We start from the raw sequence: 44,872 nt of genomic DNA on the forward strand, positions 1-44,872 counted from the left end.
ATAAGAATCAAGGTGAGTGAGGGGTAATAACGAGATTTCGTCTCCCCGCCCACGATGGCGAACCAATTAGCGCCGAAGGCCACGATCATCGTGGTGCTGATCATCAGCGCGGCAAAGGCATCCGCTACGAGGGGAATACCCACATTGCCCACGTAGAGGCCCACGGTATGCGCCACTACCCCATTGGTCATGGTGTAGATCAACAGTCCCAGACCGGCCACAACCCCAATTCCGGGGACGATGAGCATAATCGTGTCGCGGACGGCGCGCCTGGGTGCCAGCAAGGCAATGGCGGCAGCAATGAGCGGAACTGCTGGGAAAAGCGGAAGAAGTTGGGCTACAACATCAGCCATTATTTTTCACCCTCCTTCTTCCTATCTATCCCACGCTCAGTCACGGGGGTGTCATGGTCTACACGGCCAATGCGATCGAGTTCATTGGCGGACTCTTCCAAAATCGCTCGGTTCTGGGCATCGCGGCCCAAGGTAGAAAATGCGTGATCAATAGTGTTGTCATCGACGGGTTCCACCACATCGGTGTCATCGTTCTTGCCCATTGCAGCCATGGTCAACAGAATGGTTGAGGTTGCCATAGAAATGACAACCGCTGTCAGAACAAATGCCTGCGGTAATGGATCCGCCATCTGGGCGTGTGGTACTTCCGATGGAAAGGCTTCACCTCGGTAGGAGTACACCCCAGTGGCCAACAAAGTCAGGTTGGCACCGTGACCGAATGCCATCATGCCCAAAACAATACGGACCAAACCACGTTGTTGAATGAGGTAGACGGCGCCACCGATGAGGATGGCGATAGTTAACGCGAGAATCATTACTTCTCCCCTCCTCGGTCGGCGTTATGACGGCGACGTTGCTTTGTTTTAGTTTTCGCCTCTTTGGGGCTGAGCAAAGCGAGCGGATCGGTCGACGGGTTGATTGGGTCAGGGTACGGATCGTCCGCATCCTCTACGGCAATGCGCGGTGTAGCCGGCAAGGCCGAATCATGGTCATGGATCCATGGCAGGTAGTCCCGCTCTGTACCTGGCCTGAGGTAGCCGCCCAAAGCATTGATAGCCATCGTAAGCATGCCTAATACCGCCAGATAAATGCCGAGATCGAAGATTAGCGACGTCGTCCAATGCTGGCCGAAGGCCTCACCGTGCAAGGCAGTGAGGAAACCACCGTTGCCAAAGCCGTGGTGCCAGTAACCGATAAAACCTGCCAATAGCGCGGTAATAATACCAATGCCGGTGAGGTGTACTGGGGTCATACGTCCGAAGACAATCTCATCGGATCCGCGGGACAAGTAGGTCAGACCAATGGCTGCACCCATGATGAGGGCTGCGGGGAATCCACCGCCGGAGGAATCATGTCCACGGAAAAACACGATGACGGACATGATGATGAGCAAAGGAATGACGATATTGATTCCCTTGCGCAGTGGCACAGAGTTCAGCTGCGACTGACCGAATGGCGCCGGACGCGTACCCGAGGTGAACGGGAAGCGTGGCAGCGTGGTAGTAATGGCTGCAATAACTACGGCGGCCATGCCCAGCACGGAGAGCTCGCCCAAGGTATCGAGTGCGCGGAATTCCACGATGATGGTGGCCACGACGTTATCGCCACCCGTAATATCCGGCGCATTGTCGAGATACCACAAAGACAGATCCGAACGCTCGTGGCGGCCCATCAAGCTCCATACACCGAGGAAAGCCGCAATGCCAGCCAATACGGCGATAACGATGGAGCCCACCTTACGGGTTTTATCAGTAACCGGCTGGAAGGTCTCCGGCAGGTAACGCAAAACCATCATCATGACGACCACAGAAAGGGCTTCCACCATGAACTGTGTCAGTGCGACGTCCGGTGCGCCCAAGAAAAACATTTGCAAAGTGACGCCTGTGCCTGCAATGCCGATCATAACGGCGCCGGTGAGGCGGTTCTTGGTGCGAACCAACCCGAATACGGCCAAGGCGATAATTCCCAAGGGCAGCAAGTCCCATGGTTTGTCGAGCCCATCGACGCGCGGTTGCAGCGGTACCCCGTCTATGCCCTCACTGAACAAAGTTGTACCAGCGAGGACGATAACCACGATGACAATCGGCAAGATGTGGCGGGAAGGATTATGAGAATCTGCCATCTTGCCCACTACATAGCCAAGCTTCGCGCAGCCACCTTGCAAGCTCTGCAAAAGCTCGTTACCGGTGCGCGGCATGAACTTGCGGCCCTCGAAGGCCGGCCACATCTTCTTGCGGACAAAAAGGGCCGCGATACCGGCCACCAGCACCAGAATCGAGATAATAAACGGCACGTTAATTCCATGCCATACCGAGAGGTGAGCATGTGTTTCCATGCCCACAGCGCCGACAGCATGCTCTAATGGCTCTTCGAAAAAGCTTAAGACGATGACGAGCGGCAGGGACATAAAGCCCGGAAGTGCCGCGGGAAGCCATAGGGCAACTGGGGCTTCGTGGACATGGTCCATGGACCGCGGTCCATCGAGGAATGCACCGAAGACGATCTTTGCCGAGTAGGTGAAAGTAAAGAAGGCACCAATACCTGCCACGGCCAGTAGAATTACTTGGCCTGCGCCACCGATGGGGGCGTCCTCGAAGGCAGTGAGCATTCCTTCCTTGGACACGAAGCCCAGCAGCGGAGGTATCGCAGCCATGGATGCTGCGGCGATGACTACAGAGCCAAATGTCCACGGCATCTTCTTCCACAGCGGGCCAAGACGGCGAATATCTCGCGAACCCGCTTCATGGTCAATGACGCCGATGAGCATAAACAGCGAGGACTTAAAAAGCGCGTGTGCCAAGGTGTGTACCAGTGCCGCCCCAATGGCGAACGGAGTGCCGACACCGACGGTGGCCACAATCCAACCAAGGTGGGATACCGTGGAATAAGCAGTCAGCTTCTTCAGGTCCGTCTTCTGCAGAGCAAACACCGCGGACATCACCGCCGTACCCATACCGACTACGATGAGCACCCAGTTCCACACCGCGACATCGTTGAAGATTGCGGAGAAGCGGATAAGCAGGTAGATACCCGCCTTGACCACGGCTGCGGCGTGCAAGAACGCCGAAACTGGCGTAGCAGCGGCCATAGCTTCTGGCAGCCAAAAGTGGAATGGAAATTGCGCGGACTTGGTAAAAGCGGAAGCCGCGATGAGGATAGCAACGCTCGCAGTCACACCCGGACGATCATCCCATACCGAGGAGGCGAGGATCTCAGAAATGGTGGTCGACCCGGTGGTTACTGCAGCAATTCCCAATCCCGTCAAAAGTGTAAGGCCACCGATGAACGTCAGGATTAAAGTGCGCTGCGAACCAGCCTCTCCCCCGGAACCAGAACGCGCAATGAGCATGAAGGAAGCCAAGGAGACAAGCTCCCAGGCGAGGAATAGCACAACAACGTCATTAGCCAGCACCAGCAACAAAATGGACAGCGTGAACGCCGTCATCAATGTATAAAAGCTCGTATTTCCCTGGTTCTTAGGGAGATACGCTGCCGAATATGTCAACACGACGGCGCCGATGACAAGAGCCAACATGGCGAAGAAAATGCTCAGTGCATCTCCGCGTAGAGCGAAACTTACGTCAACCCCCGGTGCAATAAAATCGCGCACCCAAGTGGTGTGGAAACTGAGTTCCTCCCCCGCTGCAATGGCAGAAAAATCCTTAGCAATGAGCACCGCTGCAACGAGGAAGAGGCCTGCTAGTGGATAGCCCGCCTGTCGGTCCATGACCTTTACGGTCACCGGTGCCAAGATCACTGCCAATGCCGCAAGGAGGACAGCAAAAAGTAGTGTCACGAAATACTTGCCTCACGAACCTTGGTCTTGGATTGGTGCGAATTTCGCACCGAATCACTAAATACAGCCCCACCAGATTAGCATTGCTCACCAGCCCATTGCAGATCACAGTAATCCACGGCTTGCCATGCCCGCGGGACATACCTGCAGGGCGCATAGGCGCGAGAAAACTCCCCGGTACCCGCCACCATGCCGATTTATAGACGCCGGGTACTGGGGAGTTATCTAAAATGGTTGAGGAAGAAGCCCCTATCTCTCGCCGAGCAAAGCATCGACAAAGCCTTCGACTTCGAAGGGTGCAAGATCGTCGGCACCCTCACCCAAGCCGACAAGCTTGACTGGTACACCCAACTCCTCTTGCACCTGGAAGACGATGCCACCCTTAGCCGTGCCATCCAATTTAGTAAGCACCACACCGGAGATGTCCACGACCTCGCGGAAAATACGTGCCTGTGTTAGGCCATTTTGTCCTACCGTGGCATCGAGGACCAAGAGGACCTCATCTACCTCGGTCTTCTTCTCGACGACACGCTTGACTTTGCCCAACTGATCCATGAGGTCGGTCGAAGTGTGCAGGCGGCCGGCGGTATCGACTAAGACAACATCGACCTGCTGTTTTACACCGGTGGCTACGGCATCAAACGCCACTGAGGCTGGATCTGCGCCTTCTTTGCCACGCACTGTTTCGGCGCCCACGCGGCGGCCCCACGTTTCTAGCTGATCAGCTGCCGCGGCGCGGAAAGTATCTGCCGCACCCAGCAAGACGCTATGACCCATCGATACCAAGACGCGGGCGAGCTTACCGGTGGTGGTGGTCTTACCGGTACCGTTGACGCCCACAACCATCACGATCGCTGGCTTTCCGTCATTAGGCATCGCGCGAATGGAGCGATCCATTTCTGGGTGGCAGGCCTCGATGAGGCATTCTCGCAACATTGCGCGCGCCTGTTCCTCGCTCGAAACGCCGCGCTCAGCGATCTTGTCTCGCAGAGAATCGGTGACTTTCATCGTGGACTTGGTGCCCAAATCCGCCATGATGAGGGTATCTTCAATTTCCTCCCAGGCGTCTTCATCCAAATCGCCCGCGGAAAGAATTCCCATCAACCCCTGGCCGATGGCGTTTTGGGAACGGGAGAGACGGCTGCGCAACCGCCCGAGGCGGCCTCCCGCCGGAGCGATATCCTCGGTGGGGTGGGTCGCTACCGCAGGTTCACCATCCGGTACGGGACTCTGTTCCTTGGCCGCTTCCGCAGCATCTGTTTGTGCATTGGCTGCAGCCGCCGCTTCTGCAGCTTCCTCGTGGCTATCGATGCGTTCTTCGATGTGGTCAGCGTCTTTATCTTCTACTAACCCGTCAAAGACCGGCGACTTGTCTTCTACCTTGGCAGCCTCTACGGATGCAGTCGGTTCCGGAGCTTTTTCTTCGTGGTCTGACTGGCCGGCAGGGTCCTTTACTTGGCCTGTTGGTTCCCTAACCGCTTCGTCATTTACGGCGGATTCCGCGCGGCTCCCAGCAGACTCTACATCACCACCGACACCGGCTCCATCAGCGGCAGCCGTTGCGGCCGCGCCCCTGCCCTCAGGTTTATCCCCCGCAGCTTCTGCGCGCTGCGATTTTTCCTGCTGGGCCGCCAACGGCTTTTCGCCATCGATCTGCGCATTCGCGATTTCGGTAGCGCTTTGCCCCGACTTTTGGAATTGCTGCTGCTTAGCCTGCTGTGGCTGGGCCCGGCGCGGCTCCTCCCGTGTGACCTTCTCAGGTTGCTGCGAGCCCGCGGGGGTAAAGTTGAATCCGGACTTTGCCTGGTAATTGCCGGACTTTTGCTCCTGGGTTAGCTGCTTGGGCTCTTCTTCCTTGGGTTTGTCAAAAGAAACCTTCTTGGATTCACCGCGCTTTTTGCCGATTGCGATAAAGACGACAATCAGCACAATAACAACGATTGCTATGCCGATCCATAACCATAAAGAATTCATACCTCTATAGTGCCAGCTTTTCGGGCTTGCGGCACAGAGGGAAGGCGAAATCTTCTAGTCCTTCCACTGCGGCGCATCAACTGATTTTCGGCGCATCAACCCCAAGCCGAGTCGCATCCTGGCTTGCCTGCTGCGCCCCCGGCGCGAGTCCAGCTGGATTCATGCGCTGGGAAATGACCCGGGTAATGCCATCGCCGCGCATGGTCACGCCATAGAGCACATTGGCTACATCCATGGTGGGCTTTTGGTGCGTGATGACAATGAGCTGGGAATCCTTCCGCAACTCCTCGAATAAGGCGATGAGTCGGCGCAGATTCACATCATCAAGTGCTGCCTCTACCTCATCCATGACATAAAACGGGCTGGGGCGCGCGCGGAAGATAGCCACCAGCATGGCCAGCGCGGTCAGGGATTTCTCACCGCCGGAAAGCAGCGACAAGCGCTTGACTTTCTTGCCTGGCGGCCGAGCTTCGACCTCGATGCCGGTGGTGAGCATGTCCTCTGGGTCAGTAAGAATTAGTCGGCCCTCCCCACCCGGGAAGAGGGTGGTGAATACCTGGGGAAATTCCGCCTCTACATCCCGCCAGGCATCGGTAAAGAGCTGCAGGATCTGTTTATCCACATCCGCGATAACTCCGGCGAGATCCCGGCGGGCTTGGATGACGTCATCGAGCTGCGTAGACAGGTAGCTGTATCGCTCTTCTAACGCCTTATATTCTTCCAAGGCCAATGGATTGACCTTGCCCAGCGAGCTCAAATCTTTTTCCGCCTGCTGTAGCCGCGACTTTTCCGCACTGCGATCGAAATCTTCTCCCGGGGTGAAATCCCGCAACAGATCAGCAATAGCGATGCCCAGCTGATCACCAATCTTTGCCTCCGCTTCATCCAGACGCACCTGCGCCCGCGAGCGAGCCAGTTCTGCTTCATGCGCCCGCGTGGTCAGTCGGTCGCTATTGTGACGTGCGGCTGATACTACCTGCTTGGCCTGCTGCAATTGGGATTTTAAGGAGTCACGATCGTGCAAAAACTCATCGCGTTCGAAAGTGGCGCGTCTTAACAGTTGGTTCGCCCGCGCGGCTAAATCCCGTGCATGCCGTGCCACCGCAGCGGCCAATTGGCCCTGTGCCTTGCGGCGGGCCATGGCTTGTTCATGACGGGCTTTTGCCTGACGTTCGTGTTGAGCCTGACGCCGCAAGTTATCGGCTTTACCGGCAACTTGGCCCACGCGCTCTTGCGCCGCGCGGGCGGCAACGTGGGCCTCCATTTCCATGGATTTTATTTCTTCCAACGCGGCTGAGGCGGCATCCCTGTCTGCGGAGGAGGGCTCGTCTGGTTGATCGTCGGCGTCGACGCGGGCGAGCCTATCGTGGGCATCGGCAAGCTCCTGGTGAGCCTTCTGCAAACGCACCTCGATCTCGGTTGCGCGCTGCACAGTTTTTTCCAACTCCGTCTTATTAGCCTCGTACTGCTTCCGCAGCCGATGGTGATCGCGCTTCCATGCATCGACTTCGGTATCGTGCTCCCGCAGCGCTGCCTTAGCAGACGCGGCTGTTACACGGGCATCTTCGGCAGCGATCTTTGCCCCCGCAAGGGGGCCAGACAGCTCGTGCAGGGCTTGATTGGCCTGCTCTAACTCCTCTTCGGCCTCCGCTATGCGGGCGGTGATCTCCACGGTAGACGAGGACCCAATGCCGACCTCGACCCAGCCTTCGCCGATGACGACGCCGGAAGTGGTCACAGCGCGCAGTCGCGGATCATCGGAGACAAGATGCCGCCCGAAAGCTATATCGGGGACTAGGACGACATCAGCAAGCAGCCGGTGTAATGCGGCCGAAACCGCAGGTTGGACTGTGACGTGATCGAGCAGCCAGGAGGCCTGCGGCGGCAAATCAGCATCGACGCGCCACGACCTCACAGGCGCTGTAGTTGCCGCATCCAGCAACGCCGAGCGCGGACCCTTCTCTAACTCCGCAATCAATCCCTCGGTCAACTGTCCCGCCTGCGCTTCTGCAAAGGTACCCAAGACGGCCGTAACCGCTGACTCATAGGTCGTAGAAATGTACGCGGCTAATGGCTGGAATTCTTCTCCTACCTCGATCGACTCAGGGATAGTCTGGGAGAGCGTATCGATGCGGGACCGCAGCGTGTAGACATTGCGCTCGCGCTCGCGTTGAGTATCACGGAGCTGATCCAAGCGCTTATCGGCCGCACTGGACTCGCTGGCAGCCCGCACATGCGCTTCCTCCAAGAGCTGGCGCTCCGCGGCATAATTATCCAACCTCTGCGCAACCTCAGCGGCCTCTGCCCGCGCATTCTGGGTGCGTCGTTGCAGCGCGGCCACGGCCTCTTCTTGCCGCGCTAATTCCTCTTCCGCGCTAGCCACCTGCCCCGCCGCCTTTTCCTCGGCAGCAAAAAGGCGCACAACGCCCTCGCGGCGGTCTGCAATGGCACGCACCTGCGCCATATGTTCGTGCTCTGCGGCTTCGAACGCTTGCCGGCGTTGCGCTACCTCCTCACGAATGCTTTCCAGCTTCTCCGCAGCTTCTTCTGCCGCTACCTGAAGCTCTTCTTGCTCCTCATCCGCACGTGCCGCCTTGGCCTCGAGGTCATCCGGATCGTGGCCGGCATAGGTGACCTGGGCCCCGGCATTGTCCGCTCGCTCCTCTGCGATCCGTTGGGTCGCCGCGATGCGCTCGGACAAAGTTGAAAGATCAAACCACAGCTTTTGGGCGGCTTCTGCCTGCGGGTTAATCTCCTCTAGCTGGATCTCTAGCCCCGTTTGGTGCTCAATCGCCGTTTCAAGGTGCGCCGTAGTCTCTTCCACCTGGGTGGTTAACGCCGTCGCGGTCCTTTCGGCATCAGTGAGTTTCTGGCGCAAACCGACGATCCGGTCACCTGCCAAGCGCAGGCGAGCATCGCGGACATCTGCCTGCACTGTTGCCGCGCGCTGGGCAGCTTCTGCCTGCCGCGCCAAGGGCTTGAGCTGTTTTCCCAGCTCATCGGTCAAATCCTGGAGGCGGTCCACATTGGCTTGCATGCCGGTGAGTTTGCGCTGGGCTTTTTCTTTTCGGCGGCGGTGTTTCAAAACACCCGCAGCCTCTTCGATATAGGAGCGGCGATCCTCTGGACGCGATTCCAGGATTTCAGATAGTTTTCCCTGCCCCACAATAATGTGCATCTCTCGGCCAATACCGGAATCAGAAAGCAGCTCCTGGATATCCATCAACCGGGCCTTCGCCCCGTTGATTTCGTATTCACTTGCCCCGTCGCGGAACATGCGGCGGGTAACAGAGACCTCGGAGTACTCGATGGGCAATGCGCCATCCGAGTTATCGATGGTCAGCGTGACCTCAGCTCGGCCCAATTGCTTGCGGTCGCCTGCCCCGGCGAAAATGACGTCCTGCATCTTGCCGCCGCGCAGGGTTTTGGCGCTGGCCTCTCCCATGACCCACGCGAGGGCATCGACCACGTTGGATTTACCGGAACCATTGGGGCCCACGACGGCGCAGATGCCCGGCTCAAATTTGAGAGACGTCGCCGACGCGAATGACTTAAATCCTTTGAGCGTCAGCGATTTCAGGTGCATTTGGGATAGTGTAGCAAGCCGTTAGGACACAAGCTGCAGCCAACACTGGGTTGGCTCTTAACGCTCAACGAAGCCACTTTCGCCCTTCGCGGCCGCCCACTGCTCAACCACCAGATCGACACTGCCGGGACGGCGAGTGGTGCTCGGTTGCTCTTTCAACAGTTTCAAGAGCTTCTCGCACTCCGTGTAAGTCCCCTCGGCAACAACTTGCACGCGGCCGTCTACCAGGTTGGTCGCATGCCCAGAAAGGCCTAATTCCAGTGCGCGCGACCGCGTCCACCAGCGAAATCCCACCCCTTGTACGTTGCCGTGCACGAAGGCCGTCATTCTCTCCATGCGACTGCACCCTCCTCTTTAATAACTATCAATCCTGCCGCGCTCGCGTCAGATTTTGTGGTCCGCATCGCTGCGGCGGGTAACGGGATCGGAGCCGTCCCAACACTCCACGCCCGGCACATCAGGAAGCATATCGCGGTGAAATACTGGATCGATGCCTTTACTGCGCTGCTCATTGAAGTTCTTGAGCAACTGAATCGCTACGCCCGAGAGCGGAACAATAGCAATAATATTGAGGAGCACCATCGTCGCTGCACCGGTATCCGCCAAGGCGAAAACCAAGGGCAAGGATCCGACGGCGCCGAACCAGACGAAGAACAGCACTACGAGGCGGAAGATGTGTAGCACCGTTTTATTGGTGGTGAGGTATTCCAGGTTGGCTTCTGCCAAGTAGTAATTGCCCAAGATGGAAGAAAAGGCGAGGAAGAACAAAATGAAGCTGATGAAGTGAATTCCCCAGTGGCCAACCTCGGCTGACAATGCCGCCTGCGTGAGCGAAACGCCCTCGGCCTCTTCGCCGTAGGCTATCTCCGGGCCAAGCAGGATCAGGAAGGCGGTAATCGTACACACCACGATGGTGTCGAAGTACACGCCCAAGGTCTGCACCAGGCCCTGCTTGACCGGGTGAGAGACGGTGGCGGTAGCCGCCGCGTTAGGAGCAGAACCCTCGCCTGCTTCGTTAGAAAACAGCCCGCGCTGGATGCCTTTCATCATCGCGGTACCGATTCCCGCGCCGGCGATTTCCTTAAAGCCGAGCGCGTGACCAATGATATCGCCCAGCATGCCCGGAATCTTGTCAAAGTTGGTAATGACCACAAAGCCACCGATGAGCAGGTACGCCAGGGCCATAAACGGAACGACCACCTGAGTGATATTGGCAATGCGCTTGACGCCACCAAAAATGATGATGCCCGCAGCAATCGCGATGAGGATGCCGATTATGGACCCAAAGGTGGCATCGTCTTCGCGTCCGAAGGAAAAGGCCACTGCCTCTGCGATGGCGTTGGTCTGAAAGGAGTTATAGACCAAGCCGAAGGTAAAGACGATGGCAATGGAGAAAAGAACGCCGAGCGGGCCCCAGCCCAGGCCGCGCTTCATGTAGTAGGCCGGCCCGCCGCGGTACGTATCACCATTGCGGACCTTCCATAGCTGCGCCAGAGTGGATTCCACGAAGGCGGTCGCGCCGCCGAGAAGGGCTATAATCCACATCCAGAAAACGGCGCCAGGTCCACCGACGGAAATTGCCACCGCAACACCGGCCACGTTGCCGGTACCCACGCGCGAGGCCGCAGAGATGGTAAATGCCTTAAAAGCCGAGATACCCCCGCTCCCTGCGCTGCCTTCCGCATCGCCGCGATTGGGCCGCTCGACCACAGCGCGCAGCATATCGGGTACCTTGCGAATCTGCACCACCGCAGTGCGAACACCGAATAACAGCCCTGCGCCAATGAGCAACCAGGGTAGAATGTATGTCCACACGCCATCGTTAAATGTCGTGACGACATTTTCGAGAAATTCCATGCAGATTAATCTACTGCCTGGAGGTACACAACGTGAACCTCACAGGTAAAGACCTATTGGCAGCGGGGGCAGTAATGGCTCGAGCGACCCCCAATAATGCAGCGCTCAATGGCTGTGCCGCAGCGGGAACAGGCCTGGCCAGCACGGCCATAGGCTGCAAGCGAGCGCGCAAAATAGCCGGATTCACCATTGACGTTGACATACAAAGAATCAAAACTCGTTCCCCCCGCTTTGAGGGCGGCGGACATCACCGACTGTGCCGCACTAAATAGCGCCACGGCGTCTTTTTGGCGCAGCGCCGATGCCTTCTTGCGCGGTGAAATGCGCGCGGCCCACAGCGCTTCATCGGCGTAAATATTGCCGATACCAGATACCAGCGTTTGATCCAGCAGCGCCGTCTTTACCGCGGTTTTTTTCTGCCGCAGGCGGCGCCCGGCGCTGGCAATATCGAAACCAGGTTCTAGGGGATCTAGGCCGATATGCGAGATCTTGGACCACGGCGCATACAACCAGTATCCGAAGGTGCGCTGATCCACGAAATGCAGCTCGGTACCATCGCTAAGCCCTACCGTGACACGGCGATGCGGGGATTCGGTGGGGCCGATGCGCAGTTGGCCCGACATGCCTAGGTGAATAAAAAGCACGTCGCGGTGGCTATCCATCGGGTCTTCCCCCACGAATTCTAGCCACATGAATTTACCGCGGCGGGCCACCGCGGCGATTTCCTTGCCCACTACAAGACCTGCCAGCGGTTCATCTTGGCCACGGTTCGCGCGCGGGTGGGCAATATCTACCGACGTAATCTCTTTACCCACGACGTAGGTTTCCACCCCACGGCGCACCGATTCCACTTCGGGTAATTCTGGCATTACTTAGCCTTCTTTATGGGCGGTCCCTTGCACCAGCAACGGGGTCTCGCGCAGGGTTTGGCACGCCTCTTGTGCAGCCTGCTGTTCCGCTAATTTCTTATTGTGGCCCTGTCCATGCCCCACGGTCAGCCCGGCTACGGTGGCAACCGCGCTGAAGGTTTGATCGTGTTCTGGGCCGGTAGCGGTAGCCGAATAGACCGGCATGGGCGCCTTCAACTCGGCGCACAGCTCTTGCAAGGTGGTCTTCCAATCCAAGTGGCGCCCGCTGACGGAGGCATTATCAATCTTTTCCGCGAATAGGCGCAGGATGACATCGCGGGCAGTTTCAAAGCCGTGCTCGCGGTAAATGGCGCCGAAAATCGCCTCGGTGGTATCTGCAAGGATAGAATCCTTATCTCGTCCACCGGTAGATTGTTCGCCCTTGCCCAGTAAGATGTGTGGGCCCAGGTTAATCTCGCGCGCGATATCGGAAAGCCCATAGCGCGAAACAATGGACGCCCGCATCTTAGAGATATCGGATTCGGGCCGCGACGGATACGTCACGTACAGCTTTGCGGCCACCGAAAGCCCCAGAACGGCATCCCCCAAGAACTCAAGGCGCTCGTTATTAGGCAGGTGCCCGTTTTCATTGGCAAAAGAACGGTGAGTAAGCGCCAACCGCAGGTTGCCCGGCTCGAGGACAACGCCAAGCGATTTCAAAAGCGGGCTGTGGTCGACCGCCGCAAATGCGGCCTCCCACGCCTCTTGCCCGGTTAGCTTCTTCTTGCGGCTCATAGGAACTTCTCCAAACCTGCCCACCGCGGGTCTACCTTTTCCTCTTCTTCCCCGGAGATCCCGGTTGTCACGCCCTCTGAGGTCTGGATATCGCAACCGTCTTCACAGACGGGGGCAAAGGGAAGGCTTAAGCCGGCTTCATCGATGACTGCCTGGAGCAGATCCAGCTCATCGTCTTCGATTTCGGGGATCTCATCGCCCGAACCGGCATCGTCAGAATCGGCTTCATCGCCGCTGACAAAGGACTCATCGGCGGCGAAGACCTGCGTAACATGCAAATCCAGCTGTGGGTGGAGCTCTTTTAGGCAGCGCGCACACTCACCCGTGAGAACGCCCGAGATTTCCGCATCAACTAATACCCCTGATCCCAGGGGTGTCAGGGTCGCGGCAACAGTGAGATCTTCACCCTTGGGGATGGCAATCATTTCCACGCCGATCCTTTCCGGTGCAGGACCCGTCTGAGTGCGTTGTTCCGGCAGTGCGTCAGCGCCTTGGGCGTTTAATAATTTGCCCACATCGAACTTCAATGGAGATGTCATAACAGTTGGTAGTCTACCTTGCCTCGTAAACTCCGCGTAGTCGCTGGTTTGTCGCATTTTCTGGCAAGAAACTGAAGATATGGGCATAAAGCGCTATGGCTTGCCGGTTTTCCCTTTCCTGCAGGCCGCAGCGGCTTTAGCCCAAAGGCATGACTTACCACTTGGCCGCGGCCTTCTTGGTTATTTCTGGGGCGGCCCTCCATCGCCTGCTTCCTCATCATCACCCACGCCGCACTACCCCAACTCGCGCAGCTTCGTCTAGCCGCCCGCCACAGACACACAAAGTCCTGCTGCACGGTGCCGCGATCTTTCGCAACCAAACCCGTGCAGCAGGACCTTTAAGCGTCGTGCCTTGTAACTTCAGCGCTTAGCGCTCGGTATAACGGCGCTCGTAGCCGCCGTCTTCGCCGTACCGCAAGGAACCAGCAGGCGGCAGGTAGTCGCCGCCGCGCGAGCGTACGCCGGCCCCACCGCGCAAGGCGGAACGATCGGAGTTTACAGTGCGCAGTAGGCCACTAAGGGAACTTTCAAATTCACTAAGCTTGTTATCAACAAAGTCATCGCATTCCGTGCGCAGCCGGTTGGATTCGGTGTAGGCGGTTTCCACAATCCGGTTAGCTTCTTCGTTGGCGCGGCGCACCACTTCAGATTCGGAGACCAAGCGTTCTTGTTCCTGGCGGCCCTCTACCACCGAGCGCTCGTATTCCTCATTCGCCTGAGCAATGGTACGGTCTGCATCTGCCCGAGCTTGCTCAACGGTGGACTGAGCGCGCGCCTCGGCATCGGCCACCAACCGCTGGGCATGTTCTTCTGCCTGCGCGAGCGTAGCATCAGCCTCCTTGCGCGCCTGGTTAACCATGTCGCTGGCCTCTGCAGACGCCGCATTGATCGTGTTATCCGCACGCTCTTCGGCGCCGCGGATAATCTCGTCTTGCTTGTCTAGAACGTCTTGCGCATCGTCGATTTCTACGGGTAGCGCATTGCGCAGATCATCAAGAAGCGCCAGCATCTCATGGCGGGGGACCAAGCAATTGGAGGTCATGGGAAGGCCAGAAGCCTCCTCCAAATGCTGAACTAATTCATCAAGTGATTCAAAGACACGGTACATGCTGGGAATTCTACAACGCAGCACTTAGCATTGTGTGGAGGGCGCGCCTTGGATGCTTAGGCCGGCGCAACGAAGACTAAAGCTCTGACACAGGGCCGTTAGTACCAATCCCCTGTAACCGTCATCGTTGCACCGACCCCTAGAATCCAAGATGCCATATTAGTTACAGAAACTCCCCACTTCCCCGCAGGTGCGGAAAAATGAGGAGCCGTGGGTTAAGGGAGTTTAGATAACGCCCTGTGCCAGCATGGCATCAGCCACCTTCTTGAAGCCGGCGATATTCGAGCCAGCCACGTAGTCGCCTTCACGGCCATATTCCTTGGCCGTGTTGTCGATATTCTTGAAAATGTTACTCATGATGCCACGCAGGCGCTCATCGGTGTACTCGAAGGACCAAGAATCACGCGATGCGTTTTGCTGCATCTCCAGTGCGGAGGTTGCTACGCCACCAGCATTGGCAGCCTTGCCGGGGGCAAAGTCAATCTTGGAGTCCTGGAATACGTGTACTGCATCCGGGGTAGACGGCATGTTGGCACCCTCGGCAACGTAGCGCACTCCGCCCTCAACGAGCTTCTTGGCGGACTCACCATCGAGCTCGTTCTGGGTTGCACACGGCAATGCAACATCGGCCTGAACATCCCAGATATTGCCGCCCTCGTGGAACTCCACGCCGTTGCCAGCTTCTTTAGCGTAGGTGGAGATGCGCTCGCGGCGAACTTCCTTGACATCTCGAAGCAGATCAACGTCCACGCCATTCGGGGTGGTGATGTAGCCAGAGGAATCAGACATTGCGACGACGGTAGCGCCCAGTTCCTGTGCCTTTGCGGCGGCGTAGATGGCCACATTACCGGAGCCGGACACGATGACCTTGGCACCGTCGAAGGACTCTCCGTGGGTCTTCATCATTTCTTCGGTGATGTAGACGGCACCGAAACCGGTGGCCTCGGTACGTACCAAGGAGCCGCCCCAGGTCAGGCCCTTACCGGTGAGCACGCCGGACTCGTGCTGGGTGGTCAGGCGGCGGTATTGACCGAAGAGGAAGCCGATTTCGCGGCCGCCGACGCCGATGTCACCGGCGGGAACGTCGCGGTACTCGCCAATGTGGCGGTGCAGCTCGGTCATAAAGGACTGGCAGAAGCGCATCACTTCCTGATCAGACTTGCCCTTCGGGTCAAAGTCGGAACCGCCCTTACCGCCGCCGATGGGCAGGCCGGTCAGGGAGTTCTTAAAGATCTGCTCGAAGCCCAGGAATTTAATAATGCCCAGGTTTACCGAGGGGTGGAAACGCAAGCCACCCTTGTAGGGTCCGAGCGCGGAGTTGAACTGCACACGAAAGCCGCGGTTGACCTGTACCTCACCGTTGTCATCAACCCAAGGGACGCGGAAGATAAGCTGGCGCTCCGGCTCGCAAAGGCGCTCAACCAGACCGTATTCTGCGTAGTGAGGGTCCTTATCCAGGACGATCTTGAGCGAATCCAGCACTTCGGAGACCGCCTGATGGAATTCCGGTTCGCCGGCGTTACGCTTGAGCAACTTATCGTAGTACTCAGAAATCTGGCTATCAACAGACATAGTGTGTACATCCCATTCTCGTGGAGTTTGACTAGCAAGAACAAGTTTCCTATCAATCTACCGAAAATGCAAGTGCAATCATTCCTCACTCCCCCACCTATATGCTTTCACCTGCAACAATGAAGAAAAATATTTTCTGTAGAACGCTCGTATTTCTAGCCGGACACCGGCGTACGGGGTCGCGGGCTTTATAATCGCGGGCATGCATATTGTTGTCGCTCCAGACTCCTTTAAAGGTACCGCTTCTGCCACAAAAGCAGCAGCCGGAATCGCCAACGGAATCCGCCAGCACTACCCCACCGCCAGCGTTACGACCTTGCCCATGGCAGATGGCGGCGAAGGCACCGCCCAGGTGCTGGCCCAAGCCGCCGCAGCGGGTGGGCAAGAAACCCAGACTATTACCCTTCCTACAACGGATGCGGTGGGGCGCTTGACCGAGGCGCAATATTTCCTCGCTGGGCACACAGCTTTTATTGACGTGGCCGCCGCCACCGGCCTACCCGCAGTCCGCGACGCTCTCGATCCACTCCACGCAGACTCTTATGGCACGGGCGTGCTGCTTGCCGATGCTCAATCCCGCGGCGCCACCTCCATCGTGCTCGGACTCGGCGGTACGGCCAGCATCGACGGCGGGATGGGCATCCTTGCAGCCCTCGGCGCTGCCGGGCACGATGAGCGCGGCTATGCCCTCCCCAAGGGCGGTGCCCCGCTAGTGCAGCTCGATTCCATCGATACCGCGCAACTAAATATTAAAGCGGCCATGCTCGACTTCACGCTCTTGGCCGATACCCGGGCTAAGGCCATTCAGGCTGCAACCATGTACGGGCCACAAAAAGGCGCAGAAGGCGAACAAATAGCCCTCCTCGCCGGGGCACTTCTCCAATTGTGCAAGGTCACCGGCACAAATCCGGAGGCTGAATTCACTGGTGCCGCAGGTGGTATTCCCATCGGGCTTACCTGGCTTTCGCGCACCCTATGGGGCACCGATGAGCACGCCCGCGTCGTTTCTGGTGGGGCCCACGTCGCGAAGGCCCTCGGCCTCGCGGAAGCCATTTCACAGGCCGACCTCGTCATCACCGGCGAAGGCGCCTTCGATGAGCAATCGTTCACCGGCAAAGTCGTCGGCACCGTGGCGGACTTGGCGGCGGAGTCCTATACCCCCGTCGGCATCATTGCCGGGACAATCGAACAGGACACCGAGCACTTTACCGCGGAGCTAGACCAAGACGGTAGGATGTCCGAGCAACTGGCTAGGGCCGCCCGGGACATTATCAAGCAGCTGGGCTAAGGGCGGATCTCAACCGTCCACGGAAAGATGGCGGGGCGCTCATGCGCCAATTCATCCTCCAGCAGCACATGGTCCTTGGGCAATACGGCGTGCGGCGTGAGCAGACGCGACAAAACCATAGCCAGCTGATTCACGGACCCCGTCGCCCCCTGGATCCCAATGTTATAACGGTGGGCGTGGGCGCCTTCCAAATCGCGCTCTTCATGCTCATCGCGGTAATTTTGCTGCAGCTGTTCCTCCAAACCCTCAGGGAACTGGGGATCGGCTGGGCGAGTAACCTCGGCGGAGGTAAGCGATCCGTCCGCTACCAACTTATCGGTGGCAGTAGCAAAAATTTCCTCCACGCGGTCCGCTTGCTCATCTGGAACCAATACATCAAATTGAATAGTCGGCATAAAGCTGACCCTACCCTAACTTAAGGGATGAAAACTATGTCTTATTCCACACACATCGCTTCCCTCGTCAACTCTGCTAACACTGACCTCACGTGGCAACGGGATTTTTATGAAGATCTGCACCGCCACCCCGAGCTTTCCCACAAGGAGGAACGCACCGCGGCACGCATTCGCGCCAAGTTGGCCGAGTTTGATTGCGAAGTCGAAGAAAATATTGGCGGGCACGGCATGGTGGCCATTTTTCGCAACGGCGATGGCCCCACCGCACTCATGCGCGCTGATTTCGATGCCCTACCGGTCAAGGAAGTCACCGGCGTGGAGTATTCCTCGACCAATGATTACATGCACGCCTGCGGGCACGATATGCACACCACGGCCCTCCTCGGCGCCTGTGCGCTTCTCGATGCCTCCCGCGACTCCTGGTCCGGCACCTTCCTTGCCCTATTCCAGCCGGCGGAGGAATCATCCATGGGAGCGAAATACATGATCGCCGATAACCTCACCGCGCGCGTACCCCGCCCCGATATTTGCCTGGGCCAGCACATCATGCCCGGCCGGGCCGGCACCGTCCGCCATACTGCCGGTCCCATCATGGCCGGCTGCGATTCCCTGCGTATCCACATCTTTGGCAAATCCGCCCATGCCTCTATGCCGCATAATTCCATCGACCCAACCTATACTGCGGCGATGATCGTAACCCGCCTCCAAGCTATCGTAGGTCGCGAGGTTGCCCCACACGAGTTCTTCGTCATCTCCGTGGGCGAGCTGCATTCCGGCGATAAAAACAACATCATTCCGGATTCCGCCGAGCTCGTGCTCAATACCCGCTTTTATGAACCAGCCCTGGCGGAGAAAGTCTATGCTTCCCTGGAGCGCATGGTGAAAGCCGAATGCGTAGCCTCTGGCTGCAAAAAAGACCCCACATTTGAGTACTACGCGCACGGCGAGGTCACCGTAAATGACGCCGCAGCGTATGCACCCATTGCCGAGGTCTTTACGGCGACTTTTGGGAAAGCTTCGGTAGACGCCTCCCCCTCGACCGCCTCCGAGGACTTTTGTTACCTGCCCCAGGCCTGGGGCGTGCCGTACGTCTTTTGGCACGTAGGGTGCACCCCCGAGTCGGAACTGGCAGATCCCCCTGTCAATCACCAGGCTAACTTCTTGCCGGATTATGATCCCACGGTCAAGGCCTCTACCCGGGCCGCCCATGCGGCAGTGCTGGCATACCTCGGCACTCAACCCTAATACGGATGTAGCATGAAAAATCCGCCGCGGCCCTGCTCTCGTGATGAAGGAGGAAGACGCGGCGGATTTTCAGTGGGCTAATCCTTGATGGTCTCTCCTAGGATGTGGCACTGAATCATGTTGGTATTGCCGGAGATTCCCGGAGGGGTACCTGCAACGACAACGACCAAGTCATTCTCGTCATACTCGTCCAAGTCCAGCAAGTACTGATCGATGGCTTCCATCATCTCATCGGTGGACTTGACATCGGGGCTCAAGAAGGTCTCTGCGCCCCAGGTCAGCGCGAGCTGGGCGCGCACGTCTTGGTCCGGGGTGAAGACCAAAAGTGGCAGGTCAGAGTGCAAGCGAGCAACGCGCTTTGCGGTATCACCGGAGGAGGTGAAGGCAACAATGGCCTTGGCGTTCAGGCGCTCTGCGATATCGCGGGCGGAATAGGACATCACGCCACGCTTGGTACGTGGGACGTGCGCCAGTGGCGGGACCTGGCCATCGGTCTCAGAGCGCTTGACGATGCGCGACATGGTCCGCACCACGTTATGCGGATCCACACCCACGGAAGTCTCGCCAGAGAGCATTACCGCATCGGCGCCGTCAAGCACGGCGTTAGCCACATCGGAGGCCTCCGCGCGGGTAGGCCGGGAGTTCTCAATCATGGAATCCAGCATCTGGGTAGCCACGATCACCGGCTTCGCATTCTCGCGACAAATCTGGATAGCGCGCTTCTGGAACAGTGGCACCTCTTCCAACGGGACCTCAACGCCCAAATCACCGCGGGCAATCATCACAGCATCAAAGGCCAAGATAATGGACTCGAGGGCATCGACCGCCTCGGGCTTTTCCAACTTGGCGATGACCGGTACGCGGCGGCCTTCCTCGTCCATGATCTCGTGGACCCTGTCGACATCAGCAGGCGACCGCACGAAAGACAGCGCGATGTAGTCCACACCGAGCTTTAGGGCAAAGCGTAAGTCCTCGATGTCTTTCTCAGACAGGGCTGGCACCGAAATGCTCATGCCCGGCAGGGACACGCCCTTATTGTTGGATACTGGGCCACCCTCGATGACCTCGCATACCACGTCATTGCCATCTACTTCCTTGCAGACAACGGCGACCTTGCCGTCATCGACAAGCAACCGGTCACCGGGCTTGGCGTCATGTGCCAAGCCCTTGTAGGTGGTGGATACGCGGTCGTGGGTGCCTTCTACATCATCTACGGTGATGCGGACAATTTCGCCGTTCTCCCACTGCTCTTTACCGTTTTTAAAGCGGCCGAGGCGGATCTTCGGGCCTTGGAGATCGGCCAAGATACCTACGTTCCGGCCAGTCTTTTCGGTGGCTTCGCGAACCCACTTGTAATTTGCTTCGTGGTCCGCATGCTCACCATGCGACATGTTAAGGCGCGCGACGTTCATGCCGTCTTCCACAAGGCGTAAAATTCCGTCCCCGCTAGCAACCGCGGGGCCGAGAGTACAGACAATCTTGGTTCTTCTATCCAGCATTATTGGCCTATTCCATCGGGTAAATTGAACAACCCCCAACCTACTCCCTCGTACGCCGGCAGGCCACAATTTTTTGATACCTGAGTTACAGCGATCGGACACGATCACACATAACCCGTCATTTCCCGCTGCGAGCAGTGTCTGAGCCGGCTTTAACCCGCGAGTTTCCCGCGCGTTGATTGTCTTCGTCGCCGCCATCTTCCGCAGAACTCTCTGCCTGCTCGCGGTAGTAACGCGGGTCCACTTCGGCGGGGGTTTCTGGGCCCTTGCGCTGTCTGTCCAGCAAGAAAAAGAGGAGGAGGCCGGCAATAAATACAACGGCAGAGACAATGAGGTTCACACGTAAGCCGAAAATATGGGTGGCTTCGTCTGAGCGCATGCCTTCAATGAAGAAGCGACCCAGGGTGTAGCCCACAACATAAAGGGCGAATACCCGTCCGCGCCCCAGCTTCCACGCTTTGTGCGCCCACAAGAGGAACAGGCATACCAGCACGTTCCAGATAAGCTCGTACAAGAACGTCGGGTGCACCGAGGCGATGACCTCGCCGGTAGACTGCCCGGATACTGGGGCGTACTCCCCTGCTTCATCGACGCGGTAGTAAATATCCAACGCCCAGGGAACATCGGTCGGCCGACCGTAGAGTTCCTGGTTGAACCAGTTACCCAACCGGCCAATGCCCTGGGCAAGAATGAGCCCAGGCGCAACCGCGTCCGCAAAAGGCGCAAAGGGGATCTTTTTGATCCGAAACATTACCCACAGCGCCGCGGCACTTAAGGCAACCGCACCCCAGATGCCAAGCCCGCCATTGGTGACCTTGAGGGCATCAACTGGGCTACAGGTATCACAGAAGTATTTCTGATTGTCCGTGATGACGTGATAAAGCCTTCCGCCCACGATACCGGCGGGGATGACGACGATGGTCGCATCCCACACGGTATCAGGATTTCCGCCCCGGGCCGTGTATCGCCGCAGCGTTATCCACATGCCTACGAGAATGCCGACTATTATGCACAACGCATACGCGTGGATAGGAATGGAGCCGAGATGCCACACCACGCCCTGCGGCGGCGAGGGGATATTTGCAAGATTATGAGTATGCACGTAGTTAGTGTGCCTTATCGGCATGTCCGCCAGCTAGTTTGGGGTGAATTTTCTAATAACTTTTACGCGAAGGGCATGCGGGGTGTTGGCCAGCAGCCACCAGAGACCGCGCCAAAGCTGTAGGATTTTGGGCCGCCATGACGGATTCACCGACCAATACCGCATCCGCCCCGCGGGAGGCATAGTGGAAAAGGTTGCGGGCATTATTCACCCCACCTACGGCAATGCGCAAGATAGATTCCGGCAGCCCCGGGGCGATATCGTTAAAGGCCTCCCGATTAATCTCATCAGAAGCAAGGGACCACGCATTAATCGCGATGACACTGCTGCCCGCCTTGATGGCGCGGTTAACCTCTCCACAGGTCCTCACCTCCACGATGGCCGTCATGCCCAGCGATTCCGCCCGGTCCAAAAGAGCCTCCAGCCGGGCTTGTTCTAAAAGCTCGACCTGCAATGGGATCGCGTCGGCACCGTAACAACGCGCCTCATGGATCTGGTATGGGTCGATGATAAGGTCGCGCGCCATCATCGGTATATCGATGGCAGCGCGTGCGGTCGCCATATCCTCAAAAGAACCGTTAAAGCGCCGCATATCCGTTTGACAAGCCATCACATGCACGCCACAGCTCTCAAAGGTCCGCGCCCATTCGGCCATCTGGTCGGCCGAACCCACGCGGGCGATTTCCCCAGCATAAGGGACTGCTCGTTTCAGTTCAGTAATCACTGAACAACCCGGCTTTAAAAGAGCCGCGCGAACATCGCGGGGCGGCTCCATATCCCGTGAGCGCGCCTTAACGTCTTGGAAGGAAATACGTGCTTCGCGCGCCGCGACATCCTCTAGCACCCCACCGACCAAGTGATCGACGGCTATGGGTGTAGGCATAAGCACCTCCCTCCCAGCGCGATTAAAATCACACTTAGATTAACGCTATTCGAGGCGTTTCCGGAAATTGCGCGGTGCGAACGGGGCTATTTGCGGCCCACATCGGTCGGGTCGATATCGTTATCGAGTGCGGCCCACATCACGCGGCCGGAATCGGAGGAGGTCTCCAAATCTTCCGCCAGCTTTTCTTGGCGGGCGGCGGGGGTATCGTATTTGCTCGAGGCTTTGACCTTGTCCCTTCCGGGGTTCCGGGCCAAGAGTACGGCGCCGAAAAACGCCAAGCCAGCGCCGAAAATAGCCACGATTGGACCGAACGTAGTGGCCTCCGTGGATACGACGCTCGCCCACTCAGAAATTGTGGCTGAGTCCACCGCATTCTCGTTCGCGAACACCCCTTGCAATATTTTTTGCGCGCGTTCGGCATCAGCGCCGCTGGTCAGCAGGTTAATAGGACTCCATGCGGCAGCAGCCGCGGCGAGAGCACACACAATGGCCACGATGCGACGCCCTATCCGGCGCAGGGCGATTCCGGCAAGCACCCCGGTGAGGAGGACCAGCGTCGATGCCATAAGTCCTAAGGACCACGCTGAGCCCACGATCTCGTTGGTTGCCGAGCCCGATTTATCATCTTCGCTTACTGCTTTTACCCAGGTGCTGCGGGAAGAAAACCACAGTACCGCCGTACCCACCGCAATAAGGAGCGGGCCAAGTCGCCTCGCCATTAGGACTCATCCTTTAGAAGAACTCTCGAATCAAAGCAGGTGCGGTCACCGGTGTGACACGCTGGGCCGCGCTGACGCACAGTTAGCACAATAGTATCGCCATCACAATCAAGACGCACACCGAGCACCTCCTGTATATTCCCAGAAGTCTCGCCCTTAATCCAATACTCACCACGCGAGCGCGAGAAGTAGGTGCCCATGCGCGTGGCCAACGTGTGCGCCAGCGCGTGGTCATCCATCCAGGCAAGCATCAATACCTCACCGGAATCGGCCTGGGCAATAGCCGGTACAAGCCCTTGTTCATTGCGCTTGAGCTGCGCGGCTATCTGTGGGTCGAGCTCATAGTCTGCGGGATTGCTCATCGGCGCACCTCGTATCCGGAGTCCGCCAGGGCCTTTTTGACCTCGCCAATTTCTACCTCTCCAAAGTGAAAAATACTCGCTGCCAGCACGGCATCGGCACCAGCTCCGATGGCGGGTGGAAAATCCGCTACCGCACCTGCCCCGCCGGAGGCAATGACGGGAATGTGCACCGTTTCCCGCACCGCGCGCAGAAGCTCAAGGTCGAATCCACCCTTCGTGCCATCTGCGTCCATGGAATTTAAAAGGATCTCCCCCACGCCTAGCTCCGCCCCGGTGCGGGACCAGTCGACTGCATCGATGCCAGCCGATGTCGTGCCGCCGTGCGTTGTAACTTCAAACCCCGATGGTGCGTGTGCTGCATCGGTACGCCGTGCGTCTACGGATAATACGATGCACTGCGAACCAAAGACTTCTGCCAATTCGCGGAGCAATTCGGGATTAGCAATCGCGGCGGTATTGATCGACACCTTATCAGCGCCTGTACGCAAGAGCTCGCGCACATCGTTAACGCTGCGCACTCCCCCGCCCACTGTAAGGGGGATAAAGACCTGATCGGCGGTGCGGCGTACTACATCGAGCATGGTGGAACGACCGTGCTTGGATGCGGAGACATCGAGAAAAGTCAGTTCATCTGCCCCTAGTTCTTCATAGCGCGCGGCCAATTCCACGGGGTCCCCTGCATCGCGCAGGTGAGCAAAATTCACGCCCTTGACTACGCGGCCTTGATCCACATCAAGGCAGGGAATAATGCGTACGGCTACAGCCATGCGGGGCTGCCTCCTTCTCAGGTCGGTAGAGGGATTAGTCTAAGTTGTGAGACAGGTTCTTCAGGATTGTCTCGTGCACCTGCGGGGTACCAGAAACCATACCCCGCGACTGCGCGGTCCACGGATTGCCCTGTGGATCCGTAACGATGCCCCCGGCTGCCTTCACCAGAAGCGCCCCCGCTGCGTTATCCCACGGATGCGGCGAGAAATTGACGGCACCGTCAAAAACTCCCTGCGCCACGAAAGCATTATCGAGCCCCACCGAGCCCGTCATGCGCGGGCGCAAGCCGGTTTCGCGCAGTTGGTGGATTACCGCGGTCGGCAGGGAGGAAGAACACCCCACGTGCCCCCGGGCTTCATCGAATTCCGGGGATTCTTTCCCGCCACTGAACCCGCCGGATGGCCCTCCCACAGAACGCAACGGCGAGCCATCGCTGGCAACCACGCGCCTGCCCAGGAGGGGAAAATCAGAAATCGCCGCTACAGGCTGGCCTTCGTGGATCAGGGCGACCAGGATGCCGGCGAGGGGGTTTCCCGCAGAATAATTTGCGGTCCCATCGATCGGATCGACAACCCACACGGTGTCATGAATGTTACCGCCGGATTCCTCCCCGTAGACCGGTATACCGGTCATCTGCTGCAGAATATCGCGCAGCCGCTTTTCGATGGTCACATCCACCTCAGTAGCGAAATCACCCCGGCTTTTGACATAGGCCGGAGGCACCCCGATGCCGGATCGAAAGATAGGCTCGACCTGGTCAACGGCCGCCTCGGCGAGAGCCACCAACTCGCGCGGATCCATCATCACTTACTCTTCCTCGGGGTCAATAGGATCGATGGGTACCTCTGCGGGAAGCGGCTCTACCTCTGCTACCGCCGCTAGTGCCTCTTCCAAGCTGAAGTTTCCTTCATACAGTGCCTTGCCGATGATCGCCGAATCAATGCCCTCATTTTCATACCGTGCAAGCTCACGGAGATCTGCCAAAGAGGAAATGCCGCCGGAGGCGGTCACCTTAGCATCGGTGGCCATTGCTACCTCCCGCAGCAATTCCACATTGGGCCCAGTCAGCGTTCCATCTTTGGACACATCCGTGACCACAAAGCGCCGACATCCTGCGGCATCGAGGCGCTCGAGTACCTCCCAGAGATTTCCACCATCAGAGACCCAGCCATTACCCTTCGTGCGCCACTCGCCTTCTTCTAAGCGCACAGCCAAATCAACGGCGACTTTCTCGCCATACTGGCCAAGGATCTTTTCTATCCACTCCGGGTTTTCTAAGGCGGCGGTACCAATATTGATGCGGTTCGCGCCGGTAGCCAGCGCGCGCTCTACCCCGGCATCATCGCGGATACCGCCGGTAAGCTCGACATTAATGCCAAGTTCTTGGGTAATCCCCGCCATCTGGGCGTGATTGGAACCGCGGTTAAAAGCAGCATCGAGGTCAACAAAGTGCAGCCACTGGGAGCCTTGGCGCTGCCACTCGAGAGCGGCATCCCGCGGGGAGCCGTAGACCTTTTCGGTGCCGGCCTCTCCCTGATCCAAGCGCACGGCCTTGCCACCGGCGACATCGACTGCAGGCAAAAGCGTAAAAGTCATGGTTCCATCCTACCTAGAGCGTGTGCATCCAGTTTTCCAATAACTGCGCGCCCGCATCCCCTGATTTTTCGGGATGGAATTGCGTGGCCCAGAGCGCGCCATTTTCCACCGCCGCTACAAAAGAATCACCGGCGTGTGCACACCAGCTGACCAACGGCGGTCGGGTAATGGAAGTTTCTAATTCCCACCGGCGTACCCCGTAGGAATGCACAAAATAAAACCGCTCGTCGGAGTTAAGCCCGGTAAACATGGCGCTATCATTTGGCATCTCAATGGTGTTCCAGCCCATGTGCGGCAAAACGGCAGAGTGCAGGCGCTCGACCGTACCCGGCCATTCACCGCAACCCGCGGAATGGATTCCGTGCTCTACCCCGGCATCAAAAAGCACCTGCATGCCCACACAAATACCCATGACCGGTCGCTCTCCTGCCAGGCGTTGGCCGATGACCCGCGGCCCGTTGACGGCCTTCAGCCCTTTCATGCAGGCATCGAACGCGCCCACGCCGGGAACCAGCAACCCGTCGGCCTCGAGGGCCCAATACGGATCCGCAGTAACGGTTACCTCCGCACCAACGCGCTCGAGAGCGCGCTGGACCGAGCGAATATTGCCCGCACCGTAGTCCAATAACACCACCGTTTTTGTCATGGGCTATACCTTACGCATTCGACGCAACCGCGTGCGGATATCGTTGGTCTCGCTGATGCGAGTCCGACCCAAAATGAAGTCAGTCGTGGTCAAGGCCAATCCGACAATGAGGATCGCAACCCCCACTCCGAAGGCACCGCCGTAGCCATAGCCGGCCACCAAAGCACCAAGCAGAGTCGAACCGAGGCCGGTGCCACTATCGTAGAAAATATTCCAAATGGCCGAAGCCTCCGAGACCCGTTCGCGGGGAAGCCGGTCGAACATCGATAGCAAGGCCTCGTTTTGCGCTATACCGAAGGCTCCACCGAAAAGAACGGCGCCGAGCACCAGCCAGAAAATGGAGCTTTCCATAAATAGGGTCAAAGAAATCGTCCCGACGCCGATGATCGCCATGATCTGGCTCGGAAGGTACAGGCTGCCAGGGGCGCCGGTGCGGTCTGCCACGACGCCTGCGAAGTACCGGAATATCATGGCCGCACCGCCCACGATGGACAACATGACACCAGCAAGGCTGGCACCCTTTGCGGCATCAAGTTGCTGCATCGCGGGAGATAGAAATGAGGAAATGGCGCCGTAGCTCATGGAGAAAGTCGTCAAGGCAAGAGCCGGGACCGCCACTAACTTCCAGGTAGGAACGCGGATAATATTGACTTCCTCGTCGTTATCCTCGGCCAAGGTGACCTTAATTTTAGGGATGCGCAGGCACATTGCAAAGCCCAAGAAACCGATGAAACCAGCGGTAATATAGGTGGAGGCATAACCTAAGGAATCCGCCATAAACAGGCCGAGCGGCAAGAAGATCATCTGTCCAAAGCCAGTGAATACGCCGATCATTCCGGTGGCCTTGCCCAGCAGGCGCACCGGGGAAAGCTCAGCAATGAGAGCGGATTCGGACACGGTCAGAGCACCAAAGCCGACCCCGCGTATGGCGGAAAACAGCAAGACGATCCAGGCGTCGGTGCCCAGCAGGTGACCGAAAGCCGGAACGCCTAAGGTAAAGGCAGAAAGCGCCATCACTCGCCGGTAGCCCCAGCGGCGCAATAGCCACGGCGATATGATCTGCGTGGCAACGGTAGCGGCCATAAAGATACCGGTGGACCCACCCGCCAAAGTTGCGGAACCGCCAGAGTCAATGACGGCCAGCGGCACCACGGGAAGCAAGATGGACCAGGCGCCAAAGGCGGCAGCGATGGCTACCATCGTCGGCGTATAGCCGGGTATCTTCCAAATATTGGTCTCTTGGAATTCGCTCATTTACTAAAGCCTCCCACCATCCAGGCGATGGCCGCGACCACAGTAATCACGGCTAAAAGCGCGGCGACGACCGTCAAAAACTTCGAGTCCTGCTGATAGGCAGACCAAGCTCCACCTACCAAAAGGCCTGCCAGCAAAAATAGGACAAGGATCATAAACTGCACGGGCTACAGAGCTCCCTTCGTCGAAGGGATACCAGTCTGGCGCGGATCATGGTCCACGGCTATGCGAAGCGCGCGGGCTACCGCCTTGTATTCCGCCTCTGTCACATGATGCGGATCGCGGCCGTAACGAACGTTAATGTGCAGGGTCATGGCTGCATGAGTAGCCAGCGTTTCGAAGAAGTGAAGGTTAATCACTGTGGCATAGTGCCCGCCGATGGTCTGCCACTGGAGGTTCTCTGGCTCGCCATTCATCACAAAATACGCGCGGCCCGAAAAGTCCACCACTGCTTCTACCAAGGATTCATCCATAGGCAGCAATTGGGAACCAAAGCGACGAATCCCGGACTTATTCCCCACAGCTTCGCGGAGTGCCTGGCCTAATACGATGGCGGTATCTTCCACCGTGTGGTGGGCGTCGACCTCCACGTCACCGACGGCCTGTACTTTGAGGTCAAATAGTCCGTGTGCGGCAAACGCGGTAAGCATATGGTCAAAGAACGGCAGCCCGGTGGAAATATCGCTTATCCCAGTGCCGTCCAGGTCGATGGAAACAGTGATGTCTGATTCCGAGGTTGCTCTGCGGGCACGCCCCACCCGGTTTGTCATATCTCACTCCTTTAAAGTATTCGCTCCTACTGTAGTCGCTAGCTTTTGCGCCGCAGCCAGAAAGGCCGCATTTTCTTCTGGCAGGCCAATAGTCACGCGCAAATACCCATCAATGCTTACATCGCGGATGAGTACTTTTTCGTCCAAAAACTGCTCCCACACGCGGTGCTGGTCCGCAAAATTGCCAAAGAAAAGGAAATTCGATTCGCTCGGCATGACGGTATACCCCATCTCGCGCAGGCGCCCCGCCACCATGTCGCGTTCGGCAGCGATGGTCTCTACAGTAGCGAGAGTTTCCGCGCTATGGCGCAAGGCCACGGTGGCCGCGGCCTGAGACAAGACGGATAGGTGGTACGGCAGGCGCACGAGCATGATGGCCTCGACAAAGGCCGGGTCCGCCACGAAATAGCCGAGTCGCCCGCCAGCAAAATCAAAAGCCTTCGACATGGTACGGGAAACCACAAGCTTGGTGGGGTATTTTTTTAATAAGCACGTTGCGGATGGTGATTTAGAAAACTCAGCGTAGGCTTCGTCGACGATGACGATGCCGGGGGCGGCATCAATAAGCGAGGCAATATCCTCCAAACTGGTCACTCCCCCAGTGGGGTTATTTGGGGTGGTAACGAAGATGACGTCGGGCTTGTGCTCGGCTACCGCTGCCAAGGCACGGCCCATGTCGATACCGAAGTTTTCATCGCGTGGGCATGCGATGAACCTGGTGTGCGTGCCGGCAGAAAGGATGGGGTGCATGGAATAAGAGGGCGTAAATCCTAACGCGCTGCGTCCAGGGCCGCCAAAGGCTTGCAAAAGCTGCTGCAGGATTTCATTGGATCCATTAGCCGCCCAGACCTGTTCGTAAGTGACATCTACGCCGGTTTGCTGCGAAACGTAGCGGGCCAGCTCGGTGCGCAGCTCAACTGCATCGCGCTCGGGGTAACGGTTGAGCGAGCTCGCGCAGCGGCGAACCTCGGCCACGAGGTCATCGACAAGCGCGGGCGAAGGTGGGAAAGGATTCTCGTTGGTATTGAGCTGGTAGGCCACCTGTAACTGCGGTGCGCCATAGGCGGTCTCGCCTCGCAATTCCGCGCGCAGCGGTAGGTCATCTAGCTGGGTCATTTATTTCTCCTCGAATCGGGCGCGGATAGCCTCCCCGTGGGCGGGTAGGTGTTCTGCATTAGCAAAGGCGATGACGTGCGGGGCGATCTCCTCCAGGGCAGCGCGGTCATAATCGATGAGATTGACCGGCCGGAGGAAGGTATGGGTGGACAGACCCGCAGAAAACCGCGCCGTACCCGAGGTGGGCAGCACGTGGTTGGAGCCAGCGGAATAATCCCCCAAGGGCACCGGGGAATACGCGCCGACGAAGATGGCGCCGGCGTGGTTGATGCACTCCGCCACCGCGCGCGGATTCGCGGTGTGGATTTCTAGATGCTCGGCGGCATAAGCATTCGCCACGGCAATGCCCGCGTCCACGGAATCCACCAGCACAATTCCGGATTGCTCGCCTGTCAGTGCCTCCGCGGCGCGAACGGAGTTTTCAGTTGCCGTATATCGGCGCTCGACTTCCTGTTGCACCTGCTGGGCCATGCTTTCCGATGCCGTGATCAGCACGCTCGCCGCCATCGGATCATGCTCTGCCTGGGAGATAAGATCGTAGGCCACATAGACGGGGTTTGCGGTCTCATCCGCCAAGATGGCAATCTCGGTCGGGCCTGCCTCCGCATCGGTGCCCACTACACCGCGCACCGCCCTTTTCGCCGCCGCGACAAAAATGTTGCCCGGCCCAGTAATTATATCCACGGGATCTAAGTCTTGTTTCACATCGCCGTAGGCCAAAAGCGCGACCGCCTGACCACCACCGACGGCCCATACTTCCTCCACACCTAGCATGTAGCACGTGGCCAAAACTGTGGGGTGCGGCAAACCACCGTGGTCCTTTTGCGGCGGAGAGGCTACCACCAAGCTCGAAACACCGGCCTCCTGCGCGGGCACGGTATTCATGATCACCGATGACGGGTAAACCGCCTTACCTCCAGGCACGTAGAGGCCCACGCGCTCGATAGGGCGGAAAACTTCAGTCACCGTGGCGCCAGGGGCCAGCTCCGTGACGTGCGAATCAGGCTTTTGGTCCGCATGCACGCGCCGCACCCGCGCAATGGAGGCCTCGATGGCCGCACGTTCCTGGGGATCAAGTTCTTCGGCGGACCGCCGTAAATCCGCCAGAGGGACCCGCAGGGACGGCGGGCGCACCCCATCGAATTGCTCCCCAAAATCCAGTGCTGCCCGGGCACCTTCTTCGCGCACCTTATTCACGATTGGAACAACAGTCCCCATAACGGAATTCACATCGGTGCCACCGCGCGGAAGAACGCGGCGCAGCGTGGCGGGACGTAGCTGTTGACCGCGGAGATCGATAGTTCGAAGCATTCCTGGCTCACTTTCTGGTTGATCACCGTGGGCTATATCTGTAGACAAGCCAATATACTATCGCCTCAAACGCCGCGGTAGCGCCTTCTTGGCCGGTTAATTCGCAACAAATTCCAGCAATAGCGAGTGCGTGGTGCATAATTTTTCCTAGTGGACTTCCCGCCCCACGAGGAACTCGTCACTTCGAGCGTTGAGCCTAGATCCCCGTTGGCCTTAGTAGAGCAGGCTGACGATGTGATTGTCTACGCTCACCTTGGAAATGCCCGCCGCAACTTTGCCACGGATCGGAAGCGACCGCTTTCATAGCTAAGGTGATATCGGCCCCTGTGCGCTGGTCAACTCCACAGCCAAGACCAGGTGGTCCAGGTTTTTAAGCTAGAGCCGCGACGCTATCGTGCATGCACTCGATAACATTGCGCGGGAATTTTGCGATAGCTGGCCGGTTAAGTAACAGTGACTTCCCGCTGCACCTCATCCTCAATTTCCCAATCCGCGTCGGAGCTAATAAACGCGGTGCACCAGTAGGAAAACATAGCTAAAAATGGGGCTACTGCCCAGGCCACAGCGGGAGAAAAGTTCGGCGCAAACTCCACGACATCCCCTGGGTTTTCCGGCGGGTGTGTCGCAGTAATGCTGCCGAACACATAAAAGGAAGCGGCACCGGCGAGGGCACATACCCCCACCCACAACAACATCGCTAGACCCCGCCCGCGGCGCTGCGCAAATATGGCCAATCCCAGGCAGAGCCCCAAGGCACCCGTGACCAGCGCAAAGGTTATAAACGCGACAAATTGGGCGCTGCCCACCGCTTCAATGGCATAGCCGCCACCTTCGACAGCATGGCCGGTCACTGTGGGGCGCATAAACCCCCAAAGCATGCCACAAATTCCAAAAACGGGCAGGCAGCATGCGAGGATCCCCGCACCAGAACCGAGAGTGCGAGGCATACGAGCGTGGCGGTAGGACAAGATTAGCTACAGAAGGTCCAGTTGCCACCCTCACGACGGAAACGGACGGTCGAGGTATCGATACCCTCCGAGTTCGACACGCTCACGGTGGCAGAAGCGTCATCGCCATTGACAACGACGTCATTGACCGATTCCACCTTGGTGGAGGTAGGGATGGCCTCTAACTGGTTGGCAAACTCGTTGATTTGGGCATTGTCACGCCCTTGCTGGCGCATGGAATTCGCGTATTCCGCAAAGGACTGGTTAGGCAGGCTATCGACGTAGTTGAGGTATTGCTGGAAATCCGCGGATTCGCCTTCGCGCACGGCCGAGCAGGCATGGGCCGGCATGTAGCCAAAATATTCTTTGACATTGTCAATCTCATGCTGCCCGCGCACCAGTTGCTCAATAGCCTTCTTATCGCCGTCGTTGGCTTCTTTCCCGTCTTCGATAGGCTTGATGTCCTGGGCATGGGCAAAGGGATCATCCGCATTGTGCATGGGGACTGGGTTGGCGTCCGCATTGACTCTTTCTTGAGGCTTTTCCTGAGGGTCCTGGGCGGCCTTTTTCTTATCCTTTTCTGCCTTTTCTTTCCTGGCCTTGGAGGTACCTTTGTCCTTAGACTTGTTCTTGTCGGCATCTTTGGCCTTCGCCTTGTCCTTGCTGGCATCCTTGTCCTTAGACTTTTTCGCCGATTCAGACTTCTTCGCAGATTCGGACTTTACTGGCGTTTCCTGAGCAGAATGCTCAGTAAACGAGGAAGCAGACGAAGACGACGCGGTATTCGTCATATCATCCTCATTATCTGAGCTACATGCAGCTAGGGCAATCGGGGCAACCATGGCGACCGCAAAAAGGGACTTCTTTGCAGGGGTCAAAAAGGACAACGGAGAGCTCCTGAATCAATCTTTCGAAGGCGAAGCCGCCTCACGACGGGTTCTTTTGTCTCCGCAATCCTAACAATGCAAGTTTGCAAGAGACATTATTACAGTCTTAAAAATACCTGTGAGCTATACCCTGCAGTGATAGAGCACGTACAATTTCTCCTGTGCAATTACATCGCAAGAGCATCATCGAGGCCGCCACGACACTTTTGAATACTTACGGGCTTGCTGATGTCACCATGCGCCGCGTCGCCGCTTCTCTCGGCGTTGCTCCCGGGGCGTTGTACTGGCACATCGCCAATAAGCAGGCGCTCATCGCCGCTCTTGCCGAAGATATAATCGCCCCCGTCACTGGTTCCACCCTGGAAGAAATTAGCCTCCACCTGCGCGAATTACTACTGGCCCGGCGCGACGGGGCGGAGGTAGCCATCGCTGGGCTCTCGCAGCCGCATTCCCCAGCTTGGGACCACCTCGTCGCACAGTTTAGCTCCGCCACCTGCTCCGATTGCGATGGCGCTGCTCGCAAGGCCGCCGCCCTTTCTGCTGTTCACCTCGTCTTAGGCGCCACGCTGCTCGAGCAATCCCAACGTCAGTTACTAGAGACCACCGGCGGGACCACCGAGACCGACTACCATGGCGATCTGGTGCATGGCGTGCGGATTATCAATGCTGGTTTGCAGCACAGCGAGGTGGATTAAATCACTTCACCCCCCGCGGCGGATTTCTGCCAAGTACAGGCGAGTACGATCTCTGTGCAACAGCCCGCTGAGATTCTCACCCTAGAAGAAAGGCCATTTTCGTGTCCTATCCCGCGCATGGCGTAATCATCGATGTCACGGCGGAAAAAATCGTGCTCCACCACAGCTTGCTCTCCCGTAGCTTGGGCGCGTCTGCCACCACAGAAATTGCCCTCGATACCATCGACGAACTACGTGTTAACAAAACCTCCGCCACCGGTTTTGGTTCCCTATCCTTAGGCAGCGCCGGCAACATCGCCTTCGCGCCGAACCAAGATCCTCACCGCGTAGCGCGCGCCATCGAAGCGGCACTAAAGGGCGAAGCACCCGCAGCAGCCACAACCCCATATGCTGGCGAAGAAGCCGCTGTGGGCAACCCAGGGCTCAATTTCGTCGCGGTAGATGTGGAGACCGCTAATGATAACTGGGGGTCCATCTGCCAGATCGGGGCAGTGCGCTACCGTGACGGCCAAGAAACCGAGTCCCGGTCGTGGCTGTGCGCCCCTCCCCCAGGCTTGGAACACTTTGCCGAAGTCAATATCGCAATCCATGGGATTACCGCTGCTGATGTCGAAGGGGCCGTACCCTTTGCCACAGCGGCCGCAGAGCTCTTCGATTTCATTGGCTCCGATGTCATCGTTGCACATAACGTCCAATTCGACTCCTCCGCGCTGCGGAACGGATTGCTGGCTGCCGGTGCCGACATCCCCACCATTGCGCTCGCCTGCTCGCTCGCTTTGTCCCGCGATGCCTCTAGACAAGGGGTTATTTCGGTGACCAACCATAAACTTCCCACCGTGGTAAACCACCTTGGTGGGCCCTCTTTTACCCACCACGATGCCACCCACGACGCCCGCGCCGCCGGCACCATCATAACTGGGCTAGCCCAGCGCTTCGGGCACACCGGAAGCATCACCGATCTCTTTACCAAACGCGAGTTTAAGCTCGGCCGACTTCAATCCTCAGCCATCCTGCCGGTGTTGCGCGCGCACACCGCGCCCACGTCCGGCGACGACCTGGGGGCTGGCACCGATTTTCGCGATTCCACCCGTTCCGCGGGAACAAGCAAAAAGCCCACTTCTTCCAACCGAACACCGTGGCGGGCCGTTGCCACCCCGGATATTATCCCAGACCCCAACCTCGACGCCGATCCCGAGGGCGCACTCTATGGCCAACACGTCACCCTCACCGGCGATTTCGAACCTTACGATAAGGGGATGCTGTGGCAGGGCATCGCCGAGCGAGGCGGGCACATAGGCAAAAACGTCACTAAGAAGACTACCCTGCTCATCGTCGGCGAATGGGCGAAGAAAACCTCCAAAGAAAAGCGCGCCGAGGAACTGCAGAAAAAGGGTCATAGCATCACCTTTTGGTCCGGTGCTCAGCTCTTTTCCGAGCTGGAGCTGGACGCCGAGCCACCTTTTTAAACTAACAAGGGAACCACCCGGCCATCTCTCCAGTCCAATAAGGGCAGATACGTACTACTTTGGAGAAACAGCCATGACCCTTACCCTCGACGCTCCCCGCCCCACCACCGCTAACTTATTACCGGCGCTTTTCGCCCGGTCGTGGATTAAACACCAGCGGCTTTCTGATGACGGCTTTTGCGATTCGCTTGCCACCATTCAGCTCTCGCCCAACTTGTTGATGGCGCTAGTCTTTCCCGGGCAGCGCACTTTTCGGCGGCTCAGCCACCGCGGCCTCGCGGACCTAGATGTCTCCGCCCGCCAAGCTTGGAATTTCGCTTCGCAGAACCTACAGCGCGCCGCCCTCGACTCACAGGGCCTGCGCTTTTGGACGCGACCGGCCGGCTGTGCACTGCCGGCCGCAACGCCCTATGGTGGCCTGCAAGTCCGCTCCCACGGCGCCCCGATTTCCTCGTGGTTGGCCCACCCAGAAACCTTCACCGTGCTGGATAAACACATGCGCCGTCTAATGCGTTCGCACTCTCTAACCTACCTAGTCCCGGATTCGGCGACGCTTTTTGTCTTCTCCCATTTGCCCGATGCTTATGCCCGCGATCTCGCCCGCGCCGCCGCCGAACAGCTTCCCCACCATCGCACCGTTTTGCATTCGCGCCCGCTAGTATGGTCTAACGGATTTCCCCGCGAATTATGAGAGGAGCACCATGGCGGAAAGCAGGATGTCACGGCTGAGCAATCAGTACCACGCCTGGACCCGCAGCCACCCCACGGCGGCGGAAGATTTTGGCACCGCCATCGAAGACCTGCTCAATGATGCCGGCATCATCTTTGACCGGGTATCAACCCGCATCAAAGCGTGGTCCTCGCTCAAGCGCAAAGCCAAAAAGCGGGGCGAGGGCGGCGATTTTATCTACCCTAGTCCGTGGGATGATATCCACGATGTCATGGGCGTGCGCATTACCTTGTACCACTCCACCATCATTCCCCATGCGCTAAACGTTCTAGGTGAGTCCTTTAAGGTCGTGCGCTCTGTGGATAAGGCAGCCGAGACCCGCATTTCCGGTGGTTTTGGGTACGGATCCCACCACCTGGTGCTAACCGTGACGGATGATAGCGCAGCAACCATGGAGGAGCTCGCAGATTTCGTGGGCTGGACCTTTGAGGTACAAATTCGCACCGTGTTGCAGCACGCGTGGGCAGAATTCGAGCACGATATCCGCTATAAGCAGGGCCCTACCCCGCCCTCGCCGGAAGTCGACCGCCTATTTACCCTGGCCGCTGGCCTTATAGAATTGGCTGATCAACAATTCGATCAGATCGCCGCGCTCAAGGCCCCGAGCACGGAGGCGGACACGGACGTGGAGCTTACTCCGGAAACCCTACCGGGTGTTTTGGCTATCTTTTTGGGCAATCGCTTCCCGCTTTCGCGCTCGGAACACTACCGCTTCTTGGCGGAAATCCTGGAGGTAAACGATATTCGGTCCTTGGACCAGCTCGAACAGTTGCTTGATGATGACGCCATTGCCCACGTCCACGACACCATGCGCTACCGGTTTACTCCCGGGCAGGTGCGCCTTATCGATGACCTCTTGCTCAATAAGTTTGGCAAGCAGCATATCGAGGCCACCGCAGGCGCCGGCGACCGCGCCGGGCGTCGGCGCCGCCTGAACGCGCGCCTGAGGGCGCTGCGCGCTAACTCCTAGCGAAACCCGCCGCGGAATTTTTCCATATCGCGGCGTTCCTTCTTCGTCGGACGACCCGCGCCACGGGGGCGCACCGGCACGGACGGCAGGAACTCTTTAGGCGGCGGCGCAGGCGCGTGATCGGTATAGCAGGTGCGCGCCACCGGTGCTCCTACGCGCTTGGCGACGGTAGCCAGCACCTCCAAATCGTGCTCGTGGTGGTTTCGCCACACGCGCACTCTATCGCCGGGCACTACCTGTTGCGCTGGTTTTACCGCTTCACCGTTTATTTTCACGTGCCCGGCGCGCACCGCGGTGGCTGCGGCAGATCGGGTCTTGAACATGCGCACCGCCCATACCCAAGCATCAATGCGGACGGGGCGGCCGCTTGGCTGCGGGGTAGGCATTAATAATTATTGTGGTTCTCGTTGACGATTTTGCGGATCTTCAACCAGTTATAGCCGCCGCCAACGACGGCGATGATAAGGCCCACAATCATCCAAGCGTCAAAATTAGCAGAAAGCACACCTAAAACGACTCCTGCGCCTAGACCACCGGCAACGGAAATAACGGCGTTGCGGGAATGCTTGCGCACCTGCTGCTTGCGCTGCGCAATGGGGTTATTCGGTTGCTGCTGCATAGTCATGTTCTAGATCCTACCTCAACCCAAGCAGAACCTGCCTCGTGCGCGCTAATTTGGCCTTGGGAGAGTGCAGCGAGCATCTCCTGGAGCTCATCAAGGCCACCGGGGCGCACGGCAACAGTAAACGTCACGGCTCTGCCATAGTCGGTATCGGTGATATTAATGCCGCGCCCGCGTAAATCCGCTTCGAGGCGCCCGGCCGTGGCATGTGGGCATTCCACGGTATAAAGCTCCCGGCGTCCACGGGTTACCGCCTCGACTTTCTCTATAGCCTCGCTAACCGCCCCGCCGTAGGCATGCACAAGGCCGCCCGCGCCCAGCTTAATGCCACCGAAGTAGCGCACCACCACCGCACATATATCGAGCATGCCAGAGCCCTTAACCACATCTAACATGGGTTTTCCGGCCGTTCCGGAAGGCTCACCATCATCGGAGAAACGCTCCACAGGATTCGCATCGTCGACGTGATAGACATACGCCGAGCAATGGTGGCGGGCATCTGGAAAGCGCTGACGGGCAGCATCGATAAACGCCCGTGCCTCGTCCTCATTCGTCACCCGGCCGATCAAGGTAATAAACCGCGAGCGCTTGATCTCAATTTCGTGTTCCACCTGGCCGGTGGGGCGCCGATACGTATCGCGCATCAAGCCACCAAGAATTCGTACTCGGGGGTATTCGGCTGCAGGTGCTGCACCGAAATCTTAGACGCCGCCATCCGCTCTTTTAGCCCTGCCAGGTCTTCGGCCCGGCTAAGCTGCAGGCCGACCAGCGCCGCACCGGTCTCGCGGTTATTGCGCTTGAGGTATTCAAAGAGCGTGATGTCATCGCTGGGTCCAAGGATTTCAGACAAGAAGTGGCGTAATTGGCCCGGTTCCTGCGGAAAATTGACCAAAAAATAGTGCTTCAGGCCGCGGTGCACCAGCGAGCGCTCCATGATTTCGGCGTAGCGCAGCACATCATTATTGCCCCCAGAAATCACGCACACCACCGTAGAATGAGGTTCCAGCGGCACTCGCTGCAGGCCAGCCACGGAGAGCGCACCGGCAGGCTCGGCAATAATACCTTCATTTTGGTACAGGTTGAGCAGATCCGTGCACACCGCCCCCTCAGAGACTGTGTCCCAGTGCAGGCGCGATTGGTTAGCCTCCAAAATTTCATACGGCAGCGAGCCTAAGCGCTTGACCGCCGCGCCATCGACAAACGGATCCACGCTATCTAGCGCAACCGGGCCTCCGTTGCGGAAGGCTGCTCTTAGCGATGCCGCCCCTTCCGGCTCCACCCCCACCACCTTGGCCTGCGGTGCCATATCCGCTAAATAGGAAATGATGCCGGAAATCAGCCCGCCACCGCCGACTGGAACGACGATAGTATCAGGCGAGACCCCCTGTGCCGAGAGCTGCGCCAAGACCTCCGCGGCCACAGTGCCCTGGCCGATGATGGTATCGCGAGCGTCGAACGGCTCAATGAAGGTGGCGTGGCGCGCGGCGGCATCGGCATGCGCGGCGGCTGCTGCCTCGTCAAAATTGGCCCCCACGACCACCAGCTCTACCTGGTCGCCTCCGTGCACATGGATGCGGTCGCGCTTTTGCATGGGCGTGGGCTCTGGGACGAAGATCTTGCCTGGAATCCCCATGGTGCGGCACGCATAGGCCACGCCTTGTGCGTGGTTACCTGCTGATGCCGTCACGATGCCTCGTTCCCGTTCTTCCTGCGACAGATTCAAGATGCTATTGAGCGCGCCGCGTATCTTATACGAGCGCACGTCCTGCAGATCTTCTCGCTTTAAATAGACCTCACAGCCCGTTTCCGCAGAAAGCCGGGGGCAATACTGCAGCGGCGTTGGCGCGATTTCGGAGCTAATGCGTGCCTGTGCCTGCTGGATATCGGATGCGTGGATGGTCGATTCAGTCATGTTTGCAAAGTCTACCCGCCTACCTAGTAATCGACCGATTCACCTAGATTTCGTTCCGGTTGAACGTGACGGTCACGTGGCCTCGTCACAAAGGAGTGCTCCAAAAAGGATTCTCGATGCTAAAGCACGCCTCTGTCGGTGTAGCTGCCTGTCGTGCGCCCAACTGCGGTACAGCTAAACACCATTGGATCCTATGAATCGGGGATTGTGCGCAAGTCACCCGCAGAATTCGTGGCCTACCATGCCGACTCCCGGCGCATTCTCACGGTAAATGCGCAATCGGGCAAGATAAAAATCCTGGAGGCCTCCGATCACACTAGCCCCGACGGGGTTTTCCGGTTTCCATGCCTTTGATGGTCTGGATGCAGAACTTGACACGCCCGTTCGCTCCTTCGGCCTAGGAACCACCGCATAAACCTTGCCTCGACTTCGAGCGGCCCTTAAGTCACCGTCCACCTCCTCCGCTTGTGCCGCTTTGTCAGCGTTTATCGCTAGTTACATAAAACGGACTTTTCTGCCTTTGCAATGAGGCGCAGTCAACGCAAGTACAGTTATGTAGGATTTCACTACTGCTCTTTCCTGGTCGGCGGCAATTTGGCTATAAAAGGTGCAGGAAATGTTCTATCCCAAAATCCCAGCACCCATGGTGGCTTTTAGGTCCCCCATGAGGTTGCCGGATCTCTCCACGCGAAGGTGTTCACCGAGAACCATGGTGGTGGATTGGTCACCCTCGACGAGCTCAAGGTAGACATCAGACTCACCATGGTTTTTGACCAAGACTTGCTTCAGCCGAGCGATATTCTCCAACGTACACTGGTCCGTGCGCATGGTTAAGCGCAGTGGCAGGCTCGCGCCACCGCCGGGCCCCAACTCGGGAACGCGAATATCGGAACAAAATAACGATAAGCGCTCATCACGCACCTTGGCGTTAACCCGCGCCAAGATGATGTTGTCTTCTACAATATGCGGCGCTGCCAACGAGTAGACCTTATTAAATACCAAGATCTCTACCTGTGCTCCGTTATGGTCTTCTACCGTGACAATCGCCCACGGGGAACCATCGCGCTTAGAAAAGCGGCGGTCCACACCAGAGATGATGCCGCCGATGATGAGCTCCTGGCCATTGTGTACCTCATCATTGAGGATCTTGGTCAGCGGCGTATTGGTCTGCGCGGCCAGTGCCTCTTCGAACCCGTCGAGTGGGTGGCCAGAAACGTAGAGCCCCAGCATCTCTCGCTCTAGCGCTAACTCGTGCTTGCGATCCCACGAGTCGTCCGGAACATCAATGGCAAAGGCACTCTCCGAGGAGGCAGCGTCGCCGCCGAAACCGGCAAAGAGATCAAATTGTCCCTTGTCCGCCGCCTTCTTGGTGGTGTGTACGGCATCGACGGCGTCCTCGTGGATAAGCATGAGGCCCTTGCGCGGCTGCTGAAAATCATCAAAGGCTCCGGCTTTTATCAATGCTTCGGTTACGCGCTTAGAACACGCTGCCAAATCAATCTTGTCGAGGTAATCGCTAAAGGAAGTAAAAGCCCCCTTTGACTTACGCGAGGCAATAATAGACTCGACGACTTCAGAGCCCACATTGCGGATAGCGCCCATGCCGAAGCGAATATCCTCACCCACAGCTTGGAAGTCCTCTTCAGATTCATTGACCGAAGGCGGCAAAACGCGAATACCCAGGTGACGGCAGTCTGACAAGTAAATGGCGGACTTATCCTTCTTATCACCCACAGACGTCAATAGCGCCGCCATGTATTCCGGCGCGTAATAAGCCTTAAGATAAGCAGTCCAGAATGAGACCAACCCGTAACCGGCAGCATGGGACTTGTTAAACGCGTACGACGCGAAGGGCTCAATGGTCCCCCACAGCGCATCCATAGCGGATTTAGAGTAACCATTTTCTTGCATGCCGCCCCAGAATTTATCGTATTGCTGGGCCAAAACTTCAGGTTTTTTCTTACCCATCGCCTTACGGAACCCGTCTGCCTCGCCAGCGGTGTAGTTCGCCACCTTCTGCGAGATACGCATGATCTGCTCCTGGTAGACGATGAGGCCGTAGGTCTCATCCAGGATTTCCTTCAATGGCTCTTCGAGCTCGGGGTGAATCGGGGTGATTTCCTTACGCCCGTTTTTACGGTCGGCGTAGTCCCAGTGGGCGTTCACGCCCATCGGGCCGGGCCGATACAGGGCCAGGGAAGCCACGATGTCATTGAAGCCGGTGGGCTTCATGCGCTTGAGCAGCTCTTGCATGCCGCCGGAGTCCAGCTGGAACACGCCCAGGGTGTCCCCGCGCGAGAGCAGGTCATAGACCTTGGAGACCTTGGGGTCATCAGCATGCAGTTGCTCGAGCTGCACTTCCTCGCCGCGGTTGCGCTTGATGTTTTCGATGGCATCGCCGATAACGGTGAGGTTGCGCAGGCCCAGAAAGTCCATCTTCAACAGACCAATGGCCTCGCAGGCGGGATAATCCCAACCGGTGATATAAGCGCCATCAGCAGGGCGCTTCCACATGGGGATGTGATCCATCAACCGTACAGAGGCCATAATCACCGCACAGGCGTGCACACCAGCCTGTCGGACGACGCCTTCCAAACCGCGTGCGGTGTCATAGATCTTTTTCACATCCGGGTCGGTTTCTATCATCTGGCGGACCTCGGCGGCCTCGGAATAGCGCTCGTGGTCGGGGTCGGTAATGCCGCGCAGCGGAATATCCTTTGCCATAATCGCCGGCGGCAGAGCGCCGTTGATGCGGTCAGCCATCTGAAAACCGGGCTGGCCAAAGTGAACCTTGGCGGAGTCTTTAATGGCCTGCTTGGTTTTCACCGTGCCGAAGGTAATGACCTGGGCGACTTTGTCCTCACCCCAGCGCTGTGCGGCATAGGTTATCATCTCGCCGCGGCGGCGATCGTCGAAGTCGATATCGATATCGGGCGCGGAGGGGCGCTCGGGGTTCAAAAAGCGCTCGAAAAGCAGATCGTGCTCTAGTGGATCAATATTGGTAATGGTCAAAGCGTAGGCCACGAGTGCACCCGCCGCTGAACCACGGCCGGGCCCAACACGGATGCCTACCGAACGCGCGTATTTAATTAGCTCCGCCACGATGAGAAAGTAGGACGGATAGCCCTTCATCTCAATGACGGAAATCTCGTATTTGGCGCGCTCGATGTAGTCCTCCGGCACATCGCGCCCGGGGAAACGCCGTTGCAGCCCCTCCATCACCTCGTGGGTCAGCCAGGAGGTGGGCGTATGGCCCTCGGGGACATCGGCAATAGGCATGCGGTCGTGGGTGTGTTCTTCCCACACCTCGCTGTAGTCTTGCACGCGCTCGGCAATCCACAGGGTATTATCACAGCCATCCGGAATAAGGTCGTCCCAGGTTTCTCGCATTTGCGCGGCGGACTTAATGTAGTAGCCGGTACCGCCGAACTTGAAGCGATCTGGGTCCATAAATGTCTTACCGGTCTGCACGCACAGCATGGCCTCGTGTGCCGGTGCTTGAGATTCAAGCACGTAGTGGCAGTCATTGGTCACCAGCGGCGGCAGATCCAGCTTCCGGCCGATTTCGAGCAGTCCATCGCGTGTACGCTTTTCGATGTCCAGCCCATGGTCCATTAACTCCAAGAAGAAGTTATCCTTGCCATAGATGTCCTGCCACATGGCCGCGGCCTCGAGTGCCTCGTTAAATTGGCCGAGGCGCAGGCGGGTCTGCACATCGCCAGATGGGCAGCCGGTAGTGGCGATGATGCCATCGGCATGCTCGGCGATGAGCTCCGCATCCATGCGTGGCCACTTACCCAACTGGCCCTCGTAGGAGGCGAGCGAGGACAGCGTGAACAGGTTGCGTAACCCGGTCGCGTTTTCCGCGATCATTGTCTGGTGCAAATACGCGCCCGAGGCGGAGACATCGTCACGCTTTTGGTCCGGGGTTCCCCACAGCACGCGTTTTTTATTAAAGCGCGATTCCGGGGCCATATAAGCCTCGATGCCTATGATGGGTTTGACTCCAGCACTAGTCATGCGCTTATAAAACGCGTCAGATCCATACATATTGCCGTGGTCTGTCATGCCCACGGCGGGCATGTTTTGTTTAACCACCTCATCAGCCAACATATCGACCTTGGCCATGCCGTCCAGCATGGAGAACTCGGTGTGGTTATGTAGGTGGACGAAGGAGGAATTTTTGGCCATGCGGTCATCTTAGCGGGGCGGTCAATATGACGATATTATGCGGGGATGGTCTACACGCTTGCCGCATACATCATGTGGGGATTCTTCCCCGCGTTCTTCCCGCTCTTGCTGCCGGCCACGCCATTAGAAATCCTGGCCCACCGCGTACTGTGGACGGCGCTTATCGTCACAGTATTGTTAATCTTCAGCGGCGGCTGGCGCGAATTGGTACACATGGACAAGCGCACGTGGGGATGGCTTGCCGCCGGGGGTGTATTTATCACGATCAACTGGGGCACCTATGTGCTGGCGATTAATACTGATCACGTGGCCGATGCCGCTTTAGGCTATTTCATCAATCCCCTGGTATCGGTGGCGCTGGGCATGTTCTTTTTAAAAGAACAGCTACGCTCGTGGCAGGCAACCGCCGTCGCCGTGGCGACAATCGCGGTGTTGTACCTGTCCTTCTCTACCGGCCAGGCACCGTATATCTCGCTGTTATTGGCGGCATCGTTTGGTATCTATGGGCTTATAAAGAAACAAGTGCGGGTATCGGCAGCAGTCTCGGTCGCGGCAGAGTCTTTGGTGGTCGCCCCCATCGCCATAGCCTATATCGTGTGGATTGAGCAGGCAGGCCAAGGCACCTTCGTCACGGAAGGCGCGACACACATGCTGCTTTTAATTAGCGCCGGTCTGGTTACCGGGCTGCCACTATTGTGCTTTGCCCAAGGCGCGCAGGCGCTGCGCTTATCGACGATCGGTATGCTCCAATACCTCACTCCCCTCATGCAGATGCTATGGGCGCTCTTTGTCACCCAAGAGCACTTCTCCACGCACCGGTGGATTGGCTTCGGCATCATCGGCGTAGCCGTCAGCATCTACATTGCTGATCTCATTCGGGTTCGCCACAACGCGCCGCGCAAGAGTGCGCGGCGCGGATAAGCGACGCGGGTAAGTCGCCGCCGAAGGTTGGGAACCCCGGGCCAAAACTCTAGGCTATCTGGGCTCAGTATCAACAAGGTCCGGTGGTAGCGGTAGCCAGGGTTCAATCCACCGCACGCCGCCATGCACGCGCTCGAAGCGGCAATTGCGGGGACGGGTGGCGCGGTCGTCGTCATTGCGGCCCTTATGATGCGGGCACGCTACGGTGAGGTTCTTGGCATTAGTCCAGCCACCCCGGCCCAGCTGAAGATGTGGTGAACCTGGCATTCATCGGCCGGCCGGTGGCATCCGTGCGCTGGGCCAGATCGGAGCCGCTTATCTGAGTGCCGTTGGTCATGTTGACCATCACGTCCTTATCGGGCCCTTCCGGTTTTAGAGTGCGTTGATTTTGTCCTGTAGTTGTCCGGAGTGGATCAGGCACCGCACGATGTAGTGGTTGAGGTTTTTAAATCCTAAGGCGATGCCGCGTAGGTGTTCGAGCCTGC

At 58.0% G+C, this 44,872-nt stretch carries 41 protein-coding genes (1 of these 41 only partly in view); 7 read left to right on the forward strand and 34 right to left on the reverse strand.

The genetic code is table 11. The annotated features are described in order from the left end of the window. The 12 genes from D9V82_RS03105 to gdhA all read right to left on the reverse strand — a co-directional run. Positions 1-353: the start of a monovalent cation/H+ antiporter subunit D family protein gene (locus D9V82_RS03105; RefSeq protein WP_121910919.1), read on the reverse strand. It extends 1,189 nt beyond the left edge of the window; the window shows 353 of its 1,542 coding nt (coding positions 1-353); it begins with the start codon at positions 351-353; its stop codon lies off the left edge, out of view. Beyond that, positions 353-829, reverse strand: a complete 477-nt coding sequence (locus tag D9V82_RS03110) for a sodium:proton antiporter (protein WP_121910920.1) — start codon at positions 827-829, stop codon at positions 353-355. Before D9V82_RS03110 ends, D9V82_RS03105 begins: the two co-directional genes overlap by 1 nt. Further along, positions 829-3,810, reverse strand: coding sequence for a DUF4040 family protein (locus tag D9V82_RS03115; RefSeq protein WP_121910921.1), 2,982 nt, complete (start codon positions 3,808-3,810; stop codon positions 829-831). Before D9V82_RS03115 ends, D9V82_RS03110 begins: the two co-directional genes overlap by 1 nt. A 249-nt stretch (positions 3,811-4,059) precedes the next feature. Continuing rightward, on the reverse strand, positions 4,060-5,784 hold the full coding sequence (gene ftsY, locus D9V82_RS03120; RefSeq protein WP_121910922.1) for a signal recognition particle-docking protein FtsY: 1,725 nt from the start codon (positions 5,782-5,784) through the stop codon (positions 4,060-4,062). A gap of 76 nt (positions 5,785-5,860) precedes the next feature. Next, positions 5,861-9,370, reverse strand: coding sequence for a chromosome segregation protein SMC (smc, locus tag D9V82_RS03125; RefSeq protein ID WP_121910923.1), 3,510 nt, complete (start codon positions 9,368-9,370; stop codon positions 5,861-5,863). A gap of 57 nt (positions 9,371-9,427) precedes the next feature. Continuing rightward, positions 9,428-9,706 carry an acylphosphatase gene (locus D9V82_RS03130; RefSeq protein ID WP_121910924.1) on the reverse strand — a complete coding sequence of 93 codons (279 nt, stop codon included), beginning with the start codon at positions 9,704-9,706 and terminating at the stop codon, positions 9,428-9,430. A gap of 48 nt (positions 9,707-9,754) precedes the next feature. Further along, the gene (locus D9V82_RS03135) at positions 9,755-11,227 is read right to left on the reverse strand and encodes an alanine/glycine:cation symporter family protein (protein WP_121910925.1); all 1,473 of its coding nucleotides are present in this window, start codon (positions 11,225-11,227) and stop codon (positions 9,755-9,757) included. Positions 11,228-11,280: 53 nt separating this feature from the next. Further along, positions 11,281-12,096 (reverse strand): bifunctional DNA-formamidopyrimidine glycosylase/DNA-(apurinic or apyrimidinic site) lyase, encoded by an 816-nt coding sequence (gene mutM, locus D9V82_RS03140; RefSeq protein WP_121910926.1) that lies wholly within the window; start codon positions 12,094-12,096, stop codon positions 11,281-11,283. Positions 12,097-12,099: 3 nt separating this feature from the next. After that, the gene (rnc, locus tag D9V82_RS03145; protein ID WP_121910927.1) at positions 12,100-12,870 is read right to left on the reverse strand and encodes a ribonuclease III; all 771 of its coding nucleotides are present in this window, start codon (positions 12,868-12,870) and stop codon (positions 12,100-12,102) included. Then, positions 12,867-13,409 carry a YceD family protein gene (locus tag D9V82_RS03150; protein WP_121910928.1) on the reverse strand — a complete coding sequence of 181 codons (543 nt, stop codon included), beginning with the start codon at positions 13,407-13,409 and terminating at the stop codon, positions 12,867-12,869. Before D9V82_RS03150 ends, rnc begins: the two co-directional genes overlap by 4 nt. Positions 13,410-13,776: 367 nt before the next feature. Next, positions 13,777-14,517 (reverse strand): DivIVA domain-containing protein, encoded by a 741-nt coding sequence (locus D9V82_RS03155; RefSeq protein ID WP_121910929.1) that lies wholly within the window; start codon positions 14,515-14,517, stop codon positions 13,777-13,779. Between the two features lie 225 nt (positions 14,518-14,742). Then, entirely contained in the window at positions 14,743-16,089 is a 1,347-nt protein-coding gene (gdhA, locus tag D9V82_RS03160) for an NADP-specific glutamate dehydrogenase (RefSeq protein WP_121910930.1), read from the reverse strand. A gap of 202 nt (positions 16,090-16,291) precedes the next feature. On the opposite strand from gdhA, the gene D9V82_RS03165 reads away from it, so the two are divergent. Further along, the gene (locus D9V82_RS03165; RefSeq protein ID WP_121910931.1) at positions 16,292-17,377 is read left to right on the forward strand and encodes a glycerate kinase family protein; all 1,086 of its coding nucleotides are present in this window, start codon (positions 16,292-16,294) and stop codon (positions 17,375-17,377) included. On the opposite strand, the gene D9V82_RS03170 is transcribed toward D9V82_RS03165, so the two are convergent. After that, positions 17,374-17,772 (reverse strand): hypothetical protein, encoded by a 399-nt coding sequence (locus D9V82_RS03170; protein WP_121910932.1) that lies wholly within the window; start codon positions 17,770-17,772, stop codon positions 17,374-17,376. The two genes, D9V82_RS03165 and D9V82_RS03170, sit on opposite strands and share 4 nt — an antisense overlap. A 36-nt stretch (positions 17,773-17,808) precedes the next feature. Here D9V82_RS03170 and D9V82_RS03175 point away from each other — a divergent pair, with 36 nt between their 5' ends. Next, the gene (locus tag D9V82_RS03175) at positions 17,809-19,017 is read left to right on the forward strand and encodes an amidohydrolase (protein WP_411763245.1); all 1,209 of its coding nucleotides are present in this window, start codon (positions 17,809-17,811) and stop codon (positions 19,015-19,017) included. Positions 19,018-19,094: 77 nt separating this feature from the next. On the opposite strand, the gene pyk is transcribed toward D9V82_RS03175, so the two are convergent. The 16 genes from pyk to D9V82_RS03250 all read right to left on the reverse strand — a co-directional run bounded on the left by pyk (position 19,095) and on the right by D9V82_RS03250 (position 32,880). Beyond that, positions 19,095-20,513, reverse strand: coding sequence for a pyruvate kinase (pyk, locus tag D9V82_RS03180; RefSeq protein WP_167449718.1), 1,419 nt, complete (start codon positions 20,511-20,513; stop codon positions 19,095-19,097). Between the two features lie 121 nt (positions 20,514-20,634). Further along, positions 20,635-21,618: a prolipoprotein diacylglyceryl transferase gene (gene lgt / locus D9V82_RS03185; RefSeq protein WP_121910935.1), complete on the reverse strand. Its 984-nt coding sequence runs from the start codon at positions 21,616-21,618 to the stop codon at positions 20,635-20,637. A 52-nt stretch (positions 21,619-21,670) separates the two neighbouring features. Further along, complete coding sequence (locus D9V82_RS03190; protein WP_121910936.1) at positions 21,671-22,501, reverse strand: indole-3-glycerol phosphate synthase TrpC; 831 nt, start codon at positions 22,499-22,501, stop codon at positions 21,671-21,673. 86 nt (positions 22,502-22,587) lie between these two features. Beyond that, complete coding sequence (locus D9V82_RS03195) at positions 22,588-23,223, reverse strand: TIGR02234 family membrane protein (protein ID WP_121910937.1); 636 nt, start codon at positions 23,221-23,223, stop codon at positions 22,588-22,590. Further along, positions 23,223-23,585, reverse strand: coding sequence for a phosphoribosyl-AMP cyclohydrolase (hisI, locus tag D9V82_RS03200; RefSeq protein WP_121910938.1), 363 nt, complete (start codon positions 23,583-23,585; stop codon positions 23,223-23,225). The genes D9V82_RS03195 and hisI overlap by 1 nt, the downstream gene beginning before the upstream one ends. Beyond that, positions 23,582-24,352, reverse strand: a complete 771-nt coding sequence (gene hisF / locus D9V82_RS03205) for an imidazole glycerol phosphate synthase subunit HisF (protein ID WP_121910939.1) — start codon at positions 24,350-24,352, stop codon at positions 23,582-23,584. Before hisF ends, hisI begins: the two co-directional genes overlap by 4 nt. Before the next feature lie 34 nt (positions 24,353-24,386). After that, positions 24,387-25,157 (reverse strand): inositol monophosphatase family protein, encoded by a 771-nt coding sequence (locus D9V82_RS03210; RefSeq protein WP_121910940.1) that lies wholly within the window; start codon positions 25,155-25,157, stop codon positions 24,387-24,389. A 3-nt stretch (positions 25,158-25,160) separates the two neighbouring features. Beyond that, on the reverse strand, positions 25,161-25,949 hold the full coding sequence (priA, locus tag D9V82_RS03215) for a bifunctional 1-(5-phosphoribosyl)-5-((5-phosphoribosylamino)methylideneamino)imidazole-4-carboxamide isomerase/phosphoribosylanthranilate isomerase PriA (protein ID WP_121910941.1): 789 nt from the start codon (positions 25,947-25,949) through the stop codon (positions 25,161-25,163). Positions 25,950-25,962: 13 nt separating this feature from the next. After that, positions 25,963-26,595, reverse strand: coding sequence for an imidazole glycerol phosphate synthase subunit HisH (gene hisH, locus D9V82_RS03220; protein WP_121910942.1), 633 nt, complete (start codon positions 26,593-26,595; stop codon positions 25,963-25,965). Positions 26,596-26,598: 3 nt separating this feature from the next. Then, on the reverse strand, positions 26,599-27,849 hold the full coding sequence (locus D9V82_RS03225) for an MFS transporter (RefSeq protein ID WP_121910943.1): 1,251 nt from the start codon (positions 27,847-27,849) through the stop codon (positions 26,599-26,601). Beyond that, entirely contained in the window at positions 27,846-28,013 is a 168-nt protein-coding gene (locus D9V82_RS12155; protein ID WP_167449717.1) for a hypothetical protein, read from the reverse strand. The genes D9V82_RS03225 and D9V82_RS12155 overlap by 4 nt, the downstream gene beginning before the upstream one ends. 3 nt (positions 28,014-28,016) lie before the next feature. Further along, a complete protein-coding gene (hisB, locus tag D9V82_RS03230; RefSeq protein WP_121910944.1) occupies positions 28,017-28,619 on the reverse strand; it encodes an imidazoleglycerol-phosphate dehydratase HisB in 603 nt (200 codons plus the stop codon). Between the two features lie 3 nt (positions 28,620-28,622). Beyond that, complete coding sequence (locus D9V82_RS03235; protein ID WP_121910945.1) at positions 28,623-29,735, reverse strand: histidinol-phosphate transaminase; 1,113 nt, start codon at positions 29,733-29,735, stop codon at positions 28,623-28,625. Beyond that, on the reverse strand, positions 29,736-31,046 hold the full coding sequence (gene hisD, locus D9V82_RS03240; protein ID WP_121910946.1) for a histidinol dehydrogenase: 1,311 nt from the start codon (positions 31,044-31,046) through the stop codon (positions 29,736-29,738). 443 nt (positions 31,047-31,489) lie between these two features. After that, a complete protein-coding gene (locus D9V82_RS03245; protein ID WP_244208154.1) occupies positions 31,490-31,897 on the reverse strand; it encodes a hypothetical protein in 408 nt (135 codons plus the stop codon). Positions 31,898-32,016: 119 nt separating this feature from the next. Then, positions 32,017-32,880 carry a hypothetical protein gene (locus D9V82_RS03250; RefSeq protein WP_234457585.1) on the reverse strand — a complete coding sequence of 288 codons (864 nt, stop codon included), beginning with the start codon at positions 32,878-32,880 and terminating at the stop codon, positions 32,017-32,019. Between the two features lie 161 nt (positions 32,881-33,041). On the opposite strand from D9V82_RS03250, the gene D9V82_RS03255 reads away from it, so the two are divergent. The 4 genes from D9V82_RS03255 to D9V82_RS03270 all read left to right on the forward strand — a co-directional run bounded on the left by D9V82_RS03255 (position 33,042) and on the right by D9V82_RS03270 (position 36,741). After that, positions 33,042-33,575, forward strand: a complete 534-nt coding sequence (locus tag D9V82_RS03255) for a TetR family transcriptional regulator (protein ID WP_121910947.1) — start codon at positions 33,042-33,044, stop codon at positions 33,573-33,575. Positions 33,576-33,676: 101 nt separating this feature from the next. Next, positions 33,677-35,041, forward strand: a complete 1,365-nt coding sequence (locus D9V82_RS03260) for an exonuclease domain-containing protein (protein ID WP_121910948.1) — start codon at positions 33,677-33,679, stop codon at positions 35,039-35,041. Between the two features lie 73 nt (positions 35,042-35,114). Further along, positions 35,115-35,732, forward strand: a complete 618-nt coding sequence (locus tag D9V82_RS03265) for a hypothetical protein (RefSeq protein WP_121910949.1) — start codon at positions 35,115-35,117, stop codon at positions 35,730-35,732. A 10-nt stretch (positions 35,733-35,742) separates the two neighbouring features. Continuing rightward, positions 35,743-36,741 carry a GTP pyrophosphokinase gene (locus D9V82_RS03270; protein WP_121910950.1) on the forward strand — a complete coding sequence of 333 codons (999 nt, stop codon included), beginning with the start codon at positions 35,743-35,745 and terminating at the stop codon, positions 36,739-36,741. Here the strand turns inward: D9V82_RS03270 and D9V82_RS03275 are convergent. The 5 genes from D9V82_RS03275 to dnaE form a co-directional block, all read right to left on the reverse strand. After that, positions 36,738-37,127: an RNA-binding S4 domain-containing protein gene (locus tag D9V82_RS03275; protein WP_121910951.1), complete on the reverse strand. Its 390-nt coding sequence runs from the start codon at positions 37,125-37,127 to the stop codon at positions 36,738-36,740. The genes D9V82_RS03270 and D9V82_RS03275 overlap by 4 nt on opposite strands. Then, positions 37,127-37,366: a hypothetical protein gene (locus tag D9V82_RS03280; RefSeq protein WP_121910952.1), complete on the reverse strand. Its 240-nt coding sequence runs from the start codon at positions 37,364-37,366 to the stop codon at positions 37,127-37,129. The genes D9V82_RS03275 and D9V82_RS03280 overlap by 1 nt, the downstream gene beginning before the upstream one ends. Next, on the reverse strand, positions 37,363-38,007 hold the full coding sequence (locus D9V82_RS03285; RefSeq protein ID WP_121910953.1) for a YigZ family protein: 645 nt from the start codon (positions 38,005-38,007) through the stop codon (positions 37,363-37,365). The genes D9V82_RS03280 and D9V82_RS03285 overlap by 4 nt, the downstream gene beginning before the upstream one ends. Further along, on the reverse strand, positions 38,007-39,275 hold the full coding sequence (gene ilvA / locus D9V82_RS03290; protein ID WP_121910954.1) for a threonine ammonia-lyase IlvA: 1,269 nt from the start codon (positions 39,273-39,275) through the stop codon (positions 38,007-38,009). Before ilvA ends, D9V82_RS03285 begins: the two co-directional genes overlap by 1 nt. Positions 39,276-39,896: 621 nt before the next feature. Next, positions 39,897-43,466, reverse strand: coding sequence for a DNA polymerase III subunit alpha (gene dnaE / locus D9V82_RS03295; protein WP_121910955.1), 3,570 nt, complete (start codon positions 43,464-43,466; stop codon positions 39,897-39,899). Positions 43,467-43,511: 45 nt separating this feature from the next. Here dnaE and rarD point away from each other — a divergent pair, with 45 nt between their 5' ends. Continuing rightward, positions 43,512-44,387, forward strand: a complete 876-nt coding sequence (gene rarD / locus D9V82_RS03300) for an EamA family transporter RarD (protein ID WP_121910956.1) — start codon at positions 43,512-43,514, stop codon at positions 44,385-44,387. Positions 44,388-44,872 lie beyond the last annotated feature (485 nt).

Source organism: Corynebacterium macginleyi (assembly GCF_003688935.1).
Taxonomy (GTDB): domain Bacteria; phylum Actinomycetota; class Actinomycetes; order Mycobacteriales; family Mycobacteriaceae; genus Corynebacterium; species Corynebacterium macginleyi.

What these genes read in the sequence shown, in the direction of transcription:
- D9V82_RS03130 (WP_121910924.1), bottom strand. Translation starts at nt 9,706, where the DNA reads ATGGAGAGAATGACGGCCTTCGTGCACGGCAACGTACAAGGGGTGGGA.
- D9V82_RS03270 (WP_121910950.1), top strand. Translation starts at nt 35,743, where the DNA reads ATGGCGGAAAGCAGGATGTCACGGCTGAGCAATCAGTACCACGCCTGG.
- D9V82_RS03285 (WP_121910953.1), bottom strand. Translation starts at nt 38,007, where the DNA reads ATGCGCGATACGTATCGGCGCCCCACCGGCCAGGTGGAACACGAAATT.
- hisB (WP_121910944.1), bottom strand. Translation starts at nt 28,619, where the DNA reads ATGACAAACCGGGTGGGGCGTGCCCGCAGAGCAACCTCGGAATCAGAC.
- hisH (WP_121910942.1), bottom strand. Translation starts at nt 26,595, where the DNA reads ATGACAAAAACGGTGGTGTTATTGGACTACGGTGCGGGCAATATTCGC.
- D9V82_RS03175 (WP_411763245.1), top strand. Translation starts at nt 17,809, where the DNA reads ATGTCTTATTCCACACACATCGCTTCCCTCGTCAACTCTGCTAACACT.
- D9V82_RS03170 (WP_121910932.1), bottom strand. Translation starts at nt 17,772, where the DNA reads ATGCCGACTATTCAATTTGATGTATTGGTTCCAGATGAGCAAGCGGAC.
- D9V82_RS03280 (WP_121910952.1), bottom strand. Translation starts at nt 37,366, where the DNA reads ATGACTATGCAGCAGCAACCGAATAACCCCATTGCGCAGCGCAAGCAG.
- mutM (WP_121910926.1), bottom strand. Translation starts at nt 12,096, where the DNA reads ATGCCAGAATTACCCGAAGTGGAATCGGTGCGCCGTGGGGTGGAAACC.
- rnc (WP_121910927.1), bottom strand. Translation starts at nt 12,870, where the DNA reads ATGAGCCGCAAGAAGAAGCTAACCGGGCAAGAGGCGTGGGAGGCCGCA.
- smc (WP_121910923.1), bottom strand. Translation starts at nt 9,370, where the DNA reads ATGCACCTGAAATCGCTGACGCTCAAAGGATTTAAGTCATTCGCGTCG.
- D9V82_RS03210 (WP_121910940.1), bottom strand. Translation starts at nt 25,157, where the DNA reads ATGATGGATCCGCGCGAGTTGGTGGCTCTCGCCGAGGCGGCCGTTGAC.
- priA (WP_121910941.1), bottom strand. Translation starts at nt 25,949, where the DNA reads ATGACTTTTACGCTTTTGCCTGCAGTCGATGTCGCCGGTGGCAAGGCC.
- rarD (WP_121910956.1), top strand. Translation starts at nt 43,512, where the DNA reads ATGGTCTACACGCTTGCCGCATACATCATGTGGGGATTCTTCCCCGCG.
- D9V82_RS03235 (WP_121910945.1), bottom strand. Translation starts at nt 29,735, where the DNA reads ATGACCCAGCTAGATGACCTACCGCTGCGCGCGGAATTGCGAGGCGAG.
- dnaE (WP_121910955.1), bottom strand. Translation starts at nt 43,466, where the DNA reads ATGGCCAAAAATTCCTCCTTCGTCCACCTACATAACCACACCGAGTTC.
- hisI (WP_121910938.1), bottom strand. Translation starts at nt 23,585, where the DNA reads ATGAGCAATCCCGCAGACTATGAGCTCGACCCACAGATAGCCGCGCAG.
- D9V82_RS03195 (WP_121910937.1), bottom strand. Translation starts at nt 23,223, where the DNA reads ATGGCGAGGCGACTTGGCCCGCTCCTTATTGCGGTGGGTACGGCGGTA.
- D9V82_RS03110 (WP_121910920.1), bottom strand. Translation starts at nt 829, where the DNA reads ATGATTCTCGCGTTAACTATCGCCATCCTCATCGGTGGCGCCGTCTAC.
- hisF (WP_121910939.1), bottom strand. Translation starts at nt 24,352, where the DNA reads ATGGCTGTAGCCGTACGCATTATTCCCTGCCTTGATGTGGATCAAGGC.
- ftsY (WP_121910922.1), bottom strand. Translation starts at nt 5,784, where the DNA reads ATGAATTCTTTATGGTTATGGATCGGCATAGCAATCGTTGTTATTGTG.
- D9V82_RS03165 (WP_121910931.1), top strand. Translation starts at nt 16,292, where the DNA reads ATGCATATTGTTGTCGCTCCAGACTCCTTTAAAGGTACCGCTTCTGCC.
- gdhA (WP_121910930.1), bottom strand. Translation starts at nt 16,089, where the DNA reads ATGTCTGTTGATAGCCAGATTTCTGAGTACTACGATAAGTTGCTCAAG.
- D9V82_RS03155 (WP_121910929.1), bottom strand. Translation starts at nt 14,517, where the DNA reads ATGTACCGTGTCTTTGAATCACTTGATGAATTAGTTCAGCATTTGGAG.
- D9V82_RS03275 (WP_121910951.1), bottom strand. Translation starts at nt 37,127, where the DNA reads ATGCCTACCCCGCAGCCAAGCGGCCGCCCCGTCCGCATTGATGCTTGG.
- D9V82_RS03135 (WP_121910925.1), bottom strand. Translation starts at nt 11,227, where the DNA reads ATGGAATTTCTCGAAAATGTCGTCACGACATTTAACGATGGCGTGTGG.
- D9V82_RS03225 (WP_121910943.1), bottom strand. Translation starts at nt 27,849, where the DNA reads ATGAGCGAATTCCAAGAGACCAATATTTGGAAGATACCCGGCTATACG.
- D9V82_RS03150 (WP_121910928.1), bottom strand. Translation starts at nt 13,409, where the DNA reads ATGACATCTCCATTGAAGTTCGATGTGGGCAAATTATTAAACGCCCAA.
- D9V82_RS03190 (WP_121910936.1), bottom strand. Translation starts at nt 22,501, where the DNA reads ATGCCTACACCCATAGCCGTCGATCACTTGGTCGGTGGGGTGCTAGAG.
- ilvA (WP_121910954.1), bottom strand. Translation starts at nt 39,275, where the DNA reads ATGACTGAATCGACCATCCACGCATCCGATATCCAGCAGGCACAGGCA.
- D9V82_RS03265 (WP_121910949.1), top strand. Translation starts at nt 35,115, where the DNA reads ATGACCCTTACCCTCGACGCTCCCCGCCCCACCACCGCTAACTTATTA.
- hisD (WP_121910946.1), bottom strand. Translation starts at nt 31,046, where the DNA reads ATGCTTCGAACTATCGATCTCCGCGGTCAACAGCTACGTCCCGCCACG.